The organism is Streptomyces sp. NPDC027672, assembly GCF_055566335.1.
This window is the reverse complement of record NZ_JBVHSO010000009.1, coordinates 226,203-283,873: the sequence shown is the minus strand read 5'-3', so window position 1 is coordinate 283,873 and position 57,671 is coordinate 226,203. Positions and strand designations below refer to the sequence as shown.

General features: G+C 72.5%; 41 protein-coding genes, 3 tRNA genes and 1 pseudogene. 42 read left to right on the top strand and 3 right to left on the bottom strand.

Annotation, left to right across the window (positions count from 1 at the left end):
- Positions 1 to 400: 400 nt before the first annotated feature.
- Positions 401 to 595 (top strand): hypothetical protein, encoded by a 195-nt coding sequence (locus tag ACZ4SV_RS23105; RefSeq protein WP_365873156.1) that lies wholly within the window; start codon positions 401 to 403, stop codon positions 593 to 595.
- Between the two features lie 121 nt (positions 596 to 716).
- On the opposite strand, the gene ACZ4SV_RS23100 is transcribed toward ACZ4SV_RS23105, so the two are convergent.
- Positions 717 to 787 (bottom strand) — tRNA-Gly (locus ACZ4SV_RS23100).
- 362 nt (positions 788 to 1,149) lie between these two features.
- Here ACZ4SV_RS23100 and ACZ4SV_RS23095 point away from each other — a divergent pair.
- The 5 genes from ACZ4SV_RS23095 to clpX all read left to right on the top strand — a co-directional run bounded on the left by ACZ4SV_RS23095 (position 1,150) and on the right by clpX (position 7,935).
- A tRNA-Pro gene (locus tag ACZ4SV_RS23095) sits at positions 1,150 to 1,226 on the top strand.
- A 179-nt stretch (positions 1,227 to 1,405) separates the two neighbouring features.
- Positions 1,406 to 2,776 carry a trigger factor gene (gene tig / locus ACZ4SV_RS23090; protein WP_468006197.1) on the top strand — a complete coding sequence of 457 codons (1,371 nt, stop codon included), beginning with the start codon at positions 1,406 to 1,408 and terminating at the stop codon, positions 2,774 to 2,776.
- Between the two features lie 2,362 nt (positions 2,777 to 5,138).
- Positions 5,139 to 5,744 carry an ATP-dependent Clp protease proteolytic subunit gene (locus ACZ4SV_RS23085; RefSeq protein ID WP_365884148.1) on the top strand — a complete coding sequence of 202 codons (606 nt, stop codon included), beginning with the start codon at positions 5,139 to 5,141 and terminating at the stop codon, positions 5,742 to 5,744.
- Between the two features lie 69 nt (positions 5,745 to 5,813).
- Positions 5,814 to 6,479 carry an ATP-dependent Clp protease proteolytic subunit gene (locus ACZ4SV_RS23080; RefSeq protein ID WP_468006196.1) on the top strand — a complete coding sequence of 222 codons (666 nt, stop codon included), beginning with the start codon at positions 5,814 to 5,816 and terminating at the stop codon, positions 6,477 to 6,479.
- A gap of 169 nt (positions 6,480 to 6,648) precedes the next feature.
- A complete protein-coding gene (clpX, locus tag ACZ4SV_RS23075; protein WP_468006195.1) occupies positions 6,649 to 7,935 on the top strand; it encodes an ATP-dependent Clp protease ATP-binding subunit ClpX in 1,287 nt (428 codons plus the stop codon).
- Positions 7,936 to 8,000: 65 nt separating this feature from the next.
- Here clpX and ACZ4SV_RS23070 read toward each other — a convergent pair whose 3' ends face one another.
- On the bottom strand, positions 8,001 to 8,999 hold the full coding sequence (locus ACZ4SV_RS23070; RefSeq protein ID WP_468006194.1) for a hypothetical protein: 999 nt from the start codon (positions 8,997 to 8,999) through the stop codon (positions 8,001 to 8,003).
- A 137-nt stretch (positions 9,000 to 9,136) separates the two neighbouring features.
- On the opposite strand from ACZ4SV_RS23070, the gene ACZ4SV_RS23065 reads away from it, so the two are divergent.
- The 29 genes and pseudogenes from ACZ4SV_RS23065 (at position 9,137) to ACZ4SV_RS22925 (ending at position 52,044) form a co-directional block, all read left to right on the top strand.
- Positions 9,137 to 11,761 (top strand): valine--tRNA ligase, encoded by a 2,625-nt coding sequence (locus tag ACZ4SV_RS23065; RefSeq protein WP_468006193.1) that lies wholly within the window; start codon positions 9,137 to 9,139, stop codon positions 11,759 to 11,761.
- Positions 11,762 to 12,719: 958 nt separating this feature from the next.
- Positions 12,720 to 14,234 carry a bifunctional tetrahydrofolate synthase/dihydrofolate synthase gene (folC, locus tag ACZ4SV_RS23060; RefSeq protein ID WP_468006192.1) on the top strand — a complete coding sequence of 505 codons (1,515 nt, stop codon included), beginning with the start codon at positions 12,720 to 12,722 and terminating at the stop codon, positions 14,232 to 14,234.
- A gap of 9 nt (positions 14,235 to 14,243) precedes the next feature.
- Positions 14,244 to 14,606, top strand: a complete 363-nt coding sequence (locus tag ACZ4SV_RS23055; protein ID WP_365876002.1) for a DUF4233 domain-containing protein — start codon at positions 14,244 to 14,246, stop codon at positions 14,604 to 14,606.
- A 65-nt stretch (positions 14,607 to 14,671) separates the two neighbouring features.
- The gene (ndk, locus tag ACZ4SV_RS23050) at positions 14,672 to 15,085 is read left to right on the top strand and encodes a nucleoside-diphosphate kinase (protein WP_365876004.1); all 414 of its coding nucleotides are present in this window, start codon (positions 14,672 to 14,674) and stop codon (positions 15,083 to 15,085) included.
- Positions 15,086 to 15,348: 263 nt separating this feature from the next.
- Positions 15,349 to 16,368, top strand: a complete 1,020-nt coding sequence (locus tag ACZ4SV_RS23045; protein ID WP_208036593.1) for a rod shape-determining protein — start codon at positions 15,349 to 15,351, stop codon at positions 16,366 to 16,368.
- A gap of 165 nt (positions 16,369 to 16,533) precedes the next feature.
- Positions 16,534 to 17,490 carry a rod shape-determining protein MreC gene (gene mreC / locus ACZ4SV_RS23040; protein ID WP_365876006.1) on the top strand — a complete coding sequence of 319 codons (957 nt, stop codon included), beginning with the start codon at positions 16,534 to 16,536 and terminating at the stop codon, positions 17,488 to 17,490.
- Positions 17,491 to 17,502: 12 nt separating this feature from the next.
- The gene (gene mreD, locus ACZ4SV_RS23035) at positions 17,503 to 18,180 is read left to right on the top strand and encodes a rod shape-determining protein MreD (RefSeq protein WP_365876008.1); all 678 of its coding nucleotides are present in this window, start codon (positions 17,503 to 17,505) and stop codon (positions 18,178 to 18,180) included.
- Between the two features lie 176 nt (positions 18,181 to 18,356).
- On the top strand, positions 18,357 to 20,615 hold the full coding sequence (gene mrdA / locus ACZ4SV_RS23030; RefSeq protein WP_468006191.1) for a penicillin-binding protein 2: 2,259 nt from the start codon (positions 18,357 to 18,359) through the stop codon (positions 20,613 to 20,615).
- Positions 20,612 to 21,808: a rod shape-determining protein RodA gene (rodA, locus tag ACZ4SV_RS23025; RefSeq protein ID WP_365876012.1), complete on the top strand. Its 1,197-nt coding sequence runs from the start codon at positions 20,612 to 20,614 to the stop codon at positions 21,806 to 21,808. The genes mrdA and rodA overlap by 4 nt, the downstream gene beginning before the upstream one ends.
- Before the next feature lie 110 nt (positions 21,809 to 21,918).
- Positions 21,919 to 23,407, top strand: a pseudogene (locus ACZ4SV_RS23020) (CYTH and CHAD domain-containing protein).
- A gap of 70 nt (positions 23,408 to 23,477) precedes the next feature.
- Positions 23,478 to 25,439, top strand: a complete 1,962-nt coding sequence (locus ACZ4SV_RS23015; RefSeq protein WP_468006190.1) for a TIGR03960 family B12-binding radical SAM protein — start codon at positions 23,478 to 23,480, stop codon at positions 25,437 to 25,439.
- A 261-nt stretch (positions 25,440 to 25,700) separates the two neighbouring features.
- Positions 25,701 to 27,758: a restriction endonuclease gene (locus ACZ4SV_RS23010; protein WP_468006189.1), complete on the top strand. Its 2,058-nt coding sequence runs from the start codon at positions 25,701 to 25,703 to the stop codon at positions 27,756 to 27,758.
- A gap of 161 nt (positions 27,759 to 27,919) precedes the next feature.
- Positions 27,920 to 28,633, top strand: coding sequence for a GIY-YIG nuclease family protein (locus ACZ4SV_RS23005; protein WP_468006188.1), 714 nt, complete (start codon positions 27,920 to 27,922; stop codon positions 28,631 to 28,633).
- Between the two features lie 177 nt (positions 28,634 to 28,810).
- Positions 28,811 to 29,371 carry a hypothetical protein gene (locus tag ACZ4SV_RS23000; RefSeq protein ID WP_468006187.1) on the top strand — a complete coding sequence of 187 codons (561 nt, stop codon included), beginning with the start codon at positions 28,811 to 28,813 and terminating at the stop codon, positions 29,369 to 29,371.
- An 89-nt stretch (positions 29,372 to 29,460) separates the two neighbouring features.
- Positions 29,461 to 30,573, top strand: a complete 1,113-nt coding sequence (locus tag ACZ4SV_RS22995) for a hypothetical protein (protein WP_468006186.1) — start codon at positions 29,461 to 29,463, stop codon at positions 30,571 to 30,573.
- Between the two features lie 46 nt (positions 30,574 to 30,619).
- Positions 30,620 to 31,393 (top strand): TIGR03936 family radical SAM-associated protein, encoded by a 774-nt coding sequence (locus ACZ4SV_RS22990; RefSeq protein ID WP_397942819.1) that lies wholly within the window; start codon positions 30,620 to 30,622, stop codon positions 31,391 to 31,393.
- 261 nt (positions 31,394 to 31,654) lie between these two features.
- The gene (locus ACZ4SV_RS22985) at positions 31,655 to 36,346 is read left to right on the top strand and encodes an Rne/Rng family ribonuclease (RefSeq protein WP_468006185.1); all 4,692 of its coding nucleotides are present in this window, start codon (positions 31,655 to 31,657) and stop codon (positions 36,344 to 36,346) included.
- 264 nt (positions 36,347 to 36,610) lie between these two features.
- Complete coding sequence (rplU, locus tag ACZ4SV_RS22980; RefSeq protein ID WP_365884300.1) at positions 36,611 to 36,931, top strand: 50S ribosomal protein L21; 321 nt, start codon at positions 36,611 to 36,613, stop codon at positions 36,929 to 36,931.
- A 14-nt stretch (positions 36,932 to 36,945) separates the two neighbouring features.
- Complete coding sequence (gene rpmA, locus ACZ4SV_RS22975) at positions 36,946 to 37,200, top strand: 50S ribosomal protein L27 (protein WP_365884299.1); 255 nt, start codon at positions 36,946 to 36,948, stop codon at positions 37,198 to 37,200.
- A gap of 123 nt (positions 37,201 to 37,323) precedes the next feature.
- A complete protein-coding gene (gene obgE / locus ACZ4SV_RS22970) occupies positions 37,324 to 38,772 on the top strand; it encodes a GTPase ObgE (RefSeq protein ID WP_468006184.1) in 1,449 nt (482 codons plus the stop codon).
- Between the two features lie 557 nt (positions 38,773 to 39,329).
- Complete coding sequence (locus tag ACZ4SV_RS22965) at positions 39,330 to 40,877, top strand: alkaline phosphatase D family protein (RefSeq protein ID WP_468006183.1); 1,548 nt, start codon at positions 39,330 to 39,332, stop codon at positions 40,875 to 40,877.
- Positions 40,878 to 41,577: 700 nt separating this feature from the next.
- Positions 41,578 to 43,074 carry a bifunctional cytidylyltransferase/SDR family oxidoreductase gene (locus tag ACZ4SV_RS22960; RefSeq protein ID WP_365881107.1) on the top strand — a complete coding sequence of 499 codons (1,497 nt, stop codon included), beginning with the start codon at positions 41,578 to 41,580 and terminating at the stop codon, positions 43,072 to 43,074.
- A 199-nt stretch (positions 43,075 to 43,273) separates the two neighbouring features.
- A complete protein-coding gene (locus ACZ4SV_RS22955) occupies positions 43,274 to 45,364 on the top strand; it encodes an ABC transporter C-terminal domain-containing protein (protein ID WP_468006288.1) in 2,091 nt (696 codons plus the stop codon).
- A gap of 242 nt (positions 45,365 to 45,606) precedes the next feature.
- Positions 45,607 to 46,824: a glycosyltransferase family 2 protein gene (locus ACZ4SV_RS22950; RefSeq protein ID WP_468006182.1), complete on the top strand. Its 1,218-nt coding sequence runs from the start codon at positions 45,607 to 45,609 to the stop codon at positions 46,822 to 46,824.
- 198 nt (positions 46,825 to 47,022) lie between these two features.
- A complete protein-coding gene (proB, locus tag ACZ4SV_RS22945; RefSeq protein ID WP_365941921.1) occupies positions 47,023 to 48,180 on the top strand; it encodes a glutamate 5-kinase in 1,158 nt (385 codons plus the stop codon).
- Between the two features lie 206 nt (positions 48,181 to 48,386).
- Entirely contained in the window at positions 48,387 to 48,812 is a 426-nt protein-coding gene (locus ACZ4SV_RS22940) for a hypothetical protein (RefSeq protein WP_365880394.1), read from the top strand.
- A 79-nt stretch (positions 48,813 to 48,891) separates the two neighbouring features.
- Complete coding sequence (locus ACZ4SV_RS22935) at positions 48,892 to 50,178, top strand: glutamate-5-semialdehyde dehydrogenase (protein ID WP_365880396.1); 1,287 nt, start codon at positions 48,892 to 48,894, stop codon at positions 50,176 to 50,178.
- Positions 50,179 to 50,309: 131 nt separating this feature from the next.
- Positions 50,310 to 50,882 (top strand): SCO2584 family spore wall biosynthesis protein, encoded by a 573-nt coding sequence (locus ACZ4SV_RS22930; protein WP_468006181.1) that lies wholly within the window; start codon positions 50,310 to 50,312, stop codon positions 50,880 to 50,882.
- A gap of 88 nt (positions 50,883 to 50,970) precedes the next feature.
- Entirely contained in the window at positions 50,971 to 52,044 is a 1,074-nt protein-coding gene (locus tag ACZ4SV_RS22925) for an SCO2583 family membrane protein (protein WP_468006180.1), read from the top strand.
- A gap of 38 nt (positions 52,045 to 52,082) precedes the next feature.
- On the opposite strand, the gene ACZ4SV_RS22920 is transcribed toward ACZ4SV_RS22925, so the two are convergent.
- Positions 52,083 to 53,180 (bottom strand): M48 family metallopeptidase, encoded by a 1,098-nt coding sequence (locus ACZ4SV_RS22920; RefSeq protein ID WP_468006287.1) that lies wholly within the window; start codon positions 53,178 to 53,180, stop codon positions 52,083 to 52,085.
- Positions 53,181 to 53,280: 100 nt separating this feature from the next.
- On the opposite strand from ACZ4SV_RS22920, the gene ACZ4SV_RS22915 reads away from it, so the two are divergent.
- The 7 genes from ACZ4SV_RS22915 (at position 53,281) to ACZ4SV_RS22885 (ending at position 57,660) form a co-directional block, all read left to right on the top strand.
- A complete protein-coding gene (locus ACZ4SV_RS22915; RefSeq protein ID WP_365880404.1) occupies positions 53,281 to 53,445 on the top strand; it encodes a hypothetical protein in 165 nt (54 codons plus the stop codon).
- A gap of 156 nt (positions 53,446 to 53,601) precedes the next feature.
- On the top strand, positions 53,602 to 53,766 hold the full coding sequence (locus tag ACZ4SV_RS22910) for a hypothetical protein (protein WP_365880406.1): 165 nt from the start codon (positions 53,602 to 53,604) through the stop codon (positions 53,764 to 53,766).
- 55 nt (positions 53,767 to 53,821) lie between these two features.
- Positions 53,822 to 54,508, top strand: a complete 687-nt coding sequence (gene nadD, locus ACZ4SV_RS22905) for a nicotinate-nucleotide adenylyltransferase (protein WP_397942836.1) — start codon at positions 53,822 to 53,824, stop codon at positions 54,506 to 54,508.
- Between the two features lie 16 nt (positions 54,509 to 54,524).
- Positions 54,525 to 56,282 carry an LCP family protein gene (locus ACZ4SV_RS22900; RefSeq protein WP_468006179.1) on the top strand — a complete coding sequence of 586 codons (1,758 nt, stop codon included), beginning with the start codon at positions 54,525 to 54,527 and terminating at the stop codon, positions 56,280 to 56,282.
- Between the two features lie 100 nt (positions 56,283 to 56,382).
- Complete coding sequence (gene rsfS, locus ACZ4SV_RS22895) at positions 56,383 to 56,826, top strand: ribosome silencing factor (RefSeq protein WP_365880412.1); 444 nt, start codon at positions 56,383 to 56,385, stop codon at positions 56,824 to 56,826.
- Positions 56,820 to 57,494: a histidine phosphatase family protein gene (locus ACZ4SV_RS22890; RefSeq protein WP_397942840.1), complete on the top strand. Its 675-nt coding sequence runs from the start codon at positions 56,820 to 56,822 to the stop codon at positions 57,492 to 57,494. The genes rsfS and ACZ4SV_RS22890 overlap by 7 nt, the downstream gene beginning before the upstream one ends.
- A 93-nt stretch (positions 57,495 to 57,587) precedes the next feature.
- A tRNA-Ala gene (locus ACZ4SV_RS22885) sits at positions 57,588 to 57,660 on the top strand.
- Positions 57,661 to 57,671: the final 11 nt, after the last annotated feature.

The window sequence follows — 57,671 nt, the reverse complement described above, 5'->3', positions numbered from 1 at the left end:
CATTCCTGGTTATCGCGCTCGGATACCCGTTCATTTGCCGGGCGAGTCACTCCCGTTGAGGTGACGATGCGCACAGACGGGTCATCGGTTGACCCTTGATGTCCCGATTCTTCCCGACTAATTGGGGCATACATCGCCTCTGTGTCATCAATTTCCAATACCTGTGCGCGGGATGTGTGGACACGGAAACGAATCCGGGTAATTCCACGGTGAGTCCGGACGGGCCGTGTGCGGATCTCCGGTCGAATTACTGTGCGGGAGATCGCCCGCGGCGGGCCGCTGCCCGACGATGTGTCATAGGCCGCATGCAAGGGCCCCGTTGGTGGCACGATGTCTCTGGCGGAGGTGCGGACGGCACCTCCGGGCCGGGAGAGCGGACCGACCGAGGGCGGGATCAGTTGTGGCCATTTCACTGTCTGTGGTGCTGCTGTTGGCGATCATCCTGGTGGTGCTGATGCGGGGAGGGAACCTCAAGGCCGGCCCGGCCGTCGTGGCGATCCTCTTCGGTTTCTTCCTGGCCTCCACCGGCATGGCGCCGCCGCTCACCCGTTTCCTGAACTCGATAGCGGACTCCATCGACGCGATCAAGTTCTGAACCGGCGGGGGAGGCCGCTCACCCGTCCGGAGCAGCGCGGACCCGGGGCGGGGCAGCCCCCGGGACGACCGAAGGCCCAGGGAGAGGAAATCAACCTCTCACCTGGGCCTTCGGCATCCAGAGCGGGCGACGGGAATCGAACCCGCGTAGCTAGTTTGGAAGACTAGGGCTCTACCATTGAGCTACGCCCGCAACGCTGCGCCACAGGTCCGTGACCGCGGCACTGGAGGCATCGTAGCGGGTCGCCCGCCGACGAGGCCAACGACTTCCGCCGGGACGGCCCCGGGAGGGCCGGCGCCGTCCCCGGGGCGGCACCGCGCGTGTCGCCGCGCGAGCGATCCGTGCGCCACCAGCAGACGGGGGCCGTGCGCCACCCGCAGCCGGGGACCGTGCGCCGGTGCGGTCGGGGCCGCCTGCCGCCGTGTAGGGGAGGTGTCCCGCGTGCCGGCGGGGAAGGGCCCCGGGTGTCGCCGCGGAGGGGCTCCGCGTGTCGGTGCGGACGATCCGGCCGCCGTCGCCGGTCGCGGCATGTACCCTACGTGTCGCACACCAGACGGGGTGTGGCGCAGCTTGGTAGCGCGTCCGCTTTGGGAGCGGAAGGCCGTGGGTTCAAATCCCGCCACCCCGACCACCAGCACACGACGCCGTGAAGATCGCCTTTTGGGGCGCTGACCCGCTGCGGTTACTATGCAAGCTGCGCGCCCGTGTGTCCTCGGCCCCCACGGCCTACGAACTCGTCCGGGCGGCGAATCCGCCGGACCTGTCTGGCTCCGGCAGAACCCAAGAAGTCAGCCACAAGGAGACCGAACCGTGAAGAGCGCCGTGGAGACCCTGAACCCGACCCGGGTTCGGCTCACTGTCGAGGTGCCCTTCGAGGAGCTCAAGGACAGCCTCGACGCGGCGTACAAGAAGATCAACCAGCAGGTCACGGTGAAGGGCTTCCGTAAGGGCAAGATCCCGGCCCGCGTGATCGACCAGCGGTTCGGCCGCGGTGCGGTGCTGGAGGAGGCCGTCAACGACGCGCTGCCCAAGTTCTACACCGAGGCGGTCAACGAGGCCGAGCTGAGCCCGCTGGGCCAGCCCGACGTCGACATCACCGAGCTGAAGGACGGCGAGACGCTGAACTTCACCGCCGAGGTCGACGTCCGCCCGGCCGTCGAGATCCCGGACTACTCCGGTATCGAGGTCGAGGTCGACGCCGTCGAGGTCACCGACGAGGACGTCGAGAAGTCGGTCGAGCAGCTCCGCGAGCGCTTCGCCACCACCTCCCCGGTCGAGCGGGCCGCCGAGGACGGCGACGTCGTCACCATCGACCTGGAGGCCAAGGTCGACGGCGAGGTCCTGGAGGACGGCATCGCCAGCGGCGTCTCCTACACCATCGGCTCCGGTGAGCTGCTGGACGGCATCGACGACGCCGTGAAGGGCCTGGAGGCCGGTGGCGAGGCCACCTTCACCTCCGAGCTGAAGGGCGGCTCCGCCGCGGGCAAGGAGGCCGAGGTCACCGTCAAGGTCACCCAGGTCGCCAAGCGGGAGCTGCCCGAGCTGGACGACGAGTTCGCGCAGCTCGCCTCCGAGTTCGACACGCTCGAGGACCTGAAGGCCGACAGCCGCAAGCGCCTGGCCAACATGAAGCAGTTCGACCAGGCCACGCAGGCCCAGGAGCGCGTCCTGGAGAAGCTGCTGGAGCTGGTGGAGGTCCCCGTCCCGGAGAAGCTCCTCGAGGACGAGATCAACACCCGCAAGCACAACCTGGAGCACCACCAGCTCGGCCAGATGGGCCTCACCCTCGACAAGTACCTGGAGATCCAGGGCAAGACCGCCGAGGAGTTCGAGACCGAGACCCGCGAGGCCGCGGTCAAGGGCATCAAGACCCAGTTCGTCCTGGACGAGCTGGTCAAGAAGGAGCAGCTGAACGTCAACCAGGAGGAGCTCACCGAGCACCTCATGCGGCGTGCGGCCTCCTCCGGCATGTCCCCCGACCAGTTCGCCCAGGCCGTCGTCGAGGGCGGCCAGGTGCCCCTCCTCGTCGGCGAGGTCGCCCGCGGCAAGGCCCTGGCCGTCGTGGTCGAGGCCGCCACGGTGAAGGACACCAACGGCGAGATCGTCGACCTGGACGACGAGGAGGAGGAGACCGAGGCCGCCGAGGCGTCGGAGACCTCCGAGGAGAACACCGAGGGCTGATCAGCCCCCAGCGCACACGACGGGCCCCGGGCTACCCCGGGGCCCGCCGCCATACCCCGGCAACACCCACCGCCCCACGTCGCCGACCCGACCCGGTCGCCCCGCCGGCCCCGACGCCACGCCGTCGCACCCGTCGCGCCCCGGGCCCCTCGGCCGAGCGTCCCCGCGTCCCGGCCGCCAGGCCCCACGCCCTTCCGGAACGACGCCCCAGTCCGCCCGACGCCTGCGTTCCGCTCCGTGCCGACAGCGCCCGCGCGCCTACGGCGCCGCACCCGCAGCCTGGTCACACGCGTCATCGGCCGAGCCCGGCACGTCCGGCCGCCCCGCCGGCCCCGACAGCCACGCCCCCGTACGCCGCCACACCGGCAGCCCGCCCACCACGCGCCCCTGGCCCTCGGGCCAGAGCGCTCCTGCGTCCCGACCCCGGCTCCCATGCCGTGCTGGAGCGACGCCCCAGACCCAGGCCGCCACGCCCGCGCGCCCCGGCGCCTACGTCCCCTGCGGCGCCGGACCCGCAGCCGGGTCACGCGTCCCCGCGTCATCGGCCGAGGCCGGCACGTCCGGCCGCCCCGCCGGCCCCGACAGCCACGCCCGCGTACGCCGCCACACCCGCGGCCCGCCCGCCACGCCCCCGGGCCCCTCAGGCCACAGCGCCCCCGCGTCCCGGCCGCCAGCGCCCACGCCCTGCTGGAGCGGCGCCACAGACCCAGGCCACCACGCCCACGCGCCCTGGTGCCGAACGTTCGGCGCCTTGCCGGCAACATGCCCGCGGCCTGGTCACAGGTCCCCGCGTCATCGGCCGAGGTCGGCGCGTCCGGCCGCCCCGCCGGTCCCGACAGCCACGCCGCGTACGCCGCCGCACCCGCGGCCCGCCCGCCACGGGCACCCAGAGCCCCTCGGGCCACGCTCGCGCCTTCCGGCACCTGCGCCCCGTGCCCCCCGGCAGTGCCCGCGCGCCTCGGCCGCCGGGCCCCCGCCCTGCTGGAGCGGCGCCCCAGGCCCCAGCCGTCACGCCCACGCGTTCCGATGCCGGCGGCCGGCGTCTCGCCGACAACGCCCGCGCGCCCCGGCGCCTACGTCCCCTGCGGCGCCGGACCCGCAGCCGGGTCACGCGTCCCCGCGTCATCGGCCGAGGCCGACGCGTCCGGCCGTCCCGCCGGTCCCGACAGCCACGCCCGCGTACGCCGCCACACCGGCAGCCCGCCCACCACGCGCCCCGGGCCCCGCGGGCCTCGCTCGCCCGTTCCGGCGCCCCGCGTCCCCGCGCCCCTCCAGCAGCGTCCGCACGTCCGTGCTGCCAGGCGCCACGTCCCTGCGGGGCGCCGTACCCCGCGCCGTACTCCCCGAGTCCCGGCCGCGCGCCTACGTGCCCCGGTGGCCGCGTCTCCGCGTCCTGGCGATGCCCGCGTACCTGCCGACGCGCCGGGTCCCCGGCGATCACGCCGCGCGTCTCTCGGCGAGCCCCCGGCCCAGGCCGCCGCACCTGGGTGTCCCGGCGGCTGCGCCTCCGCAGCCCCGGCAGCCGCGCCCGCGCGTTCCCCCGGCAACGCCTGCGTGTCCCGGCCACCAGGCCCGCCTTTTCCCTCCGGGACGCCCCCAGGCGCAGGCAGCCACCGCCGCGAGCCCCAGCCCAGCGCCCCGCGTCCCCGGCCGCGCACAACACGCCCGCGCCCCGCCCCCGACGCTCACTAGGCCCCCAGCGCGTCCCGCCCTCACCGAGCCCGGCGCCCCGCGCCCCCGGCGGAGCCGCAACACGCCCGCGCCCCGCCCCCGACGCGCACCCAGGCCCCCAGCGCGTCCCGCCCCCACCGAGCCCAACGCCCCGCGCCCCCGGCCGCGCACAACACGCCCGCGCCCCGCCCCCGACGCGCACCAGGCCCCCAGCGCGTCCCGCCCCCACCGAGCCCGGCGCCCCGCGTCCCCGGCCGAGCGCAACACGCCCGCCCCGCCCCCGACGCGCACCAGGCCCCCAGCGAGCCCCGCCCCCGCCGAGCCCGACGCCCGCACCCCCCCCGGAGCCGCAACACGCCCGCCCCGCCCCCCACCGAGCCCGGCGCCCCCGGCGCCGCAACACGCCCGCGTCCCGCCCGGGCGCGCAGCGCCCCGTCCACCGCGTCCCGCCCCGCCAGCCGCCTTCCCGCCCCCGATGCGCACCGCCCCCGCCCCCACCGGAGCCCGTCGGAGGCGCTACGCCCGAGGCGAACACTCCCATCTCCGGGATTCCCCGGAGGCAGCCGAGCGTTAGGGTCCATGAGTACGGGGGCAGGGGAGTCTCCTGAAACCCTCCCGCCAAGCCTCCGGCAGAACGACGAGACGGCCCGGCGCCGTCGCAAGACGAGCAGGTGGATACGTGACGAATCTGATGCCCTCCGCCGCCGGCGAGCCTTCCATCGGTGGTGGCCTCGGCGACCAGGTCTACAACCGGCTGCTCAACGAGCGAATCATCTTCCTCGGCCAGCAGGTGGACGACGACATCGCCAACAAGATCACCGCACAGCTGCTGCTCCTGGCCGCGGACCCGGACAAGGACGTCTACCTCTACATCAACAGCCCCGGCGGCTCGGTGACGGCCGGCATGGCGATCTACGACACCATGCAGTACATCCCGAACGACGTGGTCACCATCGCCATGGGCATGGCGGCCTCCATGGGCCAGTTCCTGCTCACCGGCGGTGCCGCCGGCAAGCGTTTCGCCCTGCCGCACGCGGACATCATGATGCACCAGGGCTCCGCGGGCCTCGGCGGTACGGTGTCGGACATCAAGATCCAGGCCGAGTACCTCCTGCGTACCAAGAAGCGCATGGCCGAGCTGACCGCGCTCCACTCCGGCCAGACGGTCGAGGCGATCATCCGCGACGGCGACCGCGACCGCTGGTTCACCCCGGAAGAGGCCAAGGAGTACGGTCTCATCGACGAGATCATCGCGCACGCCTCGGGTGTTCCGGGAGGCGGCGGCACCGGTGCCTGACCGGCCCGGCCACACCGCGCACCGCCGAGACCCCAGCCCCCAGAACGCCACCAGGACGGTGAACACCCCATGAGCAACTTCCCCGGCGCCGCCAGCGGCCTGTACGAAGGGCCCCGCCCCGAGAGCCGCTACGTCGTCCCGCGCTTCATCGAGCGCACCTCGCAGGGCATCCGCGAGTACGACCCGTACGCGAAGCTCTTCGAAGAGCGCGTGATCTTCCTCGGCGTCCAGATCGACGACGCCTCCGCCAACGACGTCATGGCCCAGCTGCTGTGCCTGGAGTCGATGGACCCGGACCGGGACATCTCGATCTACATCAACAGCCCCGGTGGCGACATGACCGCCCTGACGGCGATCTACGACACCATGCAGTTCGTGAAGCCCGACATCCAGACGGTCTGCATGGGCCAGGCGGCCTCCGCCGCGGCCATCCTGCTCGCCGCCGGTACGCCGGGCAAGCGCATGGCGCTGCCGAACTCCCGCGTGCTGATCCACCAGCCGGCCGGCTCCACCGGCCGCGGCCAGCTCTCCGACCTGGAGATCATCGCCAACGAGTTCACCCGCATGCGCGAGCAGCTGGAGGACATGCTGGCCAAGCACTCGAACCAGCCGATCGAGAAGATCCGCGAGGACATCGAGCGCGACAAGATCCTCACGGCCGAGGACGCGCTGGCGTACGGTCTCGTCGACCAGATCATCTCCACCCGCAAGCTGAACAACAGCACGGTCCGCTGACGCGGACCCACCCACGTCCGGCCCCCCTTGGCACGGTGCACTCCAAGTGAACCCTGCCAAGGGGGGCCCGAACACCGGGCCCGGCAAGGTACCGTCGGACATAAGGCAGCACCAGGAGCCGCTGGACTCGTAACGTCCAGTCGACTCCCAGGCGAAGGGGAAGCACACCGTGGCACGCATCGGTGACGGCGGCGATCTGCTCAAGTGCTCGTTCTGCGGCAAGAGCCAGAAGCAGGTCAAGAAGCTCATCGCAGGGCCCGGTGTGTACATCTGCGACGAGTGCATCGATCTCTGTAACGAGATCATCGAGGAAGAACTCGCGGAGACCAGCGAGGTGCGCTGGGAGGAACTGCCCAAGCCCCGGGAGATCTACGAGTTCCTCGAGGGCTACGTGGTCGGCCAGGAGGCCGCCAAGAAGGCCCTCTCCGTCGCGGTGTACAACCACTACAAGCGGGTCCAGGCGGGCGAGAACGGCGGCGGCAGCGGCCGGGACGACGCGATCGAGCTGGCGAAGTCCAACATCCTGCTGCTCGGCCCCACGGGTTCGGGCAAGACGCTGCTCGCGCAGACCCTGGCGCGCATGCTGAACGTGCCGTTCGCCATCGCCGACGCCACCGCGCTCACCGAGGCGGGGTACGTCGGCGAGGACGTCGAGAACATCCTGCTGAAGCTGATCCAGGCGGCGGACTACGACGTCAAGAAGGCCGAGACCGGGATCATCTACATCGACGAGATCGACAAGGTCGCCCGCAAGAGCGAGAACCCGTCGATCACCCGCGACGTCTCCGGCGAGGGCGTCCAGCAGGCCCTGCTGAAGATCCTGGAGGGCACCACCGCCTCCGTCCCGCCGCAGGGCGGACGCAAGCACCCGCACCAGGAGTTCATCCAGATCGACACGACGAACGTCCTGTTCATCGTGGGCGGCGCCTTCTCCGGCCTGGAGAAGATCATCGAGTCCCGGGCCGGCGCCAAGGGCATCGGCTTCGGCGCGACGATCCTGTCCAAGCGCGAGCTGGACGCCAAGGACGTCTTCGAGGACGTCATGCCGGAGGACCTGGTCAAGTTCGGCATGATCCCGGAGTTCATCGGCCGTCTGCCGGTGATCACCAGCGTGCACAACCTGGACCGCGAGGCCCTGCTGCAGATCCTCGTCGAGCCGCGCAACGCGCTCGTCAAGCAGTACCAGCGCCTGTTCGAACTCGACGGCGTCGAGCTGGACTTCGAGCGCGAGGCGCTGGAGGCCATCGCCGACCAGGCCATCCTGCGCCAGACCGGCGCGCGCGGCCTGCGCGCCATCATGGAGGAAGTCCTCCAGGGCGTGATGTACGAGGTGCCGTCCCGCAAGGACGTCGCCCGCGTCGTCATCACCGCCGATGTCGTCCTGTCGAACGTCAACCCGACCCTGATCCCGCGCGACACGCGCGGCCGGGGCTCGGGGGAGCAGAAGACGGCGTAGCCGCCCGGACATGCGAAGGGGCCCCGGCCGACCGGCCGGGGCCCCTTCGCATGTCTCCCGCCGCGTCAGGCCTTGACGCGGACCTCGTTGCGCAGCTTGGCGGCCAGTTCCGCGTCGGCGGCCGGGTCGCTGCTCCGGCCCGCCGCGAGGTTGGCGAAGTCCATCGGCATGACGAACCCGATGGTGCTGTGGTCGCCCCAGACGCAGATCGACAGCGTCACGTCCTTCGGGCCGCCGCTGCTGGAACCGGTGGGAGCGGTGGCCTGCTGGCACTTGAGGACCGCGCCGTCGAGCGCGGCCGGCTTGTACGCGGTCGGCTCGCCCTTCAGCGCGACGTCGTCGCTGTTGTCCTTCTTCTGCGACTCGGACTTGAAGTAGGCGAACACCGCGTCCACGGTCTTCTCGGGGTCGTCGATCGTGCCGTAGACGCCACCGAAGTTGATCATCTTCTTGCTCAGCGGGTTGTCCGCGTCACCGGCCTGGTAGGCGGCGCTGACGTCGTGCGGATCCTTCACGCCCCACTTCTCGGCGTCCTTGGTGTCGCTGTCCGTCATCGAGCCGCTGTCGCTCTTGGACTTCTTGTACTCCGACAGCACCGTCGCCGGCGTCGTCAGCTTGTGCGGGCCGTCGTCCGCGAGGCTGCTGCCGCCACCGCTGCCCAGCACGAAGTACGCGCCCACCGCGACCGCCGCCACCACGGCCACCGCGCCGATGATCAGCCCGGTCTTCTTCTTCCCGCCGGACGCCTGCGGCGGCTGCGGCACGCCGTAGGGCTGCTGGCCGTAGGGGCTCGGCTGCTGCGGCGGCTGGCCGTACGGGCCCGGCTGCTGCGGGGCGCCCTGCTGCGGGTAGCCGTATCCCGGCTGCGGCGCCGGAGGGGCCTGCTGGGGATAGCCGTAGCCGGGCTGCGGGGCCTGCGGCTGCTGGCCGTAGCCGGGCTGGGGAGCCTGCGGCTGCTGGCCGTAGGGGCCCGGCTGCCCGTACGGCCCAGGCTGCCCCGGCTGGCCGTACGGGCCCGGCTGCTGGGGCGGCTGGCCGTACGGGCCCGGCTGGTTGTTGCTCATTCCTGGGTTCCCCTCCAGAAGCTTATGTGTTCCTGACATCCTGGCCCAGGCCCGGGGGCCGCACGGCACCGGGGGGCCGCACCGTTACAGAACAAACGCGTTTCGGGACCACCCCGTGACACCTCTAAACTGGCGCCGTGACCGAGAACGCTCAGCAGCAGCCACCCGCGCCCGACACCGAACTGCCGACCCAGTACGCGCCGGCCGATGTAGAGGGGCCGCTGTACGAGCGCTGGGTGGAGCGGGGTTACTTCGAGGCGGACGCGAAGAGCGACAAGCCGCCGTTCACCGTCGTCATCCCGCCGCCGAACGTCACGGGCAGCCTGCACCTCGGGCACGCCTTCGAGCACACCCTGATCGACGCGCTCACCCGCCGCAAGCGCATGCAGGGCTACGAGACGCTGTGGCAGCCCGGCATGGACCACGCCGGCATCGCCACCCAGAACGTGGTCGAGCGCGAGCTGGGCAAGGAAGGCAAGTCCCGGCACGACCTGGGCCGTGAGGCGTTCGTCGAGCGCGTCTGGCGCTGGAAGGGCGAGTCCGGCGGCCAGATCAGCGGCCAGATGCGCCGCCTGGGCGACGGCGTCGCCTGGTCCCGGGAGCGCTTCACGATGGACGAGGGCCTGTCCCAGGCCGTCCAGACCATCTTCAAGAAGCTCTACGACGACGAGCTGATCTACCGCGCCGAGCGCATCATCAACTGGTGCCCGCGCTGTCTGACGGCGATCTCGGACATCGAGGTCGAGTACCAGGACGACGACGGCGAACTGGTCTCCATGACGTACGGCGAGGGGGACGACACCATCGTCGTCGCCACCACCCGCGCCGAGACGATGCTCGGCGACACGGCCGTCGCCGTCCACCCCGACGACGAGCGCTACCGGCACCTCGTCGGCAAGCTGATCCGGCTGCCGCTGACCGACCGCTCCATCCCGGTCGTCGCGGACACCCACGTCGACCCGGAGTTCGGCACCGGCGCCGTCAAGGTCACCCCGGCCCACGACCCGAACGACTTCGAGATCGGCCAGCGCCACGATCTGCCGTCCCTCACCGTGATGGACGAGCACGCCGTCATCACCGTCCACGGCCCCTTCCAGGGCATGGACCGCCTGGAGGCCCGCTCGGCGATCGTCGCCGCGCTGCGCGCCGAGGGCCGGATCGTCGCCGAGAAGCGGCCGTACGCCCACTCCGTCGGCCACTGCTCGCGCTGCAAGACCACCATCGAGCCGCGCCTGTCCATGCAGTGGTGGGTCAAGGTCGGCCCGCTGGCGAAGGCGGCCGGCGACGCGGTCCGCGAGGGCAAGGTCACGATCCATCCGCAGGAGATGGAGAAGCGGTACTTCGACTGGGTCGACAACCTGCACGACTGGTGCATCTCGCGGCAGTTGTGGTGGGGCCACCGCATCCCCGTCTGGTACGGCCCGGACGGCGAGGTCGTCTGCGTGGGCCCCGGCGAGGAGCCGCCGGCCGGCGAGGGCTGGCACCAGGACACCGACGTCCTCGACACCTGGTTCTCCTCCGGCCTGTGGCCGTTCTCCACCCTCGGCTGGCCCGAGCGGACCGAGTCGCTCGCGAAGTTCTACCCGAACTCCGTCCTGGTCACCGGCTACGACATCCTCTTCTTCTGGGTCGCCCGGATGATGATGTTCGGCCTGTACGCGATGGACGGCACCCCGCCGTTCCACACCATCGCCCTGCACGGCATGGTCCGCGACCAGTTCGGCAAGAAGATGTCGAAGTCCTTCGGCAACGCGGTCAACCCGCTGGACTGGATGGACAAGTACGGCTCCGACGCCCTGCGCTTCACCCTGGCCCGCGGCGCCAACCCGGGCGTGGACGTGCCGATCGGCGAGGACTGGGTCCAGGGCTCGCGCAACTTCGCCAACAAGATCTGGAACGCGACCCGCTTCGCGCTGATGAACGGCGCGACGGTGGAGGGTCCGCTGCCGGACCCGTCCGCCCTGTCGGCGACGGACCGCTGGATCCTGTCCCGCCTCAACTCGGTCGTCGCCGAAGTCGACGCCTACTACGACGACTTCCAGTTCGCGAAGCTCTCCGACGCCCTGTTCCACTTCGCGTGGGACGAGGTCTTCGACTGGTACGTGGAGCTGTCCAAGACCGTCTTCCAGGCGGGCGGCGAGCCGGCCAAGGTCTCCCGGCGGGTCCTCGGCGAGGTCCTCGACGTCACCCTCCGGCTGCTCCACCCGGTCGTCCCGTTCGTCACGGAGACCCTGTGGACGACGCTGACGGGCGGCGAGTCCGTGGTGATCGCCGAGTGGCCGAAGGACAGCGGCTTCCGCGACACGGCCGCCGAGCAGGAGATCTCCACCCTCCAGTCGGTCATCACCGAGGTCCGTCGCTTCCGCGCCGACCAGGGCCTCCAGCCCGGCCAGCGGGTCCCGGCCCGCCTCGCGCTCGACGGCACCCAGCTCGCCCCGCACGAGGCCGCCATCCGCCAGCTCCTGCGCCTCCAGCCCGAGGGCGACGCCTTCACGGCCACGGCGACCCTGCCGGTGGCGGGCGCCGAGGTCGCCCTGGACCTGTCCGGCACGATCGACGTCGCCGCGGAGCGCAAGCGCCTGGCGAAGGACCTGGCCGCCGCGGAGAAGGAGAAGGCCCAGGCCACGGCCAAGCTGGGCAACGAGGCGTTCCTCGCGAAGGCCCCGGACCAGGTGGTCGGCAAGATCCGCACCCGCCTCGCCAAGGCGGAGGAGGACATCGCCCGCATCACCGCCCAGCTGGACAAGCTGCCGGCAGCGTGAGTCACCCGCGCACCGCGGCGCGCACCTGACGCCGCCCGAAGGCCCCGGCGCCACCAAGGCCCCGGGGCCTTCCCATGCCCCACGGCGGCCCGGGGCCGTATCCGGCAGGTGCTTCCGCCGCCCGACCGCCGGGGCCGGGCCCGCATCTGCGCGGAACCGTAACCGGCAGACGGTCCCGTCGCCTGGGCGCCGGGGCCCGCGCTGGACCCGCATCCGAGCGGGGTCGCGTCCGGCAGGCGGTCGCGCCGCCCGGCCGCCGGGTCCCGCGCCGGGCCCGCGTCCGTGCGGTGTCGTGTCCGGCAGGCGGTCGCGCCGCCCGGCCGCCGGGACCCGCATCCGCGTGGGGTCGTGTCCGGCAGGTGCTTCCGCCGCCTGGCCGCCGGTTCCCGCGCCGGACTCGCGCCCGCGCGGAGTCGTATCCGGCAGGTGCTTCCGCCGCCGGGGCGCCGTGTCCCGCGAGGGACCCGCATCCGCGCGGAGCCGCAGCCGGCAGGCGGTCCCGCCGCCCGGTCGCCGGGATCCGCGTCGGGCCCGCATCCGCGCGGGGTGGTATCCGGCAGGCGCTCCCGCCGCCCGGCCGCCGGGCCCCGCGAGGGATCCGCGCCCGCGCGGGGTGGTATCCGGCAGGTGCTTCCGCCGCCGGGACGCCGTGTCCCGCGTCGGGCCCGCATCCGCGCGGGGCGGTATCCCGCAGGCGCTCCCGCCGCCCGGCCGCCGGGCCCCGCGAGGGATCCGCGCCCGCGCGGAGTCGTATCCGGCAGGCGCTCCCCCCGCCCGACCCCCGGGCCCCGCGCCGGACCCGCACCCGGCGACGACGGGCAGTCGCCCCCGAGACGACGGGCAGTCGCCCCCGAGACGACGGGCAGTCGCCCCCGAGACGACGGGCAGTCGCCCCCGAGACGATGGGCAGCCACCCCCGAACCGCCCCTTTCCCGGTCGGTCTCCGTAGACTGGCCCCGTGAGCGACCACCCCGGCACCAGCGACACCCCCGACCCCCTCGACAGCTTCGACGAGATCATCGAGGCCGAGACGACCCGCGACCCCGACCTCGCGGTCATCGAGGCCGGCAGCCGCACCCTGCGCACCCAGGGCGGCCCGCCGGAGGCCGACGTACCGGCCCGCCCGGAGGACCCGGAGGTCGACAAGGCGCTGCGCGAGGTCGAGGCGGAGCTGGCCACCCGCTGGGGCGAGACCAAGCTGGAGCCCTCGGTCAGCAGGATCTCCGCGCTGATGGACGTCCTGGGCGAGCCCCAGCGGTCGTACCCGTCGATCCACATCACCGGCACGAACGGCAAGACCTCCACCGCCCGCATGATCGAGGCCCTGCTCGGCGCCTTCGAGCTGCGCACCGGCCGTTACACCAGCCCGCACGTGCAGTCGATCACCGAGCGGATCAGCCTGGACGGCGCCCCGGTCTCCGCCGAGCGGTTCATCGAGACGTACCAGGACGTCAAGCCGTACGTCGAGATGGTGGACGGACAGCAGGAGTACCGGCTCTCCTTCTTCGAGGTGCTCACCGGCATGGCGTACGCGGCCTTCGCGGACGCGCCCGTGGACGTCGCCGTCGTCGAGGTCGGCATGGGCGGCTCCTGGGACGCCACGAACGTGATCGACGCGGACGTGGCCGTGGTGACCCCCATCGACCTCGACCACACCGACCGGCTCGGCGCGACGCCCGCGGCGATCGCCGGCGAGAAGAGCGGCATCATCAAGCAGGACGCGACCGTGATCCTGGCCCAGCAGCCGGTGGACGCGGCGCAGGTGCTGCTGAAGAAGGCCGTCGAGGTGAACGCCACGGTCGCCCGCGAGGGACTGGAGTTCGGCGTCGTCGCCCGGCAGGTCGCCGTCGGCGGACAGTTGGTCACCCTGCGCGGCCTCGGCGGCGAGTACCCCGAGGTGTACCTCCCGCTGCACGGCGCCCACCAGGCGCACAACGCGGCCGTCGCGCTCGCCGCCGTGGAGGCGTTCTTCGGCGTCGGCGCGCAGCGCGCCGAGCCGCTGGACGTCGACACCGTGCGCAAGGCGTTCGCGGCCGTCTCCTCGCCGGGCCGCCTGGAGGTCGTCCGGCGCTCCCCGACGGTCGTGCTGGACGCCGCGCACAACCCGGCGGGCGCCGCGGCCGCCGCCGAGGCCGTGCGGGAGGCGTTCGACTTCAGCCGGCTGATCGGCGTCGTCGGCGCGAGCGGCGACAAGGACGTGCGCGGGCTGCTGGAGGCGTTCGAGCCGATCTTCGCCGAGATCGTCGTCACCCGGAACTCCAGCCAGCGCGCCATGGACGCGGACGAGCTGGCCGCGATCGCCGTCGAGGTCTTCGGCGACGAGCGGGTGCAGGTCGAGCCGCGGCTGCCGGACGCCCTGGAGGCCGCGATCACGCTGGCCGAGGAGGAGGGCGAGTTCGCCGGCGGCGGTGTGCTCGTCACCGGTTCCGTCATCACGGTCGGCGAGGCCCGGCTGCTGCTGGGAAAGGGCTGAGGACCGGCCATGCGTACGCTCTGCGCGTCGACCCTGCTCGGCGAGTTCTTCGTCATCGGCTTCGCCGGGCTGGTCGCCATGAAGGACCCGGACCTGGCCGTATCGACGGTGTGGCTGGTCAGCGGGATCGCCATGCTGCTGTGCCTGCTGCTGTGCGGCATGGTGACCCGGCCCGGCGGGGTGGCCCTCGGCTGGGCCCTGCAGATCGCCCTGATCGCCTCCGGTGTCTTCGTCCCCACGATGTACTTCATGGGCGCGGTCTTCGCGGCGCTGTGGTGGGCTTCGGTGCACTTCGGGAGAAAGGTGGACGAGGCGAAGGCCCGCTTCGCGGCGCAGGCCCGGTCCTCCTCCTCCCCGGCTGACGCTGCGTAACAGGCGCCCCGACACGCCCTGTAACCTCGTCCCACCGCACCCGTACGTCGTGTAAGGAGCCCCTCGTGTCCCAGCGCACCCTCGTCCTGCTCAAGCCCGACGCCGTCCGGCGCGGCCTGACCGGCGAGATCATCAGCCGGATCGAGCGCAAGGCCGGCTGGCGGATCACCGCGCTGGAGCTGCGCACCCTGGACCAGGACACGCTGGAGCAGCACTACGGCGAGCACAAGGGCAAGCCGTTCTACGAGCCGCTGGTGGAGTTCATGTCCTCCGGGCCGGTCGTCGCGCTGATCGTGGAGGGCGAGCGGGTGATCGAGGGCGTGCGCGCGCTCGCCGGCCCCACCGACCCGGTCGCCGCCGCGCCCGGCTCGATCCGCGGGGACTACGGCGTGATCGTGCGCGAGAACCTGATCCACGCCTCGGACTCCGAGGAGTCCGCCGAGCGCGAGGTGAAGCTCTTCTTCCCGGGCCGTGCCTGAGGCCGGGAACCGTCGCGGACGAGGTCCGGGCCCGTCCCGGACCCTTCTGGCATGGTCCGGGGCATTTGAGGGAACGCGCGCCCCCGAACGCCCGTCTCCACAAGCGGGGCGCCACGCCATCTGGTGACAATGGCGGAGACCCTCGCGCAGTGTTCGTGCAGGCGCGTTTACGATGGAAGCCTTCACGTCACAGCACCCGCCTCGCCGACCTGACATGCGTTCAAGAGCTCAGGAAAGCCAGATGAATCCGGATGGGGAACTCAATGTCGTTCATCGGCCGTGACATGGCTGTCGACCTCGGGACCGCCAACACGCTGGTGTACGTCAGGGGTCGCGGGATCGTACTGAACGAACCGTCCGTCGTGGCGATCAACACCAACACGGGCGGCATTCTGGCCGTCGGTGCCGAAGCGAAGAAGATGATCGGCCGGACGCCGGGCAACATCGTGGCCGTCCGGCCGCTGAAGGACGGCGTCATCGCCGACTTCGAGATCACCGAGCGGATGCTCCGCTACTTCATCCTGAAGATCCACAAGCGGCGCTACCTGGCCCGGCCCCGGGTCGTGGTCTGCGTGCCCTCGGGCATCACCGGCGTCGAGCGCCGCGCGGTCATCGAGGCGTCCTCCCAGGCCGGCGCCCGTCAGGTGCACATCATCGAGGAGCCCATGGCCGCCGCCATCGGCTCCGGGCTGCCCGTCCACGAGGCCACGGGCAACATGGTGGTGGACATCGGCGGCGGCACCACGGAGGTCGCGGTCATCTCGCTCGGCGGCATCGTCACCGCCCAGTCGATCCGCGTCGCCGGCGACGAACTGGACAACGCGATCATCCAGTACATCAAGAAGGAGTACAGCCTCCTGCTGGGCGAGCGCACCGCCGAACAGATCAAGATCACGATCGGTTCGGCGTACGAGCTCGACACCGACGAGCACACCGAGGTGCGCGGCCGGGACCTGGTGTCCGGACTGCCGAAGACCGTCGTCATCTCGGCGGCGGAGGTCCGCAAGGCCATCGAGGAGCCGGTCAACGCGATCGTGGACGCGGTCAAGACCACCCTCGACAAGTGCCCGCCGGAGCTGTCCGGCGACATCATGGACCGGGGCATCGTCCTGACCGGCGGCGGCGCGCTGCTGCGCGGCCTCGACGAGCGGCTGCGGCGGGAGACCGGCATGCCGATCCACATCGCCGAGGACCCGCTGGACAGCGTCGCGCTCGGCTCCGGGAAGTGCGTCGAGGAGTTCGAGGCGCTCCAGCAGGTCCTGGACGCCCAGCCGCGCAGATGACGGCACTCTCCGATTCCGCCGTACGAGATGTTCTCCTCTCGTGCGGCGGATCGTCGATATAGAGACATACGCTCCCCCCATGGGCCCCTTCGGTTCGCGCCGCACCGTTCGCGTTTTCCAAGGGTCCGCCGAATTCCTACTTGAGGAAGGGCACGGCCGCCGCACGTGAGGGACACGAAAGAGAGCCGGCTGCTCCTGGTCCTGCTGGTCGCCATCGCGTTCGCGCTGATCACGGTGGACATCCGCGGAGGGCGCAACTCGCCGGTCGACGGGGCCCGGCACGCCGCCGCGGCGGCGTTCGGACCGGTGGAGGACGGACTGTCCTCCGCGGTCGACCCGGTCGGCGACGCCGTCTCCGCCGTCCGCGACTCGGGCACCCGGCACGACCGGCTCGCCGCGCTGGAGAAGGAGAACGCCGCCCTCAAGGCCAAGCTGGGCAGCGACGACCGCACCCGCAGCCGCCTCAAGCAGCTCGACAGGATGCTGAAGCTGGCCGGCGAGGGGCAGTACGGCATCAAGGGCGCCCAGGTCATCGCCATCGGGTCGGCGCAGGGCTTCTCCTGGACCATCACCATCGACGCCGGCGCCGACGACGGCATCCGGCGGGACATGACCGTCCTCAACGCCGACGGCCTGGTCGGCCGGGTCACCACGGTCGGCCCCGGCACCTCCACCGTGCTGCTGGCCAACGACCCCGACTTCACCGTCGGCACCCGCATGGAGGGCAGCGACGAACTCGGCTTCGCCTCCGGCCAGGGCGACCGTCCGCTGCGCGTGGAACTGCTCAACGGCAAGGCGGAGGTGAAGAAGGGCGACCGGCTCGTCACCTTCGGCTCGCAGGCCGACAAGCCGTTCGTGCCCGGTGTCCCGGTCGGCGTGGTCTCCCGCGTGGACCCCTCCGGCGGCGGCCTGACCCGCACCCTGTACGTCACCCCGTACGTCGGCTTCACCAAGCTGGACGTCGTCGGCGTGGTCGTCCAGGGCCCGAAGAAGGACCCGCGGGACACCGTGCTCCCGGCCAAGCCGAAGCCGGTCCCGACCCCGACGGTGACCGTCACGGTCTCCCCGGGGGCCGGCACGCCCCAGAGCGACAACGCCACCGCCACCAACGAGCAGCAGTAGGAGCCGAATCCCATGCGTGCCAACCGGATCCTGCTCGCCACCGCGCTCGTCGTCGTGGCCCTGGTGATCCAGGTGAGCGTCCTCGCCCGGCTGCACCTGCCGGGCGCGGTCCCCGACCTGCTGCTGCTCACCGTCCTGGGCCTGGCGATGGTCTACGGCCATGTCGGCGGCGCCCTCGTCGGCTTCGGCGCCGGCCTGCTCGCCGACCTCGCCCCGCCCGCCGACCACGCGGCCGGCCGCTACGCCCTGGTCCTGTGCGTCACCGGCTACTTCGCCGGCCTGGTCCGGCCGGAGAACGGCCGGCTGAAGTCGGCGGCCGGCCCCATGGCCGTCGTGGTCGCCGCCGCCGTCGGCTCCACCCTGCTCTACGCCGGTGTGGGCGCCCTGGTCGGCGACACCGCCGCCCGTCATGTCGGCCTGCCGGGGCTGCTGTTCTCCGCCGCCCTGTACGACCTGCTGCTCGCCCCGTTCGTGGTGCCCGCGGTGATGTGGCTGGCCCGCCGCTCCGACAACGACCCGCTCGCCGAGACCGGCCCCGCGGCCAAGGCCGGCGACATCTCCGCAGGCTGGCTCTCCTCCGGCACCGGGCTGCGCGTCGGCGGCCAGCGCGGCGGTCTCGGCGCGCTGAAGGCCAAGGCCCGCACCCGCTCCGCCCGGGTCGGCCGGATCAAGGGAGTCAAGCGGCTGTGAACGGCGACGAGTTCGACCCCGGCGGGTTCACTCGATCGGGTCAGCTTTCCTGGAACGCGGGCGCACCGGCCGGTCGTTCCTCATGCGTGCCCGCCCGGCCGGCGCGCACCCACCCGCACCGCGTACCCACGCCGCACGCCCACACGTCCGCGCACTGAGAGGGGGAGACAGCCGCAGTGACCAACATTCCCGAGACCGGTCGGACCCCACGGGTCCAGATCCGGCTCGTCGTCATCCAGATCCTCGTCCTCTCCCTGCTCGGCACGCTCGGCGGCCGGCTGTGGTACCTGCAGATCCGCCAGGGCGCGGAGTACCAGAAGGAGGCGTCCGGCAACCACGTCCAGCAGGTGGTCGACGCCGCCGTGCGCGGGGACATCCTCGACGCCCGCGGCGTGCCCCTCGCGGACAACGAGACCCGGCTGGTGGTCTCCGCCTCCCGCACCGACCTGCTGAAGCAGCCGGACGACGGCAAGGCCGTCCTGACCAAGCTGGCCGGCGTCCTCGGCATGGACCCGCAGGAGGTCCTGCGCAAGGTCCGGCTGTGCGACGCCAAGACGCCCCAGCCCTGCTGGAACGGCTCGCCGTACCAGCCGATCCCGATCACCGACGAGGCCACCGCCAAGCAGGCCCTGCAGATCCGCGAGCGCTCCGAGGACTTCCCCGGCATCACCGCCGAGCCCGAGGCCGTCCGCCGCTACCCGGGCCCCGGCAAGTCCAACACCGCCCAGGTGCTCGGCTATCTCTCGCCCGTCACCGACGAGGAGATCCAGCAGGCCAAGGACACCGACTCGCCCTACCTGCGCTCCGACATGGTCGGCCGGTCCGGCCTGGAGCGGACGTACGACAAGGTGCTGCGCGGCAAGGCCGGCGTCACCCGTTACGAGGTCGACAACCTCGGCCGGGTCATCGGCAAGGCCGAGTCGGACGCCGCCCAGCCCGGCTCGAACCTGGTCACCAGCATCGACTCCCGCGTCCAACGGGTCGCGGAGTACGAGCTGGACAAGGCGATGAAGGCGGCCCGCCAGCAGTACGACAAGATCACCGGCACCAATTACAAGGCCGACTCCGGTGCCGTCGTGGTGATGGAGGCCAAGACCGGCCGGATCGTGGCGATGGCCTCCGCGCCGACCTACGACCCGAACGTCTGGGTCGGCGGCATCTCCGCGAAGGACTACACGGCCCTCACCGGCAAGGACTCGGACTACCCGCTGCTCAACCGGGCCATACAGGGTCAGGCCGCGCCCGGTTCGACGTTCAAGGTGGTCTCCACGGCCGCCGCGGTCGAGGCCGGCTACGCCTTCGACGGCCGCTACCCGTGCACGAGTTCCTACTCGGTGGGCAACCAGGTCTTCAAGAACTTCGAGGGCGAGAACTTCGGCCCCATCTCCCTCGGCCGCGCCCTGGAGGTCTCCTGCGACACCGTCTTCTACTACCTGTCCGACAAGGAGTGGAAGAAGGACGGCGGCATCCACCCCGGCGCGAACCGGCCCAAGGACTACTTCTACCGCGCCGCCCACCAGTTCGGCCTCGGCAGGGAGACCGGCGTCGACCTGCCCAACGAGGTCACCGGCCGCGTCCCCGACCGCCAGTGGAAAGAGGCGTACTGGAAGGCCAACAAGGACGCCTGGTGCAGGACCGGCAAGAAGGACGGCACCTACGTCGAGAAGATCGCCTACGAGAACTGCCTCGAAGGCAACAAGATGCGCGAAGGCGACTCGATCAACTACTCCATCGGCCAGGGCGACACCCTCGTCACGCCGATCCAGGAGGCCGTGATCTACGGCGCCGTCGCCAACGGCGGCACGATGTACCAGCCGACCATCGGCAAGGCGATCATCAGCCCCGACGGCAAGACCGCACGGGAGATCAAGCCGAAGAAGCGCGGGAAGCTGCCGGTCAGCCAGGCCACCCTCAAGGGCATGGACGACGCCTTCGCGGGCGTCATCACCCGCGGCACGGCGGCCTGGAAGTTCGGCGGCTGGCCGCAGGACAGGATCCCGCTGCACGCCAAGACCGGCACGGCGGAGGTCTACGGCAAGCAGACCACGTCCTGGCTGGCCACCTATTCCAAGGACTACACGGTGATCATGACGATCGCCCAGGCCGGCACGGGTTCCGGCGCCTCCGGTGAAGCCGTGCGCAACATCTACAGCGCGCTCTACGGCGTCCGGGGCGACGGCTCCATCGACCCGAAGCAGGCACTGCTGCCCGAGCCGCAGAAGGGCCTGCCCAAGGTCCGCACGGACGGCACCATCGCCGCCCCCAAGGTCACCGGCGACCCGGCGAAGGACGCCGAGACCGCCCAGAAGAACAACCCCACCAACGGCGCCGGCCAGCCGCCCGCGGGCACCACGCCGTCGCCCACCACGGGCAACCGCGCCACCCGCAGGCGCCGCGGCCACCGCCCGCGGGGAAGCCGGAGGATGCCCTCATGACCGGCACGAACAGCTTCTCCGTCTCCGGGTACGGCCCCGAGCGGGCCGGCTGGACCAGGCTCTTCGCCCGCGACTCGCTCACCCGCAGGCTGGACTGGCCGATACTGCTCGCGGCCACCGCCCTGTCCCTGCTGGGCTCGCTGCTGGTGTACTCGGCGACCCGCAACCGCACCGAACTCAACCAGGGCGACCCGTACTTCTTCCTGCTGCGGCACCTGATGAACCTCGGCATCGGGATCGCCCTGATGATCGCCACGCTCTGGCTCGGCCACCGCGCCCTGCGCAACGCCGTGCCGGTCCTCTACGGCCTGTCGGTGCTCCTCGCCCTGATCGTCCTGACCCCGCTCGGCGCGACGATCAACGGCCAGCGCAACTGGCTCGTCATCGGCGGTTTCTCCCTCCAGCCCGCCGAGTTCCTCAAGATCTCGATCATCCTGGGCATGGCCATGCTGCTGGCCGCGCGGGTGGACGCGGGCGACAAGCCGTTCCCCGACCACCGGACCGTCTTCCAGGCGCTGTGCCTGGCCGCCGTGCCGATCATGATCCTGCTGCTCATGCCCGACCTCGGCTCGGTGCTGGCGATGGTGGCGATCATCCTGGGCGTGCTGCTCGCCTCCGGCTCCTCCAACCGCTGGGTCTTCGGCCTGCTCACCGCCGGAGTGATCGGCTGTGTGGCGATCTGGCAGCTGCACATCCTGGACGAGTACCAGATCAACCGGTTCGCGGCCTTCGCCAACCCCGACCTGGACCCGGCGGGCGTCGGCTACAACACCAACCAGGCCCGGATCGCCATCGGTTCCGGCGGGCTGACCGGCGCCGGGCTCTTCCACGGCTCGCAGACCACCGGCCAGTTCGTGCCCGAGCAGCAGACGGACTTCGTGTTCACGGTCGCGGGCGAGGAACTGGGCTTCGTCGGCGCGGGCCTGATCATCTTCCTGCTCGGCGTCCTGCTGTGGCGCGCCTGCCGGATAGCACGCGACTCGACCGAGCTGTACGGGACGATCGTGGCCGCCGGGATCGTCGCCTGGTTCGCCTTCCAGTCCTTCGAGAACATCGGCATGACCCTCGGCATCATGCCGGTCACCGGCCTGCCGCTGCCGTTCGTGTCATACGGAGGCTCGTCGATGTTCGCGGTCTGGGTGGCCGTGGGACTGCTCCAGTCCATCAAGGTGCAACGACCGATGTCGGCGTAGCCCTCCGGGTGGGGTGACGGTGGCGTGGCGGCGGCCCGGCGCGGGTGCGTGGCGGGCGGGCCACGGGCCGTCCTCTGCCGTATCGGCGTCGCGGACACTAGATTCGGTGTATGGCGAAGGCAAGGCGTGAGATCGAGCGCAAGTACGAATCCATCGAGGGCGGGCTGCCCGACCTGACCGGTGTCGGCGCGGTGGCCGCGGTCCTCGACAAGGGCGTGGTCGAGCTGGACGCGACGTACTACGACACCGCCGACGAACGCCTGACCGCCGCCTCGCTCACCCTGCGCCGCCGCACCGGCGGCTCCGACGCCGGCTGGCACCTGAAGTTCCCGGTCGCCCCCGGAGTCCGCGACGAGATCCAGGCCCCGCTGCACGACACCGTCCCCGAGGAGATCGCCGCCCTGGTCCGCTCCCGGGTCCGGGACCGCCCGCTGCTCCCGCTGGTCCGGCTGCGCTCGGCGCGTGACGTCCGGCACCTGGTCGACGCGGACGGCACCCTGCTGGCCGAGGCGAGCCTGGACACCGTGACCGCCGAACGGCTCACCGGCGCGGGCCGCACCGTGCGGTGGACCGAGATCGAGGTCGAACTGGCCGACGGCGGCGACCCGGCCCTCCTCGACCAGGTGGACAAACGGCTGCGCAAGGCGGGCGCACGCCCTGCCGCCGCCCCCCTCCAAACTGGTCCGCGCCCTGGAACTGACGGCCGGGCACCGCCGGGGGAGCGGCGGACCCGGGCGCCCGGTGACCGCCGGCGACCACGTCCTCGCCTACCTGCGCGCCCAGCGGGACGCGCTGGTCGCCCTCGACCCCGCCGTCCGCCGCGGCATCCCCGACGCGGTGCACCGGATGCGGGTCGCGGCCCGCCGCGCCCACGCCACCCTGCGCACCTTCACCGGCGTCCTGGACCGCTCCGTCACCGGTCCCGTCGGCGGTGAGCTGAAGTGGCTCGCGGGCGAGCTGGGCGTCGACCGCGACCAGGAGGTGCTGGCCGACCGGCTGGCCACCGCCCTCGACGCGCTGCCGCCCGCCCTCGCCACCGGCCCCGCCCGCGCCCGCCTCACCGCCTGGGCCGGGGCCCGGCACGGCGGCGCCCACGCCCATCTGACCGGCGTCCTGGACTCCCGCCGCCACCTGGCCCTGCTCGACACCCTGGACGCCCTGCTCACCGACCCGCCCCTGCGCGCGGCGGCCGGCGGGAAACCGCGGAAGACGCTCGGCAAGGCCGTACGCAAGGGCGCGAAGAAGCTGACGGCCCGCATGGAGCACGCGCTCGCGCTGCCACCGGGCGACGACCGCGACCGCGCCCTGCACGAGGCCCGCAAGAAGGCCAAGCGCGTCCGGTACGCGGCCGAGGCCACCGGCGCCCGCGGCCTCACCAAGGCCATGAAATCCCTCACCACCCTCCTCGGCGACCACCACGACGGCGTCATGGCCCGCCGCACCCTGCGGGAACTGGCGGCGGTGGCGCACGCGGCGGGGGAGGACACGTTCGCGTACGGGCTGCTGTACGGCAGGGAGGAGGCCCGCGCGGCCCGGCTGGAGGCCGAACTGGCCGTACGGTGGCAGGAGACCGGCGGCGGGACGTCCGCAGCCGGCTGACCGTTCGGACCGGACCGCCGTCCGGGTTACGCTTGATGGTCACCCCCGTCAGCTCACGAAGGTTCGCGAGATGCCTGTCGAGTCGGTTTTCCCGCAGCTCGAAGCTCTGCTCCCGCACGTGCAGAAGCCGATCCAGTACGTCGGCGGCGAGCTCAACTCCACGGTGAAGCCGTGGGACGAGTGCGATGTCCGCTGGGCGCTCATGTACCCGGACGCGTACGAGGTCGGCCTGCCCAACCAGGGCGTCATGATCCTCTACGAGGTCCTGAACGAGCAGCAGGGCGTCCTCGCCGAGCGCACCTACAGCGTCTGGCCGGACCTGGAGGCGCTGATGCGCGAGCACGGCGTCCCGCAGTTCACGGTGGACAGCCACCGCCCGGTGAAGGCGTTCGACGTGTTCGGTCTCAGCTTCTCCACGGAGCTGGGCTACACGAACATGCTCACCGCGCTGGACCTGGCCGGCATCCCGCTGGAGTCCCGGGACCGCACCGACGACGACCCGATCGTCCTGGCCGGCGGCCACGCCGCCTTCAACCCGGAGCCGATCGCCGACTTCATCGACGCGGCCGTGATCGGCGACGGCGAGCAGGCCGTCCTCGACATGACCCGGATCATCCGCGAGTGGAAGGCCGAGGGCCGCCCCGGCGGCCGGCAGGAAGTCCTCTTCCGGCTGGCGAAGACGGGCGGGGTGTACATCCCGGCGTTCTACGACGTCGAGTACCTGCCGGACGGCCGCATCGCCCGGGTCGTCCCGAACCGCTCCGGCGTGCCGTGGCGGGTGTCCAAGCACACGGTCATGGACCTGGACGAGTGGCCGTACCCCAAGCAGCCCCTGGTGCCGCTGGCCGAGACCGTCCACGAGCGGATGTCGGTGGAGATCTTCCGCGGCTGCACGCGCGGCTGCCGCTTCTGCCAGGCCGGCATGATCACCCGGCCGGTCCGGGAGCGGTCCATCACGGGCATCGGCGAGATGGTCGACAAGGGCCTGAAGGCGACCGGCTTCGAGGAGGTGGGCCTGCTGTCCCTCTCCTCCGCGGACCACAGCGAGATCGGCGAGGTCGCCAAGGGCCTCGCGGACCGGTACGAGGACGACAAGATCGGCCTCTCCCTGCCCTCCACCCGCGTGGACGCCTTCAACATCGACCTGGCCAACGAGCTGACCCGCAACGGCCGCCGCTCCGGCCTGACCTTCGCCCCCGAGGGCGGCTCCGAACGCATCCGCAAGGTCATCAACAAGATGGTCTCGGAGGACGACCTGATCCGCACGGTCGCCACGGCGTACGGCAACGGCTGGCGCCAGGTGAAGCTGTACTTCATGTGCGGCCTGCCCACGGAGACCGACGACGACGTCCTGCAGATCGCCGACATGGCGACCCGCGTGATCCAGAAGGGCCGCGAGGTCTCCGGCTCCCAGGACATCCGCTGCACGGTCTCCATCGGCGGCTTCGTGCCCAAGCCCCACACGCCCTTCCAGTGGGCCCCGCAGCTCTCGGCGGAGGAGACGGACGCCCGGCTGGCCAAGCTGCGCGACAAGATCCGCGGCGACAAGAAGTACGGCCGCTCGATCGGCTTCCGCTACCACGACGGCAAGCCCGGCATCGTGGAGGGCCTGCTCTCCCGCGGTGACCGCCGTATCGGCGCGGTCATCCGCGCGGTGTACGACGACGGCGGCCGCTTCGACGGCTGGCGCGAGCACTTCTCCTACGACCGCTGGATGGCGTGCGCGGACAAGGCCCTCGCCCCCTTCGGCGTGGACGTCGACTGGTACACCACCCGGGAGCGCACCTACGAGGAGGTCCTGCCCTGGGACCACCTCGACTCCGGCCTGGACAAGGACTGGCTCTGGGAGGACTGGCAGGACGCCCTCGACGAGACGGAGGTCGAGGACTGCCGCTGGACCCCGTGCTTCGACTGCGGCGTCTGCCCGCAGATGGACACCCACATCCAGATCGGCCCCACCGGCAAGAAGCTCCTGCCCCTGACGGTCAAGAACGCGGGCCCGGCCCCGGCGACAAGCGGCCACACACACTGACGTGCGCCTTCCCTGACGGTCCGCTGCCGTACCGCGCAGCACCCACCGCCCCCTGCACCATGGACACCACGTTCGAGGTGCAGGGGGCGGTGTGCGCTGCGGAGCGTGTCATGACCCGCCGGAACCGCCGGTGCGCGTTGCTTTTGACACGTCGATTTCCCTGCCTGCGATCGCTGGATAGAGTCCTTTGGTTACTGCTGGTTGTGGGGACAACCAGAGCGTGGTCGGCTGTGCCGACGTCCTGGGGAGGGCCTGTAGCGCATGAGTCGTCGCTCTGCTGGTTTTGTCGGTGTCTGGGCGGATGCGCAGCGTCAGCACCAGCGTCAAGTGGAAGCCGAGGCCAGACGGCGCCGGGAAGAGGAACGGCAGGCGCGGGCCCGTCAACGACGTGCCGCGCAGGAGTACCGGCAGTACCGGCAGGCGGAGGCGCGACGGCGCACGGAGGAGCTGGACGCGCAGGTCGCCGCCTTGCAGGGGCTGCTGGTCGCGGGGTGCCGGGCGCCGGCCTTCAGGGCGTCGTCCCTGATGCGCACGGAGGAGATTCCGCCGTTCGACCCGGGACAGCTCGCCTGGCCCCTGCGCATGCCGGATGCGAGCCGGTACCAGGTGCAGGGAGGCTGGACCGCGAACCGGCGCGCCCAGGTCCAGGCGGAGGCGCAGGCTCGTTTCGAACGGGACTGGCACGCCGCGCAAGCCGCCGAAGCACAGCGGCAGCAGCGGCTGGCGGCCCTCAGGCGGGATCACGAGCAAAGGACCGGGGCCCTGCGGGCGGAAGTGCACCGGCACAACGCCGGCGTCGTCGAGGTGACCGAGGGCGTCAGGCGGGGAGACCCCGACTCCGCGGTGGAGTACTTCTCCGCCGCTCTCTACGCGTCGACCGCCTGGCCCGAAGGGTTCCCCCGGCAGGTCGCGGCAGCCTTCGACCCGGCGGCGCGGCAGTTGGTCCTGGACTGGGAGCTGCCCGGGTACGACGTGGTCCCCGAGGCGAAATCCGTGAGGTACGTGCCCGCCCAGGACGAGGACAAGGAGTCCGCGCGTCCTGTGACCCAGCGCCGTGGGCTGTACCGAGAGGTGCTGGCGCAGAGCCTGCTGCTGGTCCTGCGCCAGCTCTTCGCGGCGGACGAGTACGGCATCCTCGACTCGGTGGCCCTGAACGGCTTCGTGGACGCCCACGATCCGGCGACGGGCAGGCGAACGCACATCGTCCTTGCGACCGTCATGGCGCGGCGGGCGGCGTTGGCCGGCCTGCACCTGGAACAGGTGGACGCGGTCAGCTGTCTGACCGACGCGTTGAGGGGCCAGCTCGCGTCCCGCCCCGACCAGCTCACCGCCGTACGCCCGGGCCGGAAGCCGCAGGACGTCGGCCATCATGTCGTCACCCACGGCGGTGACGAGGAACCGGACCTGTACGACATGGATCCGATCGCCTTCGAGTCACTCGTCGCCGACCTGTTCCGCGCCATGGGGATGCAGGCCGTGACGACCCAGCGCTCCCACGACGGCGGCGTGGACGTCGACGCGCTGGACCCGACGCCCATCCGAGGCGGCAAGATCGTCGTACAGGTGAAGCGCTACCGCAGCACCGTGCCGCCCACTGCGGTGCGTGACCTGTACGGGACGGTCCAGGACGTCGGCGCCAACAAGGGCGTGCTGGTGACCACGGCGGGCTTCGGCCCCGGCTCGCACACCTTCGCTCGGGGCAAGCCCCTGGAACTCATCTCGGGCGGTGAACTCGTCGACCTGCTGCACCGGCACGGGCTTCGTGGGCGCCTGGGCGAGGGTGGGCGACCGGCTCCGGCGCAGCCGGCGCCCTCCCGTCCTGCGGCGGCGCCCGACGACCACAACGTGCTGGGCATGATGTGGTCCGGCAGAGTCGCACTGGACGTATGCGCCCTCGTCTGCCGTGGCGATCGCGTCCTGGGCGAAGACCACTTCGTCTTCTTCAACAATCCGCAGACTCCGGACGGTTCGGTACGCGCGGTGCCGGCTGCGGCGCCGGACAAGGCGGCGCTCCATGTCTCCTTCGCCGCGCTGCCGGAAGCGGCCGACCGCTTGGTTCTCGCGGCGGCCGTCGACCCGGAGGTGAACCCGGAAGCCGACCTGTCCGGATTCACCGATGCGTGCATCCGGCTGCTGGACCCGGCGATGACCGAACTCGGCCGGCTCGGGGTCTCCGACGGCCGCTCCGGCGAGACCGCATTGGTGCTCGGCTCCTTCCGGCGCAGGCCCAACGGCGACTGGGACTTCGTGCTCGGCGGGAAGGGGTTCACCGGAGGGCTGGAGCAGCTCGTCCAGGAGTACGGCATCGAAGTGGAGTGACGACACGGGGCCGGCTGCACGGTGCCGGCCTCTCCCCAGCCGGGGCGCATTTCGCCCGTCGGTGCCGGCGGCGTCCTCCCGCGCGCCGCTGCCGGTTCCCGGAGAGGCCACGGGCCCCCCGGGGAGTCCTGGAGGCACCCGGGGCTGCCTAGGATTGCCGTATGGAGTCGCGTGGGCGGGCGGGCCGGCAGGTCACACGAATAGAGCAGAAGTGGGGCTTCGGGCTGGCCCCCGTCAAGCCTGATGTGCAGCGTGCGCGTGTCGAGGCCGCGCGGACGGTGCTCGCCACCCTCGCCCAGGGCCATGTCGCGGCCCTGGGCCGGCTCGACGACTTGTCCACGGTCAAGGGCTTGTTCACCCGGACGTACAAGAAGGACCAGTGGGACTGGTTCACGGTCTCCGCGCAGTTGGGCTACCCGCCCCTCAAGGAGGCACGCCAGGCGTCCGGCACGCTCCAGCACCTGCGCCTGTGCATCAGGGACGCGAACTGGCAGGGAGCGGCCGAGACGGCGGCGACGCTGACGGCGGCCGGACTCCCGCGGCGGCTGGGCGACTTCATCACCGGTACGCCGGCTCCCCTCGACGGCCGTGGCTTCGTCTATGTGCTCTCCACCCGCGAGGCCCCCGAGATGCTCAAGATCGGCTACACCGACCGGGACCCCCTGACCCGGGCCAAAGAGATCAACTCGGCCACCGGTGTGATCATCCCCTGGGGCGTCCGCGGCGCGTGGACGGTCGCCCACGCCCAGCGCGTCGAAGCGGAGGTCCACGCCCTTCTCGCCGACTACCGCGTCCGCAGGGACCGCGAGTTCTTCCACATGCCCTTCGCGGAGGCGGCTCGCATCATCGACGGATACGCGACCGCGGCCCGCTGACGGCAGCAGCGCAGCGGACCCAAGCCCACCCGGCGGCAGGCGGACCGATCCGCGTGCTGCCGCCGACCAGCGCAACCAGGACTCCGTGCGGAACGTCTCCGCCGGCAGGGCGTGGGCCTGCGGAAGGCGGTCGCCGGCCACTGCGGGCGCGTCGTGGGGGAAGGACAGGACCGAACGGTGATCCACAGCGAGGAGAGCGTCGCGGCGGAACTGGACCGCGTCCGGCGGCGCCCGGCAGCCGATGCGGCTCCGCCCGTTCTGGCGGTCTTCACCGTCGAGGTCGCCGAGGGTTCCGCCGCGGAGTACGCGCAGCGGGTACGGCAGGTCCTCGCGGCGGCGCTCCAACTGGCCCGCACGGCCCGGTTCGACGACGAGGACCTGCCGGCGGACGAGTTCCCGGAGTGGTTCACGACGGTCTGCGCCCGGGACGGCGAGGTGCCCGAGCGATTCGCCCGGCTCGGCCGCACCGCGTACACCGAGCGCGGCGGCGGCAGCCCTTGGGCGCTGCAGAACTGGATCTACCGCTTCGATCCGGACGAGGAGTCCCGCGGCTGGGCATTCTGGGACGCCGTGCCGGTGGGCCCGGCGCAGGTCCGCGTCTGGGTGGACAGTTGGGGGGAATCGTTCTTCGGCTCCCTCGACCTGCTGTGGCTGCTGTGCACGGCCGGCGCGGCACGGGTGACGGGCCCGGAGGTCCGCAAGGCGGACGTGTGGGAGTCCGAGGCGGCCGCGCGGTGACGGAGACGGACCAGGGTCCGCGTACCCGGTCGAGAGGCGGTGCGGGAGGGGACCGCATCCGAACGGGTGGTTCGCGCGTCTCATGGGGTATGGACCTTGAGAAGCCGGCCGCCCCGTCCCGCCAGCCCGAAGGGTGCCTCGTCGTCGCCGTCCGGCTTCCCGTGCGGATCGTCGTCCTGGTGCTGGTCGTGCCGGTGCGGATGGTGTGGGACGCGCTCGTCGCCGGCGGACGGCTGCTGCGGGACACCGTGCTGCGGCCGCTCGGGCGGGCGCTGCTGTGGCTCGGCAGGGCCGTGTTCGTATGGCCGTTCGTCGCCCTGTGGCGGTATGCCGTGGTGCCCGTCGGCCGGGCGCTCGGCTGGCTCGCTCACGTCCTCCTCGTCGTGCCGGCCGGCTGGCTGTACCGGGGCGTCCTCACGCCCCTGGGACACGCCCTGCTCTGGCTGGCGCGCGGTGCCGGGGCCGGGCTCGCCTGGATGTACGCGCGCCTGCTGTGCCCCGCCGGCCGGGCGGTCGCCTGGCTGCTGACGGGCGCCGGCGCGGTGCTGGCCGCCCTCGGGTTCGGTGCGTACACGGCCGTCGCCTGGCTGGCGCGGTACCTGATCACCGTACCCGCGCGGTGGCTGTACACCTGGGTCCTCGCCCCGGCCGGCCGGGCCGTCGCCTGGTGTGCGCGGGGCCTCGGCCGGGTACTGGGACTGCTCGTCACCGGCGCCGGCCTGGCCCTGTACTGGACCGCCCGCGTCCTGCTCGTGCTGCCCGCGCTCGCCCTGTGGCGCTGGGTCCTCGCGCCGGCCGGCCGGTTCCTCGCCTTCCTCGGGCGGGAGTTGGCGGACGCCCTCGGGCACGCCTGGCGGGTCGCCGGGCGGATCTCCCGGGCCGTCGGCCGCGCCCTCGGGACCCTCTTCCGGTGGATCCTCGTGGAGCCGGTGCGCTGGGTGTACCGGACCGTGCTCACGCCCGTCGGACACGTCGTACGGGACGCCGTCCTGCGGCCCGTCGCCGCGGGCCTGCGCGCGGTGGGCCGGGTCACGCGCGAGGCGCTGGCCGCGGCCCGCGACACGGTACGGCAGACCCGCGCCGAGTTCCGCCGGATGCTGTTCGGCGAGCCCCGCCGGCCCGAGGCGGTGGACCGGCGGGAACCCACGGCCCACGACACACGTACTCTTGGTAGGAGTACGACCGCACTCACGAAGGATTAGGACACTGGGCAAGCGACAGCCCGAAGGCCCGCCGCCCGCACCCGCGGTGCAGCGCATCCGACTGCGTTACACCAAGCGCGGCCGCCTGAGGTTCACCAGCCACCGAGACTTCCAGCGCGCCTTCGAGCGGGCGCTGCGCCGCGCCGAGGTGCCGATGGCGTACTCGGCCGGGTTCACGCCGCACCCGAAGGTGTCGTACGCCAATGCCGCACCCACCGGCACGGGCAGTGAGGCGGAGTACCTGGAGATCGCGCTCACCCAGGCGCGCGACCCGGAGACCCTGCGCGCCCTCCTCGACGAGTCGCTGCCCGCCGGGCTCGACATCACCGACGCGGTGGAGGCGCGCACCGCGGGCCTCGCCGACCGGCTGACGGCCTCCGTGTGGGAGCTGCGGCTGGACGGCGTCGAGCCGGCCGAGGCCGAACGCGCGGTGCGGGCCTTCAACGAGGCCGGTGCCGTCGAGGTCCAGCGCCTGACCAAGAACGGCGTCCGCACCTTCGACGCCCGCCCGGCCGTGGTGAGTCTGGAAACGCACGGTGCACCGGCTGATAGGCCGACCGACCGGCCCTGTGCGATACTGCGGCTGGTTGTTCGGCACGTGACGCCTGCCGTACGACCCGACGACGTCCTGTCCGGTCTCCGCGCCGTGGCCGACCTGGCGCCGCCGGTCCCCGCAGCGGTGACCAGGCTGGCGCAGGGGCTGTTCGATGAAGAGACCGGCACGGTGACCGACCCGCTCGCGCCCGACCGCGAGGCCGCCGGGGCCCTGACGGCCCGGCCGGCCGCCGCGACGGCGCCCATGGCGGACGGTCCCGCGTAGGGACGGACGCCGTAGCGCCGCCCTCGTACTCGGGAGCCACCTGGGTCGGGCAGCGCACCGACCAGAAGACTTTCGCCAGGCCGTACCGACAAGGCGTACGGAACCGGCGAGACAGGACACAGAGTGCTCCCGTGCGGCGCCCGCGCCCCGGACGGCGGCCACCGCGTATCGCGCGGGCCGCGGACGTCAACGGCGGACGGTCCCTGAGACCGGCGCCGGACCAGGTGCGGCGCCCGGGAGCCTGACGGGAGAAACGCCCGCATGCTCGAACCGACCGAACCCATCGAGGGTTCCGAACCGAACACTCCGAGCGACACCCTGCCGCCGCGCAGGCGTCGCCGAGCCGCGTCCCGCCCGGCGGGACCGCCCGCCGCGGTGGAGACGCCCGCCGAGGTCACCGTGCCGGCCATACCGGTCGCGGAGGCCGACGAGGTCACCCAGGTGGTGGCGGACACCGAGGCCGACGAGGCCCTTGCGACCGAAGAGGCGGCTGTGACCGGAGAAGACACCGCTGCCGCGCAGGCGCCCGCCGAGGAGGCCCCCGCCGCGCGTCCGCGCCGCCGGGCCACGCGCCGCGCCTCCGCGCCCGCCGGTTCGCCGGCGCCCGAGGCAGCGGAGGCCGCCGAGACCGTCGTACCCGCCGCGCCCGCGCCCGCCGCCGTGCCCGAGGCCGGCGAGGTCGTCGTCGGCGAGGAGGCCGCGCCGCGCCGCACCCGGCGCCGGGCCACGCGCAGCGTGGCCACGCCGGCCGCGCCCGCCGCCGGTACCGCCGAGGACACCGCCGCCGAGGCACCCGCGACCGAGCCGGCCGAGGAAGCCGCGCCCGCCGCGCGCCCGCGCCGCCGGACCACCCGCCGCGCGACGGCGCCCACCGGCACGCCCGCGTCCGCCGAGGACACCGGGACGGAGACCGAGACCCAGCCCGCCGCCGCGTCCGGTACGCCGGCTGCCGCCGAGGTGGCCGAGCCCGCCGCCGCCGTGGCCGAGCCGGCCGAAGAGACTGTCGCCGAGGCCGCGCCCGCGCGTCCGCGTCGGCGTGCGACGCGTCGGGTGTCCGCGCCGACCGGTGCGCCGAAGGGTGCGGAGGAGACGGCGGCCGTGGTCGCCGAGCCGGTCGCCGCCGAGGTGGCCGAGCCCGCCGCCGTGGCCGAGCCGGCCGAAGAGACTGCTGCCGAGGCCGCGCCCGCGCGTCCGCGTCGGCGTGCCACGCGTCGGGCGTCCGCGCCGACCGGTGCGCCGAAGGGTGCGGAGGAGACCTCGTCCGCGGTCGCCGAGCCGGTCGCCGCCGAAGTGGCCGCGCCCGCCGCCGTGACCGAGCCCGCCGAGGCGACCGAGGCCGCCGTGGAGGAGGCCGCTCCGCGCCGTACGCGCCGTCGCGCCACCCGCCGGGTGTCCGCGCCCGAGGGTGCCGCCGCGAGCGGGGAGACCGCCGAGGCGACCGGGCCCGCCGCCGTGGAGGCCGGGCAGGAGACGCCCGCCGCCGACGCGCAGCCGGAGACCCCCGCGGCCTCCCGGACCGCCGAGCAGACCCCGCCGGCCGCCGAGCCGGCCCCGCAGGCCGCCGAGACCGAGGCCGCCGCGCCGCGCCGGGCCCGGCGCCGCGCCGCCCGCGCCGCGACCGGTTTCTCCGCGCCCGCGCCGTCCACCGCGGCCGAGACCGCCGAGACCGCCGAGACCGAGGCCGACGCCCCGCGCCGGCCCGCCCGTCCGGCCGTCGCCGTCTTCCAGGCGCCGGTGTTCGCCGAGCCCCGGTTCCAGACCCCGGAGCGGGCCGCCGCCGAAGCGGCCGCCGAGGCCGCCGGGACGGAAGAGCCCGAGGAGCCCGCGGAGACCGAGGAGCCCGAGAAGACCGACGCGTACGCGCAGGAGCGTGCCGAGACCGGTACCCGCCGGCGCCGGCGCCGCCGTGGCGCCCCCGAGGACACCCGTCCCGCCGAGGCCGCCGCCGAGGAGGAGCCGGAGGAGGCCCCGGAGTCCGCCGAGGACCTCGCCGAGGACGAGGAGGGCGACGACGCCGAGGGCGCCGACGGCTTCGAGGAGTCCGGCTCGCGCCGCCGCCGTCGCCGTGGCGGCCGCCGCCGCCGGCGCGGTGACGCCGCCGACGGCGAGTCCGGCGAGGAGACCGACGAACTGGCCGCCGAGCAGGCCGCGCAGGACGCCGAGGACACCGCCGAGCAGGAGGAAGAGGACTCCGAGGACTTCCGCTCCGAGGACTCGGCCGGCTCCAGCACCAGCACCCGCCGGCGTCGCCGCCGGCGCCGCCGGGCGGGGGACAGCTCCGTCGACGCCGAGCCGTCCGCCGACGACCCGGAGCGCACGGTCGTCAAGGTCCGCGAGCCGCGCAAGCCCAGCGAGCCGTCCGACGAGGTGCAGTCCATCAAGGGCTCGACCCGTCTGGAGGCCAAGAAGCAGCGCCGCCGGGAAGGCCGTGAGCAGGGGCGCCGGCGCGTCCCGATCATCACCGAGGCCGAGTTCCTGGCCCGTCGCGAGGCCGTCGAGCGCGTGATGGTGGTCCGCCAGCACGGCGACCGCACGCAGATCGGCGTCCTGGAGGACGGCGTGCTCGTCGAGCACTACGTCAACAAGGAGCAGTCGACCTCGTACGTCGGCAACGTCTACCTGGGCAAGGTCCAGAACGTGCTGCCGTCGATGGAGGCCGCCTTCATCGACATCGGCAAGGGCCGCAACGCGGTGCTGTACGCCGGTGAGGTCAACTTCGAGGCGCTCGGCATGTCCGGCGGGCCGCGCCGCATCGAGTCCGCCTTGAAGTCCGGCCAGTCTGTCCTCGTGCAGGTCACGAAGGACCCGATCGGCCACAAGGGCGCCCGTCTGACCAGCCAGGTCTCCCTGCCGGGCCGCTACCTCGTGTACGTGCCCGAGGGCTCGATGACCGGCATCAGCCGCAAGCTGCCCGACACCGAGCGGGCCCGGCTGAAGAGCATCCTCAAGAAGATCGTCCCCGAGGACGCGGGCGTCATCGTGCGCACCGCCGCCGAGGGCGCGAGCGAGGACGAGCTGCGCCGGGACGTCGAGCGGCTCCAGGGGCAGTGGGAGGACATCCAGAAGAAGGCCAAGACCGGCAACGCGCCGACGCTGCTGTACGGCGAGCCGGACATGACCGTCCGGGTCGTGCGCGACATCTTCAACGAGGACTTCTCCAAGGTCATCGTCAGCGGTGACGAGGCCTGGCAGACGATCCACGGCTACGTCGCGCACGTCGCCCCGGACCTGGCCGCCCGGCTGTCCAGGTGGACGAGCGAGGTCGACGTCTTCGCCACCTACCGGATCGACGAGCAGCTCGCCAAGGCGCTGGACCGCAAGGTCTGGCTGCCCAGCGGTGGTTCGCTGGTGATCGACCGGACCGAGGCGATGGTCGTCATCGACGTCAACACCGGCAAGTTCACCGGCCAGGGCGGCAACCTGGAGGAGACGGTCACCAGGAACAACCTGGAGGCGGCCGAGGAGATCGTGCGCCAGCTCCGGCTGCGCGACCTCGGCGGCATCATCGTGATCGACTTCATCGACATGGTCCTGGAGTCCAACCGCGACCTGGTGCTGCGCCGTCTGCTGGAGTGCCTGGGCCGGGACCGTACGAAGCACCAGGTGGCCGAGGTGACCTCGCTGGGCCTGGTCCAGATGACCCGCAAGCGGGTCGGCCAGGGCCTGCTGGAGTCGTTCTCCGAGACCTGCGTCCACTGCAACGGCCGCGGTGTCATCGTCCACCTCGACCAGCCCGCCGCGAACGGCGGCGGCAAGCGCAAGAAGCGCGGCGGCCGCGGTGGCGAGGCGCCGGACACCGCGCACGAGCACGAGCACGAGCACGTGCACGAGACCGCCGCGGTGGTCGTGGACGCCGGTACGGCCGTCGAGCCCGCCGTGGAGAGCGCCGCGGAGGTGGCCGCCGCGGCCGCCGAGCCGGTGGCCCTGCCGGCGCCCGACTTCGCGCCGGACGAGGAGCTGTACAGCAGCGTCGCCGAGGCGGAGGCGGCGGCCGGCCGTGGCCGTACGCGGCGCCGGGCGAGCCGTCGCGCGTCGGCTCCGGCGGGCGCCCCGAAGCCGGAGCAGGCGGACGGCACCGAGCAGGCGGAGCGGTCCGAGCAGGCCGAGCGGGCTCCCCGCAGGACCCGGCGGGCCGAGCGGAGCGAGCGGGCCAGGGAGGCGGCGGCCGAGACGGCCGGGGCCGGGGTCCCGACCGCCCAGGACGTCACCGCCGAGGAGGCGGCGGCGCGCCCGGTGCGGCAGGAGCCGGCGGCCGAGGCGCTGGCCGAGCCGGCCGCCGCCGAGGACCAGGTGGTCCCGGCGCCGCAGGACGAGGCGCCGGCCGCCGAGGAGGCCGCGCCCAAGGGCCGTACGCGCCGTCGGGCGACCCGGAAGGCGTCGGCCCCGGCCGGTTCCCCCGCGGGCGCCGAGGCGGCCGTGGTGACGGTGTCCGAGACCGCGCCCGCGGCGCCGGCCCAGACGCCCGTGGAGGCCGGCAAGCCGGTCGAGGCGGAGACGCCGGCCGCGAGCGCGCCGGCCGCCGCGAGCGAGCCGGCTCCGGCCCGTCCGCGCCGCCGTGCGGTGCGCAAGGCCACCGCGCCGACCGCGTCCGAGGAGGCGGCCGTCGTGGTCGTCCCGTCGGCCGCGCCGGAGGAGGCCCCGGCGGCTCACGCCCCGGCGGAGGTCCGGACGGCGGAGGCGGCCGGGGTCCCGGCGGCCGGCGAGACCGCCGCCACCGAGCAGGCGGCCGAGGCGCCGGCGGCCGAGGAGGCCGCTCCGGTCAAGAAGACCGCCCGTAAGACGGCGGCCAAGAAGACCGCGGCGAAGAAGACCACCGCCAAGAAGACCGCGGCCAAGAAGACGGCCGCCAAGAAGACGACGGCCAAGAAGGCGACGAAGACCGCCAAGACGGCCGCCGCGAAGTCGACGGCGAAGAAGACCACCACGGTCTCCACCGCCGACGACGAGGGCTGACGCCCGTGGTGTGCGGCCCGTCCGGGTGACGGGCCGCACACTCCGGGGCGCACGCCCCGGGGTCCGCCGGGCCCGCCGGGGCCCGGTTTGACCCCTCGGGTGTGTCCCCGTAGCCTTGACCCTCGGCGTGTCCACTGAACACGCCACATCCCCGTAAACCTCTTCCTCCCGGGCGCAAGGCGGGCCGGGAGAGGTCACCCGTGGCTTCCCCGGGTGACTGGCCTGCGGGGGTGCCGGTTCTGAACGAGCGAAAGAGAGATCCGCGTGTACGCCATCGTGCGCAGCGGTGGTCGCCAGCACAAGGTTGCTGTCGGCGACATCGTTGAGGTTGACAAGATTTCCACCGCCCAGGTTGGCGACACGGTCGAGCTCTCGACCCTGCTCGTTGTCGACGGCGACACCGTCACCAGCGACCCGTGGGTGCTGGCCGGTATCAAGGTCGAGGCCGAGGTCGTGGACCACCACAAGGGCCAGAAGATCGACATTCTGCGCTACAAGAACAAGACCGGCTACCGCCGCCGGCAGGGCCACCGCCAGCAGTACACGGCGATCAAGGTCACGTCGATCCCCACGGCTGCGAAGTAAGGGACTGAGGAGAAATGGCACACAAGAAGGGCGCATCGTCCACTCGGAACGGTCGCGACTCCAATGCCCAGCGGCTCGGCGTGAAGCGCTTCGGCGGTCAGGTCGTGAGCGCTGGTGAGATCCTGGTCCGCCAGCGCGGCACCCACTTCCACCCGGGCGCCGGTGTCGGCCGCGGCGGCGACGACACGCTGTTCGCCCTCCAGGCCGGTGCGGTGGAGTTCGGTTCCCACCGCGGCCGCAAGGTCGTGAACATCGTTCCGGTCGCCTGAATCGCCTGATTCAGCGCTGAACGCTTTCGCGAGGCGGACCTCACTTCCCGGTCGGGAAGAAGGGTCCGCCTTTCGCGTGTTGACACAGGCAGTACCCGTACATCTTTCTGGAGGCACCGAACCATGACCACCTTCGTGGACCGCGTCGAACTGCATGTCGCCGCGGGTAACGGAGGCCACGGCTGTGCCTCCGTCCACCGTGAGAAGTTCAAGCCGCTCGGCGGCCCCGACGGCGGCAACGGCGGCCGTGGCGGTGACGTCATCCTGACCGTCGACCAGTCGGTCACCACGCTGCTGGACTACCACCACTCCCCGCACCGCAAGGCCACCAACGGCAAGCCCGGCGAGGGCGGCAACCGGTCCGGCAAGGACGGCCAGGACCTGGTCCTGCCGGTGCCGGACGGCACGGTGGTGCTGGACAAGGCGGGCAACGTCCTCGCCGACCTGGTCGGCCACGGCACCTCGTACGTCGCCGCGCAGGGCGGCCGGGGCGGCCTCGGCAACGCGGCGCTGGCCTCCGCCCGCCGCAAGGCGCCCGGCTTCGCGCTGCTCGGCGAGCCCGGTGACCTCCAGGACGTCGTCCTGGAGCTGAAGACCGTCGCCGACGTGGCGCTCGTCGGCTTCCCGAGCGCCGGCAAGTCCTCGCTGATCTCCGTGCTCAGCGCGGCCAAGCCGAAGATCGCCGACTACCCGTTCACGACGCTGGTCCCGAACCTCGGCGTGGTGACGGCCGGCTCCACCGTCTACACCATCGCCGACGTGCCCGGTCTCATCCCGGGCGCCAGCCAGGGCCGCGGCCTGGGCCTGGAGTTCCTGCGGCACGTGGAGCGGTGCAGCGTCCTGGTGCACGTGCTGGACACCGCGACGCTGGAGTCCGAGCGCGACCCGCTCTCCGACCTCGACGTCATCGAGGAGGAGCTGCGCCAGTACGGCGGGCTCGGCGACCGGCCCCGGATCGTCGTCCTGAACAAGGTGGACGTGCCGGACGGCAAGGACCTCGCCGAGATGGTCCGCCCCGACCTGGAGGCGCGCGGCTACCGCGTCTTCGAGGTGTCGGCCGTGGCCCACATCGGTCTGCGGGAGCTGACCTTCGCCCTCGGCGAGCTGGTCGGCAGGGCGCGGGCCGCGAAGCCGAAGGAGGAGGCGACCCGGATCGTCATCCGGCCCAAGGCCGTGGACGACGCCGGCTTCACCGTCTCCCGCGAGGAGATCGGCGGCGAGCCGCTGTTCCGGGTGCGCGGCGAGAAGCCCGAGCGCTGGGTCCGGCAGACCGACTTCAACAACGACGAGGCCGTGGGCTACCTCGCCGACCGGCTGAACCGCCTCGGCGTGGAGGAGAAGCTGATGAAGGCGGGCGCCCGCGCGGGCGACGGCGTCGCCATCGGCCCCGAGGAGAACGCGGTCGTCTTCGACTGGGAGCCGACGGTCATGTCCGGCGCGGAGATGCTCGGCCGCCGCGGCGAGGACCACCGCTTCGACGAGCCCCGGCCCGCGGCACAGCGGCGCCGGGACAAGGAAGCGGAGCGGGACGAAGCGCTGCGGGAGTACGACGAGTTCGACCCGTTCGAGTAGGAGGCCCGGCACCCCGTCCGGCGGGGTGGGCCAGGCGGCGCGGCACGCGGCGGACTCCGGTCCGCCGCGTGCCGCGTTTCGCGTGTCCGGGGTCCGTGGCCGTACGGGTGCCGGGGGTTCCCGCACCGTGAGCGCGCGGGCGCCCGGCCCGGTGGCGTCCGGCCGGTTCGGCGCGGTCTTCCCCGGCCGGCCGGTCCGCACGCGTTCTTTCCGGACAACGCCCGGCCGGCCGGTCCGCCCGCCACCGGGCCCGGTCCGCGTGCCGTGCGGCGGCCGCCGCCGTCCTGCGCGCCCGGGGCCGCGGCACCAGGGCGGCCGCACGTTCCTCAGGAGCACCGGCGGCACCCTCGTGGGTGCCGCCGGTGCGGCGTGTTCCGGCCTACCGTCAACTCCGTTGCGGCGCGACGGTGTTCCCGTGCCGTGACGGGCCTCCTGTTGTCTGCTCATTTGTCATGCTCGTGATGGGTCTGGTTCAGCGGGTGGGCCGTGCGGCCGTGGGAGCTTCCGCATGTCCGTCCCACCCGTCCATGTGGCCACTGTGGCAAGGGAGTCAGCGCATGACCGGACCATCGCCCGACCGCCGCCGTTTTCTGACCGCCGGAGCCGCCGTCCTCGGTGCCGCGGCCTCCGCCCAGCTCTGGCTGCCCGGCACCGCCCGCGCCGCCGGCCCGGCGCTGCCCGACGGGGTGTTCACCCTCGGGGTCGCCTCCGGCGATCCGCTGCCCGACGGCATCGTGCTGTGGACCAGACTCGCGCCCGATCCGCTGAACGGCGGCGGCATGCCCGCCGCGGACTTCCCCGTGGACTGGGAGATCGCCGAGGACGAGCGGTTCCGCAGGATCGCCCGCCGCGGCACCGCCCAGGCCGGCCCCGAACTCGGCCACAGCGTGCACGTGGACGTCCGCGGGCTGCGCCCGGACCGCCCGTACTGGTACCGCTTCCGGGCCGGCACCCAGCTCTCGCCCACCGGCCGCACCCGCACCGCGCCGCACCCGCACCAGCGCGGCGGTCACCTGCGCGTGGCCCTCGCCTCCTGTCAGAACTGGCAGCACGGCTACTTCACGCCGTACGCCGACATGCTCGCCCAGGATCCCGACGTCGTGCTCTTCGTCGGCGACTACATCTACGAGTCCGCGCCCTCGGCGACGGCCGTGCGGCGGCACGAGGGCAAGGGCGAGCCGTACACCCTGGCGCAGTACCGCAACCGGTACGCCCAGTACCACACCGACCCCGACCTCGCGGCGATGCACGCCCAGGCGCCCTGGGTGGTCACCTTCGACGACCACGAGGTGGACAACGACTGGGCCGGCGAGATCCCGCAGGACCCGGACAAGCAGCCGCACGACAAGTTCACCGCCCGGCTCACCGCGGCGTTCCAGGCGTACTACGAGCACATGCCGGTGCGCGCCTCCGCGGTGCCCACGGGTCCACACATCCAGATGTACCGCCGGCTGGAGTTCGGCCGGCTGGCCCGGCTCAACGTCCTGGACACCCGGCAGTACCGCAGCGACCAGGCCACCTCGCAGGAGGGCGCCGGGGACCCGGAGCGGACCATGCTCGGCGCGGAGCAGAAGCAGTGGCTGCTCGACGGGCTGCGCGACTCCCCGGCCCGCTGGAACCTCATCGCCTCGCAGATCATGATGGCCGAGACGGACCTGCTGCCCGGCGAGGGCAAGCTCTGGTACTACGACGCCTGGGACGGCTACCAGGTCGAACGCAACGCCCTGCTCCAGGACCTGGCCGAGGTCCGCAACCCGGTGGTGCTCAGCGGCGACCGCCATCTGACGATGATCAGCGACCTCAGGACCGACTACGCCGACCCGGACTCGGACGTGGTCGGCGCCGAGTTCGTCGGCACCTCGGTCTCCAGCAGCGGCGACCAGGACCAGGACGCCTTCCACCGGCAGTGGGACCCGCTGATGGCGGACAACCCGCACTGGAAGTTCATCGACGCCCACCGCGGCTACCACCTGTTCGACATCCGCCGGGACGGCATCGACGCGCGCGTCCGGGCCGTCGACACGGTGCTGAGGCCGCAGGCGACGGCGAGCACGCTGGCCCGGCTGCGGGTGGAGTCGGACGAGCCGGGCGTCCGGCTGGTGTGACGCCGGCGGGAGCCCGGGTCCTTGGGGCCCGGGCTCCTCTCAGTCCGCCCTCACACCCCCGTCTTACCGTCCGTTCACCCGGGAGAACCAGACTGTACGGGCACCCTCCCACCCGTCTCTCGCGCTTCCCGGATATCTTCTTCAACCGGTTCCCGGCACGGTGAATCGGTCGTTCGTGCGGGCCGGGGCCGAAATGCGCGGCAGTTCCGCGCGGAATTCCGTGACAATGAACTCCCCGCCGCGCCGTATTCGCCTGTGGCTCGTGGTGGTGCCGTGCCGCATATGAAGAACACGTGTACGCCCCGGCGCCCCGGCAGGTGAAGATCCCGCCGGGCGCCGGAAGCGGCGGGCGTGCCCTGGGCGGCCGGGCGCCGCCGGTCCCGGCCGGAGGGTGCCGGCCGCCCGACAGGGGCCTGACCAGCGCCGGTTGGCACCGGAGCCGGGGTAGGGGCGCTCCGTGACCGGGTGTTCGCCATGGTGGCCGGAAGCAGGTTCCCCGGGCCGCTGTGGACTTACTCACAGCGAATTCACGGAGGTTCAACCGCGTGCGGCCAATCACTCGGGGTACAAGGTGTCACTCGGGGTACAAGGTGAATGACAGGTTGCGCGCGGATATGCGGCGAGGGGCGGTCACCTTGCATCGCGGTTACCGGAAGTGGGACCATTTCCCGGTTCCCTGTTGCCCCAAGGTAGGTCGCCTGTGTCCCAGCACATAGCCAAGCCCCGAACCACCGCAGTGATCCTGGCCGGTGGCACCGGTCAGCGGGTGGGTCTGTCGATCCCCAAGCAGCTGCTGAAGATCGCCGGGAAGGCCGTCATCGAGCACACCCTGGCCACCTTCGAGAACGCCGGTTCGATCGACGACGTCATCGTGCTGATGGCGCCGGGCTATGTGCCGGACGTCGAGAAGATCGTCGCCAGGGCGGGCTTCGCCAAGGTGCGGAAGGTCATCGAAGGCGGCACGACACGGAACGAGACCACCGAGCGCGCCATCGCCGCCCTCGGCGAGGGCCTGGCCGAGGGCGAGGACCTCAACGTCCTCTTCCACGACGCCGTACGCCCGCTGCTGTCCCAGCGCGTCATCGACGACTGCGTGGCCGCGCTGGAGCGCTACCAGGCCGTGGACGTCGCCATCCCGTCCGCGGACACCATCATCGTCACGCGCACCCACGGCGAGGACGGCGAGTTCATCACCGAGATCCCGGACCGCTCCCGGCTGCGCCGCGGCCAGACCCCGCAGGCCTTCAGGCTGTCCACCATCCGCCGCGCCTACGAGGTCGCCGCCGGCGACCCCAACTTCCAGGCCACGGACGACTGTTCGGTGGTCCTCAAGTACCTGCCGGACGTGCCGATCCACGTCGTCGCGGGCGACGAGTACAACATGAAGGTGACGCAGCCGGTCGACGTCTTCATCGCCGACAAGCTGTTCCAGCTCGCCTCCACCGCCGCGCCCGAGCAGAACGGCGAGGACGCCTACCGCGAACTGCTCACCGGCAAGACCGTCGTCATCTTCGGCGGCTCGTACGGCATCGGCAAGGACATCGCCGCACTCGCCGGTTCCTACGGCGCGCACGTCTACGCACTGGGCCGCTCCACCACCGGCACCCACGTGGAGAACCCCGAGGAGGTCGACGACGCGCTGTCCAAGGCGTACGCGGAGACCGGCCGGATCGACTACGTCGTCAACACCGCGGGCGTGCTGCGCATCGGCAAGCTGGCCGAGACCGACAACGCCACCATCGAGGAGGCGCTGAAGGTCAACTACCTGGCGCCGGTGCAGATCGCGCGCTCCTCCTACAAGTACCTGTCGGAGACCAAGGGCCAGTTGCTGCTCTACACCTCCAGCAGCTACACCCGCGGCCGCGCCGAGTACTCCCTGTACTCCTCCACCAAGGCCGCCATGGTCAACCTCACCCAGGCGCTGTCCGACGAGTGGGCCGCCGACGGCATCCGGGTCAACTGCATCAACCCCGAGCGCACCGCGACGCCGATGCGCACCAAGGCGTTCGGCCAGGAGCCGGCGGACACCCTGCTCTCCTCCGAGGCCGTGGCCCGCACCTCGCTGGACGTGCTGCTGTCGGAGCTGACCGGGCACGTCATCGACGTCCGCCAGCAGGACCCGACCGCGGGCGCCGCCCGGGCCTCCGGCTTCGAACAGGCCCTGGCCTCGGTGCTGGACCGCCAGGACAGCATGTAATATTACGGGCAAATAGCTGTCATGAATTCAGGCCTCTGCCGTCGCCCGCCGGGTGTTCGCAGGGGCCTGAATCCGTACACCGCACCTCTACGTACTTCCTGTGAAGCACCGGCATGTCCGGCATGAATCAACACAACCGGCACTCCCCCCTCCCAGAGCAGGTTTCTCCGTGATATCCACCGCTATTCGCGTCGCCAGGGTGGGCAGCGCGGCCGAGCTGGCCGCGGCGGTCCTCGTGATGCTGGGCTTCCCGGCGCTCATGCTGGCCGCGCTCGTCCCGAGCGTCCCCGCCTTCGCGGCCCTGGCCGCCGTGACGTATCTGGCGGACCACTATCTGCACCGCAAGGGCAGCTACCTGATCAGCCGCCTCAGCAAGGTCCGGGCGGGCCTGTCGATCCGCTTCCTGATCCGGCAGCTGCTGCTGGTCCTGCTCCTGGCCCGGCTGTCCCTCTCGGACGACCTGATCTTCTACGGCGCGATCGCCTGCTTCGTCGCCTTCTACGGCCTCCAGGCCCCGCACGGCGCCCTGGTCACCCTCATCCGCAACCGCCGCCGGATGCCGGTCGCCACCCGCAACATCGACCTGAAGTCCCGCATCCGCATCCCGGACGCCCCGCCGCGCGTGCTGCTGCACCGCTCCGCGGAGAAGATGCTCCACCTCGACCTGTTCGCGGTCGCCGGCGTCCTGGTCTCCGCGGCGGCCGGGTCCGCCGGGTTCGGTTGCCTCGGCATCGGCCTCACCCTCGGCCTGGGCACCGGATACGTGCTGCGCCTCATGCCGTACGTGCGCCGCACCGCGATCCCGCCGCGGCCCGAGACCGTCCTCGCCGCCGTCGACGACTGGCTGTCCGGCTACCGGCCCGAGACGGTGCTGTACTTCTCCGGCTCCAAGGACTCCGCCTACCAGGTCAACATGTGGCTGGAGACGATGGAGCAACTGGAGACCCGGCCGCTGATCATCCTCCGCGAGCGCGTCATCCTGGCCAACCTCGCGCCCACCACGGTCCCCGTCATCTGCGTGCCCGGAGGGGTGCACCTGATGAACCTGGACCTGTCCACGGTGCGCGTCGCCCTCTACGCGGCCAACGTCGGCAAGAACATCCACCTGCTGCGCGTGCCCACCATGAAGCACGTCTTCATCGGCCACGGCGACAGCGACAAGCTGGCCAGCGTCAACCCGTACAGCAAGGTGTACGACGAGGTGTGGACCGCCGGCCGGGCCGGCCGCGACCGCTACGCCCTCGCCGACGTCGGCGTCCGCGACGACGACATCGTGGAGGTCGGCCGCCCGCAGCTCGCGCCCATCCAGCCCCGGCAGGATGTGCCCCAGGACCGCGTCCCCACCGTCCTGTACGCCCCCACCTGGGAGGGCTGGGACGGCAACCCCGGAAACACCTCGATCGTGCTCGCCGGCGAGAACATCGTGCGCAGGCTGATCACCGCCGACCCGCCGGTGCGCGTCCTGTACAAGCCGCACCCGTTCACCGGCACCGTCAGCCGGGACGCCAAGGCCGCCCACGAGCGCATCGCCGCCCTGGTCGAACAGGCCGCCGCCGAGCGCGCCGCCGATCCCCGCTTCACCGCCGACAGCGCCGCGGCCGACCAGGCGCGGGCCGAGCTGACCCGCATCGAGGCCCGGCTGGAGGAGCTGGCCGGCGCCGGCGGCACCAAGGGCGACGAGGCCGAGGCCAGCCGTGACGGCGTCGTGGACACCGAGCGGCACGCGGAGATCGCCCGGCTGCGCGCCGAGTGGAACGACGCCTACTGGCGCTCCTTCCCGTCGTACGAGCACCGCGTCATCACCGGCGCCGAGCCGCGGCTGTACGACTGCTTCAACGTCTCCGACGCGATGGTCTCCGACATCTCCTCCGTGGTCTCCGACTTCATCGCCAGCGGCAAGCCGTACGCCGTCACCGACTCCGCCGGGGTGGGCGCCGAGGAGTTCAAGCGGCACAACACGGCCGTGCGCGCCGCGGTGATCCTCACCAACAGCGCGGAGGAGCTGGGCGGTCTGCTGGACGCCGTGCGCGACCCGTCCGCCGACCCGCTGGCGGTGGACCGCGAGGAGCTGAAGCAGTACCTGCTCGGCCCGGCCGAGCCGACGTCGATCGACCAGTTCAACGGCGCGGTCGCCGCCCTGGCCCGCAAGGCCCAGGTCCGCAACGCCGGCCAGCAGGCCCGGCTGGCCGCGGCGAACGCCGACCCGGCCGAGGCGGCCGAGCTGACCAACGCGGTACCGGGCCAGCGCGCCGCGACGGCCGGGGAGACCGACGGCGTGACCGCGGGCTGACCCGCCGCCGGACACCAGGACCGCCAGGCCCCCGGGGACCACTTCCCCGGGGGCCTCGTCTTGCCCGGTTCTCAACAGATCCCGCGCCGCTCTTACCGTCCGGGCATACTCTCCGTGAGGCGGCTGTCCGTGAGCTGTGACACCCACGACTCGGAGCAACCGCTTCCCTTTGCCGCCCGTCTAACACCGTGCCATTGAGGCGATAGGGGGAAATTTTCCGTGAAGGGGGAAGAGTGACCGTCGTGCCGCAGCCTGATGTGAGCGTCGTCATCGGGGCGTACGAAGCCATGCCGTACCTGGTCGAATGCCTGGCATCCGTCGAGGCGCAGACCATCGACCCGGCGCGCATGGAGGTCATCGCGGTCGACGACGGTTCGACCGACGGCACCGGCGAGTGCCTGGAGGAGTTCGCGGCCCGCGCCCCCATGCCGGTCACCGTCATCCGCCAGGAGAACTCCGGCGGCCCCAGCGGCCCGCGCAACGTCGGCCTGGACAAGGCGTCGGGACGCTACGTCTTCTTCCTCGACGCCGACGACCGGCTCGGCCCCGAGGCCCTGGAACGCATGATCGCCATGGCCGAGAAGAACGGCACGGACGTCGTCCTCGGCCGCGTCGAGGGCGTCAACCGCACCGCGCCGAAGTCCATGTGGGGCGAGACGCTCGACCGGGCCGACGTCTTCACCTCGAACATCAAGTTCACGCTCAGCGCGCAGAAGCTGTTCCGCCGGTCCCTGCTGGAGCAGCACCACATGCGGTTCGACGAGTCGCTGTTCACCGGCGAGGACGCCCTGTTCACGCTGGAGGCGTACCTGCGCGCGAGCGGTGTCTCCGTGGTCGCCGACTACACCTGCTACTACCTGGTCGGCCGCGACGACGGCAAGCAGGTCACCAAGAGCGGCAGCTACACCCTGCGCTTCGACTCCGCGCGCGCCCTGATGAAGCTGATCGCCGACATGGTCCCGGCCGGCGACAAGCGCGACCTGCTCATGGTCCGGCCGTTCCTCATCACGCTGCTGCCGCAGTTCGGGCCGAAGTTCCTCACCGACGACGAAGAGGTGCGCCGGCACAAGTTCGAGCTGGCCAAGCCGCTGATGGACGCCTACTGGACGCCGGGTGTGGCGCACCGGCTCAAGGTGCACGAGCGGCTGCGGCTGCACCTGGTCGCCATGCAGCGGCCCGACCTGCTGCTGGACGTGGTGAAGTTCGTCAAGGCCAAGAAGCAGGCCGCCGCCGTGGTGGAGAAGCGCGGCACCCGGCTGTACCTCATCTACCCGCACTTCCGGTCCCGGGCCGCCCGCGTCCCCGACGAGATGTACCTCGCCGACGCCCGCGAGGCCCGCCCCTTCCTCGGCTACCGGGAGGCGGCCGCCAACTCCGTCCCGCGCCGCGCCCTGCGCAAGGCCCGGCGCACACTGCGCCGGTTCCTGCCGGGCAAGGGCGTCGGCGCGGCGGCGGCCTGACCGGACGGCCGCGACGGGCCGGACGGTCCGCGCGGCGACGGCCGCCGACCGTTCCCGGGGCGCCCGCGGCACCCGCGGCGCCGTGTCCGGGAGCCGGACCGGTGCGCACCGCCCGACCCGCTTCGCGTAGATTGCCGGTCAGGCAGCCGGACAGCGTGTGAGGGGACGGTAGGCACGGTGACAAGGGTGAGGCAGGCCGTGGGCGAGGCCCGCAGGATCGTCGTCAAGGTGGGCTCCTCCTCGCTGACCACCGCCGCGGGCGGCCTGGACGCCGACCGCGTCGACGCGCTGGTCGACGTCCTCGCCAAGATCCGCGACGAGGCGGCGGGCCGCGGGGCCGCCGCCGAGGGCAGCGGGAGACGGGCGGGCGGCGCCGAGAAGGAGATCGTGCTCGTCTCCTCCGGAGCCATCGCCGCCGGCCTCGCCCCGCTGGGCCTGCACCGGCGCCCCAAGGACCTCGCCCGCCAGCAGGCCGCCGCCAGCGTCGGCCAGGGCCTGCTCGTCGCCCGCTACACCGCCTCCTTCGCCCGCTACGGCGTCCGCGTCGGCCAAGTCCTGCTCACCAGCGACGACATGAGCCGCCGCGCCCACCACCGCAACGCCTCGCGCACCCTGGACGAACTGCTCGCGATGGGCGCCCTGCCGATCGTCAACGAGAACGACACCGTCGCCACCGACGAGATCCGCTTCGGCGACAACGACCGCCTCGCCGCGCTCGTCGCCCACCTCGTCCACGCCGACCTGCTCGTCCTCCTCTCCGACGTCGACGGCGTCTACGACGGCGACCCCAGCAGGCCCGGCACCTCCCGGATAGCGGAGGTGAGGGGCCCGCAGGACCTGGCCGGCGTCGAGATCGGCAGCGCGGGCAAGGCCGGCGTCGGCACCGGCGGCATGGTCACCAAGGTGGAGGCCGCCCGGATCGCCGCCGCCGCCGGCATCCCGGTGGTGCTGACCAGCGCCGTCCATGCCGCCGAGGCACTGGCCGGCGGTGACACCGGCACCTACTTCCACCCCACCGGCAAGCGCTCCGCCGACCGGCTCCTCTGGCTCCAGCACGCCTCCACCCCGCAGGGCGCCCTGACCCTGGACGACGGCGCGGTGGACGCGGTCGTCAACGGCCGCAAGTCGCTGCTGCCCGCCGGAATCTCCGCCGTGGAAGGGGAGTTCAGCGCCGGCGACCCCGTCGAACTGCGGGACACCACGGGCCGCGCGGTGGCCCGGGGACTGGTCAACTTCGACGCCAAGGAGATCCCCCGGCTGCTCGGCCGTTCGACCCGCGAGCTGGCACGCGAGCTGGGCGCCGCCTACGAACGCGAGGTCGTACACAGGGACGACCTGGTGCTGCTGCACGGGTAAACGCTCGCAAAACCGCTCGTAAAGCGGGGCGTCCGCGGCGCCCCCGGTGGGGGACGTTCCGTAAAACCCCCACGCGGAGCCCTGGGGCCTGCTCAACTTTGTCCCAGGGACATGTTGAAGGGACACGTTCCGTCAAGAGGCCAAGCGAGCCATGCGGGCGGAGCGAGCCACGCGGGCCCCGCGGGCCGTGCGGGAAGGAGGCCGTCGTGAGACGAGCGCGCCCGGGGACGGGGACCCGCGGTGCTCTGACGAGCGTCGCGGCCGGGGACACCTACGAGGAACCCGACGACCTGCCCCGGCTCTGGCACGTCACCCTGAGCGTCTCCGGGCGGAAGGTCCCGCTGGCCGAGCTGCGGCGGGCCCTGGAACAGCTCGCCCACGACCACCCCTTCCTGCTGACCAGCAGATACGCGACCGACCACGCCGAGATCCGGTACTGGGAGGAGGCCCGCGACCTGCACGACGCCGCCGCCGTGGCGCTGCGCCTGTGGGGCGAGCACCGGCAGAGCGCCGGCCTGCCGCCCTGGGAGATCGTCGGCCTGGAGGTCATCGACCGGGAGACCTACCACCAGCGCGTCGCCGAGGGCTACGGCCCGCCGCCGGCGACACCGGTGGGCGTGCACCCGTTCTGACCGGGTCCGCCCCTTCCGGGACGTCTCGGGCTGTGGGACGACCGCTGAACCGCGGCGCCCCGCGCACTACCCTTCCACCATGACCACCCTCTCGCCGTACGACTCGATGTCCCCGGTCACCCAGGCGGCCTACCGGGCCAAGGCCGCCGCCGCCGACCTCGCGCCGCTCCCGCGGGCCGTGAAGGACGACGCGCTGCTCGCCATCGCCGACGCGCTGGAGGTCCGCACCGCCGAGATCGTCGAGGCCAACGCCAAGGACGTGGCCAAGGCCCGGGAGAACGGCACCAGCGAGGCCATCGTCGACCGGCTCACCCTCACGCCGGAGCGGGTGCGCGCCATCGCCTCCGACGTCCGGGACGTCGCGAAGCTGCCCGACCCGGTCGGGGAGGTCGTCCGCGGCTCCACCCTGCCCAACGGCATCGACCTGCGCCAGGTCCGCGTCCCGCTCGGCGTCGTCGGCATCATCTACGAGGCCCGCCCGAACGTCACCGTCGACGCCGCCGCCCTCTGCCTGAAGTCCGGCAACGCCGTCCTGCTGCGCGGCTCCGGCTCCGCCTACGAGTCCAACTCCGCCCTGGTGCGCGTCCTGCGGGACGCCGTCGGCGGCGCCGGACTGCCCGCCGACGCGATCCAGCTCGTGCCCGGCGAGAGCCGCGACTCCGTCCGCGAGCTGATGCGCGCCCGCGGCCTGGTCGACGTCCTCATCCCGCGCGGCGGCGCCTCCCTGATCCAGACCGTGGTCAACGAGTCCACGGTCCCCGTGATCGAGACCGGCACCGGCAACTGCCACGTCTACGTCGACGCCCAGGCCGACCTCGACACCGCCGTCGAGATCCTGATCAATTCCAAGGCCCAGCGGGTCAGCGTCTGCAACGCCGCCGAGACCCTCCTCGTCCACCAGGACATCGCGCCCGAGTTCCTGCCGCGCGCCCTGGACGCCCTCGCCGAGGCCGGGGTCACCGTCCACGCCGACGAGCGGGTCATGGCCTACGCCAAGGACTCCCAGGCCACCGTGGTCGAGGCGACGCCCGAGGACTGGGAGACCGAGTACCTGTCCTACGACATCGCCGCCGCGGTGGTGGACTCGCTGGACAAGGCCGTCGAGCACATCCGGCTGTGGACCTCCGGCCACACCGAGGCCATCGTCACCACCTCCCAGCAGGCCGCCCGCCGCTTCACGCAACTGGTCGACTCCACCACCGTCGCCGTGAACGCCTCCACCCGCTTCACCGACGGCGGCCAGTTCGGCTTCGGCGCCGAGATCGGCATCTCCACGCAGAAGCTGCACGCCCGCGGCCCGATGGGGCTGCCGGAACTGACCAGCACCAAGTACATCGTCACCGGCGACGGGCACGTACGCCGCTGAGGCTCACCCGTTCGGCCCTGTGCGCCCGGCGCGGCACCCGCCCCGGGCGCACGGCCGAAAAGGCATCTCACCAGGCAGACGCATCCCCTTGCGGTCTGCCCAAATCGACCCCTCAGGTCTACGCTGGATCCGTGCCGGAGGACGTGGGGGGCACGCCGTTCCCTGACGGCGGGGAGCCCGACGACGACCACGACCGCGGAGCGCCGAACGACGAGTTCGCCTCCGTGGTCTTCGACGAGGCCTTCATACGGGCGGCCACGGTGCACGAGCCGACCGCCGTCGAACGCCTGCTGGCCGCGGCCCAGGCCAGAGCCGAGGCGTCCGAGGCGGAGGCCGCCCGCCGCGCCCACGCCACGGGCGAGCGCTACGACGACGGCTACGGCCCCGAACGCCCCGGATCCGGCCAAGATCGCGACGATGACGACGAGCCGGACGACCCCTACGTCCTCGGCGACGGCCCCTTCGGTCTCTACGGCAAGCAGGTCCGCTGGCACCGGCCCGTCGCCTGGATCCTCGCCGTCGTGATGGGCATCGGCATGGTCGCCCTCGCCTTCGCCGCCGTCTACCGGGGAAGCTCCTCGGGCGCCCGCGACCGCGTCCCCGCCCCGGCCCGCACCGGCCTCGAACAGGGCACCGCGCCGCCTCCCGCCACCCCCGCCGACCACCGCCGGCCGGTCGTCTCGGCCATCCCGCGCTCGCCCTGAGCGCTCCGCCCGCGCGGGCCGGGAACCTGTCACAACTTGGCCTGGGGCAGGGCGTTTACCCGGGCTCCGCGCGACCTACCCTGAAGATATGGGCCGGCCTGGCGACCCACCGGAGGGGACACCCGAGGGCGGCCCCGGCGGTGCGGAGGACGAGTACCGATCCGTCGTCTTCGACGAGTCGTTCGTGCGCGCTGCCCGCCTCCAGGAGTTCTCCGCCGCGGAACGCATGGCCGACCACGCGCCCGCCGTACGCCGCCGCCGGCCCGCGCACCGCGGACTCACCCGGCAGCTACTGCTCCTCGCCCTGCTGCTCACCGTCGCCTTCGGCACCGCGCTCTACCTGGGCGTGCGCCACCCCTACGGCTCCCCGCAGGCCCGCCGGACCGTGGAGTCCCCGCGGATGACGGTCATCCCGCTCGCCCCGCTCGGCAAGGTGCCCGGCGCCCCCGGTGCCGAGCGCCTGTTCGCGCACAGCCCCGCCGCCGACTACGAGGCCGGCGCCGAGGGCATACCCCTGCCCGCCTCGCGCCGCACCGCCCACTTCTCCGACAGCCAGGTGGTGACCGCCCTCACCACCGCCAAGGACTACATCGTCCGCTCCTCGCTCGACCCCGACGTGCTCACCGGCCGCACGGCGCAGGACGCCCGCTCCCTGGTCGACTCCGGGCAGCTCGACCAGTTCGACCGCAGCTTCGCCCACCCGGCCGCGGACGGCCGGCACGAGGCCACGGGCTGGGTGGTCCGCATCGACCCCGCGCGGGCCCGGCTGGCCGACGACCCGGTCCGTGCCTTCGGCACCCTGGCGGCCGCCGAGGCCGACCCGGCGACCCTGGCGGTCACCGCCGACCACACCTTCGTCTACGCCCTGCGCCCCGCCGGCGCCGCCTCCGACGCCCCCGCCTCCCTCTTCACCGTCCGCCGCGAGCTGACCTTCCACTTCGACCGCGACGACCTGCGCACCCGGCAGGTCCGGCTGGTCACGGCCTACGTCCAGGCGGGCCCGCTGGCCTGCGGCGAGGACTCCTCGGCCTATCTGCGCCCGCTCCTGGCCGGCCAGACGGCCGCGCCCGGCACCCCGGCCGGCACCAACCCCTACGACACCGGCGGCGGCCCCGCGGCCCTGTGCGGAACCCTGGCCGCCGGGGCCCAGCCGCGGCTCTGAGGACCGGTGCGCGGCACGCGGCGGAGGCCAGGAGCCGGCTAACGCCCTGCCTGCTCCTCGTCCCCGCCCGGCGCGTCCCCCGGGGCCGGCGGCGGGCTGCGGAAGCCGTCGAAACCCCGGCGGACCCGGCCGCCCAGGTCGCCCGCGCCGCCCGCGAGATCCGTGACCAGCTTCATCAGCGGGTCCTTGGAGTCCTTCACATCGCTCGCGTAGGCGGACGCCGACTCGCGGAAGGAGTCACCGACGGAGGTGTCCTTGTCCTCGCTGCGCCGCGGATAGTGACCGTCCATGATCCGCTGGAAGTCCCGCGACTCGGCCCACTTCTTCAGCTCGGCGGCCCGCACCGTGGTGAACGGGTGCGAACGCGGCAGCACGTTCAGGATCTTCAGCACGGAGTCGCGCAGATCGCCGCCCGCGTCGTACTCCTCGGCCTGCTCCAGGAACGCGTCCACGTTCATCTCGTGCAGGTGGTTGCCGCCCGCGATCTTCATCAGGCCCCGCATCGAGGCCCGGACGTCCTGGCCCACCAGCAGGCCCGCCCGGTCGGCGGACAGCTCCGACTTGCGGAACCACTCCCGCAGCGCCGTGACGATGGCCATGACCGCGAGATTGCCCAGCGGGATCCAGGCGACCTTCACCGCGAGGCTGGTCAGGAACAGCAGCACCGTGCGGTACACCGAGTGCCCGGACAGCGCGTGCCCCACCTCGTGCCCGACGACCGCCCGCATCTCCTCCTCGTCGAGCAGCTCCACCAGGCCCGTGGTGACCACGATGACCGGCTCGTCCAGGCCGATGCACATCGCGTTCGGCTGCGGGTCCTGCGTGACGTACATCGGCGGGACCTTCTCCAGGTCCAGGATGTGGCAGGCGTCGCGCAGCATGTCGTACAGGTGCGCGAACTGCCGCTCGGAGACCCGCACCGAGTCGGACAGGAACAGCAGTCTCAGGCTCCGCTCCGGCAGCAGGCCGCTGAGCGCCTTGAAGACGGTGTCGAACCCGCTCAGCTTGCGCAGCGCCACCAGGGCCGAACGGTCCGCCGGGTGTTCGTAGGCGCGCGAGGAGATTCCCGGGAAGCGCCTGCGCCGCCTGCTCGGCACCTGCTCGTGCCCGGTGTGCTGCCGGCCGTCGTCGGACATGTCTTCCCCCATGTGCGTCTGAGTGCCACCGTGCCCCCGAGGCGGGGCCCAGCCTAGGCGGAGATACCGTGGCAGGCAGTACACCCGAAGGAGTCCCGCCATGGATCACCACCTTGCAGCCGCCTGGCTCACCGAGGCCGCCGCGAGCGCCGCCCAGCAGCACGGGACGGGAAACCTGCTGCGTGTCGTCCTGGTCGTGATGGTCCTCGGCTGTGTGCTGACCGGCTGGCTGCTGCTGCGCGGCTACAAGCGGAAGGACGACTGAGAAGCGGCGGAAGTTCCCCGCCGCGCCGGCGGACGGCCGCCGCCGCGACCGGCCCGCCGGTCCCGATGGCGGAGTCGGCGTGAGTGCCGCGGGGCCGCCCGCTTACGATGGGCCGACATCTTTATTCCGCCCACACAGCGTTAGGTCCTGCCGAAGATGAGCTTCCACAGCGCCGCAGCCCAGTTGGTCACCCTTGCCGCCGAGGGCGGCGAGCACGGCGGAAACCACAACAGTCTCAACCCGGCCATCACCGGCGGCGGCGCCCTGATCATCCTGCTCCTGCTGCTGTGGATCACCACGCGCTTCAACCGCGACCGCTGAGCGGGGACCCCGGCCCCGGCAAGCGCCCCGGACCGGGCCGGTAGGGTCTGCACGCATGGGAGAGCAGGACATGCCTACCGGTCCGGCGCGCGAGACGGCCGGCGACACGGTGAACCACCCGCGGTACGCACCGGGCAGCGGCCCCGCCCACACGGGCAAGCGGCGCCTGGGCGTCATGGGCGGGACGTTCGACCCGATCCACCACGGGCACCTCGTGGCGGCCAGCGAGGTCGCCGCGCAGTTCCACCTGGACGAGGTGGTCTTCGTCCCCACCGGCCAGCCGTGGCAGAAGTCCCACCGCGACGTCTCCCCGGCCGAGGACCGCTATCTGATGACGGTCATCGCGACCGCCGAGAACCCGCAGTTCTCCGTCAGCCGCATCGACATCGACCGCGGCGGGCCCACCTACACCGTGGACACCCTGCGCGACCTGCGTGCCCTCAACCCCGACACCGACCTGTTCTTCATCACCGGCGCCGACGCCCTCGCCCAGTTGCTGACCTGGCGCGACTCGGAGGAGCTGTTCTCCTACGCGCACTTCATCGGCGTCACCCGCCCCGGCCACCAGCTGACCGACGCGGGCCTGCCGGAAGGCGGTGTCTCGCTCGTCGAGGTGCCGGCGCTCGCCATCTCCTCCACGGACTGCCGTGCGCGAGTCGCCAAGGGCGACCCCATCTGGTACATGGTCCCGGACGGAGTCGTGCGCTACATCGACAAGCGCGAGCTGTACCGCGGCGAGTGAGCCGAGAGGGGCACCGGTGAACGACCGATACGACGCGGGTGACGCCGGCTACGACGGCGGCCCGTACGAACTCGTCGGCTACGACGAGTACGGCCGGCCCATGTACCGGCAGGTCCCGGCACAGCAGGCCGCACAGGCCCAGCCGGCGGCCTACGACCCGTACGCCCAGCAGCAGGGCTACGGCTACGACCCGTACGCCACCGGCCAGCAGCAGCCGGCACCCTCCTACGACCCCGGCCGGCAGCAGCCCGCCTACGACCCGTACGCCCCCTACGGCTCGCAGACCCCCTACGACCCGTACGCCACCGGCACCCAGGACGCCACCGGGTACGACCCCTACGCGCAGGCGGCGAGCAGCGGACAGCAGCCCCGGGCCGCGGAGCAGACCGCCTACATCCCGCAGCAGGCCGGCCCCGCAGAGGACGTACCCGGCCCCGGCGAGAGCGGGCCCGGTCCCGCGCAGGACGTACCGGGTCCCGGCGAGAGCGGGGCCGCCCCGGACTACCAGACCGAGCAGTTCGCCTTCGTCGAGGAGCCCGACGGCGACTCCGAGGACGTCATCGACTGGCTGAAGTTCACCGAGAACCGCACCGAGCGCCGCGAGGAGGCCCGCCGCCGCGCCCGCAGCCGCCTCATCGCCCTGCTCGTCGTCCTCGCCCTGGTCGCGGCCGGCGGCGTCGGCTACCTCTGGTACGCCGGCAAGCTGCCCGGTCTGTCCTCCGGCGGCACGGACGGCGCCGCCGCACCGGCCGCCGCCCAGAAACGCGACGTGCTCGCCGTCCACCTGCACAACACCGCCGGGGGCGGCACCCTGACGGCGCTGCTGGTCGACAACACCACCACCCAGCAGGGCACCACCGTCCTGCTGCCCAACTCGCTGGCCCTGACCGGCGACGACGGCTCCGCGACGACCCTCGCCGCGTCCGTGGACGACGACGGCACCTCCGGCACCCGCGACCAGCTCGACACGGTCCTCGGCACCAGCATCCAGGGCACCTGGCGGCTCGACACCCCCTATCTGCAGAACCTCGTCGACCTCGTCGGCGACATCGACGTCGACACCGACACCGACGTGCCCGACCCGGACGCCGGCAAGAAGGGTGCCGCCCCGCTCGTCCACAAGGGCCGGGACCAGACCCTCAGCGGCAAGATGGCGGTCGCCTACGCCACCTACCGCGCCTCCGGGGAGCCCGAGAACGCCCGGCTGCAGCGGTTCGGCCAGGTCCTCCAGGGCGTGCTGCGCAAGATGTCCTCCGACCCGGCGTCCGCCACCGTCACCGTGCGGACGCTCGCGCAGATCCTGGACCCGCCGCTCACCGACAAGGACCTCGGCGCCTTCCTCGCCAAGCTGGCCGACCTCGCCAAGCGCGGCGACTACAAGACCGCCCTGCTGCCCGTGGGGCCCGACGGCACGCTCAGCGCGCAGACCGGCGACAGCGTGGTGAAGGACATCCTCGGCGGCACCGCCAAGAGTCCCGGCGCCGGCTCCGCGGTCCGCGTCTCGGTGCGGAACGCCACCGGGGTGAAGGCCGACACCGACAAGGCCCGCGTCGTCCTCCTCAACGGCGGTTTCACCTTCCTGGAAGGCGGCAGCGCCACCGGCACCGAGACCGCCTCGAAGGTGCTCTACGCGGACGCCGCCGACCGCGCGGACGCCACCGAGGTCGCCAAGACCCTCGGCCTGCCCGAGAGTGCCGTGACGAAGGGCACGGTCTCCTCCGGAGCCGACGTCTCGGTGGTCCTCGGCAGCGACTACGCGCCGTCCGCGTCCTGACCGGTGCCGGAGGACCCCACGTGATCCCTTTATCACGTGGGGTCCTCCGGCGGTCCGTGAGACCCTTGAAGACAAAAGTCCGCCGACGGAAAGCCATGTAGTGACCGCCACCGATCGTTCCCTTGAACTCATCACCACCGCCGCCCAGGCCGCGGCCGACAAGCTGGCCCACGACGTCATCGCCTACGACGTGAGCGACGTGCTGTCGATCACGGACGCCTTCCTGCTCGCGTCCGCGCCGAACGACCGCCAGGTCAAGGCCATCGTCGACGAGATCGAGGAGCGCCTGCTGAAGGAACTCGGCGCCAAGCCGGTCCGCCGCGAGGGCGACCGCGAGGCCCGCTGGGTCCTGCTCGACTACGTCGACATCGTCGTCCACGTCCAGCACAGCGAGGAGCGTGTCTTCTACGCCCTGGAGCGGCTGTGGAAGGACTGCCCCGAGCTGGACCTGCCCGCCGACGCCAAGGCCACCCGCGGCAAGGGCGAGGAGCACGCCCGGCTCCAGGCCGTCGACGGCGACCAGGAGGCGGGCCGGGAGTGGTGACGAGCGCCACCGGTGAGGTGACCGACCGCACGAGCCGGGGCCGCCGCATCATCCTGTGGCGGCACGGCCAGACCTCGTGGAACGTCGAACGGCGCTTCCAGGGCACCACCGACGTGGAGCTGACCGAGACGGGTCTCGGGCAGGCCCGCCGTGCCGCGCGGCTGCTCGCCTCCCTGCGGCCCGACGCGATCGTCTCCTCGGACCTGCGCCGTGCCGCGAACACCGCCGCCGAGCTGGCCGCCCTCACCGGCCTTGAGGTCACCCGCGACGAGGGCCTGCGCGAGACCTACGCGGGCGTGTGGCAGGGGCTGACGCACGACGAGATCATCGCCCGCCACGGCGAGGAGTACGCCGCCTGGAAGCGCGGCGAGGCGGTCCGGCGCGGCGGCGGCGAACTGGAGACCGAGGTGGCCGACCGCGCCGCCCCGGTGGTGCTGCGGCACGCCGAGAAGCTGCCCGACGACGGCACCCTCGTCGTCGTCAGCCACGGCGGCACCATCCGCACCACCATCGGCCGGCTCCTCGGCCTGGAGGCCCGGCACTGGGAGAGCTTCGGCGGGCTCTCCAACTGCTGCTGGTCCGTGCTCGGCGAGGGCGCCCGCGGCTGGCGCCTGCTGGAGCACAACGCGGGCACCCTGCCGGAGCCCGTCCTCGGCGACGACGACTGACCGGCCCGGGGCCCGCCGGCCCCGGATTTCACTTTCCGGCAGGTCACAGGCTAAAGTTCTTCTTGTTCGCCCCGCCGAGCGGGAAGAACACCAGGGGCTATAGCTCAGTTGGTAGAGCGCCTGCATGGCATGCAGGAGGTCAGGAGTTCAATTCTCCTTAGCTCCACAGATCGGTGA

Excerpts from the sequence above, each read along its gene's own strand:
- ACZ4SV_RS23085 (WP_365884148.1), top strand. The coding sequence starts at position 5,139 with ATGCCCTCCGCCGCCGGCGAGCCTTCCATCGGTGGTGGCCTCGGCGAC.
- ACZ4SV_RS23080 (WP_468006196.1), top strand. The coding sequence starts at position 5,814 with ATGAGCAACTTCCCCGGCGCCGCCAGCGGCCTGTACGAAGGGCCCCGC.
- ACZ4SV_RS23070 (WP_468006194.1), bottom strand. The coding sequence starts at position 8,999 with ATGAGCAACAACCAGCCGGGCCCGTACGGCCAGCCGCCCCAGCAGCCG.
- ACZ4SV_RS23055 (WP_365876002.1), top strand. The coding sequence starts at position 14,244 with ATGCGTACGCTCTGCGCGTCGACCCTGCTCGGCGAGTTCTTCGTCATC.
- ACZ4SV_RS23045 (WP_208036593.1), top strand. The coding sequence starts at position 15,349 with ATGTCGTTCATCGGCCGTGACATGGCTGTCGACCTCGGGACCGCCAAC.
- mreD (WP_365876008.1), top strand. The coding sequence starts at position 17,503 with ATGCGTGCCAACCGGATCCTGCTCGCCACCGCGCTCGTCGTCGTGGCC.
- rodA (WP_365876012.1), top strand. The coding sequence starts at position 20,612 with ATGACCGGCACGAACAGCTTCTCCGTCTCCGGGTACGGCCCCGAGCGG.
- ACZ4SV_RS23015 (WP_468006190.1), top strand. The coding sequence starts at position 23,478 with ATGCCTGTCGAGTCGGTTTTCCCGCAGCTCGAAGCTCTGCTCCCGCAC.
- ACZ4SV_RS23010 (WP_468006189.1), top strand. The coding sequence starts at position 25,701 with ATGAGTCGTCGCTCTGCTGGTTTTGTCGGTGTCTGGGCGGATGCGCAG.
- ACZ4SV_RS23005 (WP_468006188.1), top strand. The coding sequence starts at position 27,920 with ATGGAGTCGCGTGGGCGGGCGGGCCGGCAGGTCACACGAATAGAGCAG.
- ACZ4SV_RS22995 (WP_468006186.1), top strand. The coding sequence starts at position 29,461 with ATGGACCTTGAGAAGCCGGCCGCCCCGTCCCGCCAGCCCGAAGGGTGC.
- ACZ4SV_RS22985 (WP_468006185.1), top strand. The coding sequence starts at position 31,655 with ATGCTCGAACCGACCGAACCCATCGAGGGTTCCGAACCGAACACTCCG.
- rpmA (WP_365884299.1), top strand. The coding sequence starts at position 36,946 with ATGGCACACAAGAAGGGCGCATCGTCCACTCGGAACGGTCGCGACTCC.
- obgE (WP_468006184.1), top strand. The coding sequence starts at position 37,324 with ATGACCACCTTCGTGGACCGCGTCGAACTGCATGTCGCCGCGGGTAAC.
- ACZ4SV_RS22965 (WP_468006183.1), top strand. The coding sequence starts at position 39,330 with ATGACCGGACCATCGCCCGACCGCCGCCGTTTTCTGACCGCCGGAGCC.
- ACZ4SV_RS22935 (WP_365880396.1), top strand. The coding sequence starts at position 48,892 with ATGACCACCCTCTCGCCGTACGACTCGATGTCCCCGGTCACCCAGGCG.
- ACZ4SV_RS22925 (WP_468006180.1), top strand. The coding sequence starts at position 50,971 with ATGGGCCGGCCTGGCGACCCACCGGAGGGGACACCCGAGGGCGGCCCC.
- ACZ4SV_RS22920 (WP_468006287.1), bottom strand. The coding sequence starts at position 53,180 with ATGTCCGACGACGGCCGGCAGCACACCGGGCACGAGCAGGTGCCGAGC.
- ACZ4SV_RS22915 (WP_365880404.1), top strand. The coding sequence starts at position 53,281 with ATGGATCACCACCTTGCAGCCGCCTGGCTCACCGAGGCCGCCGCGAGC.
- ACZ4SV_RS22910 (WP_365880406.1), top strand. The coding sequence starts at position 53,602 with ATGAGCTTCCACAGCGCCGCAGCCCAGTTGGTCACCCTTGCCGCCGAG.
- nadD (WP_397942836.1), top strand. The coding sequence starts at position 53,822 with ATGGGAGAGCAGGACATGCCTACCGGTCCGGCGCGCGAGACGGCCGGC.